The following is a 57,671-nucleotide window of genomic DNA, read 5'->3' on the forward strand; positions in this document are numbered from 1 at the left end:
ATTTCTAATGCAGCTTTTTCAAGATTAAAAACTTTAAGCACATTAAGATTTAATTATTACCCAAATCAAACGAAACCAGTAGAAATATCAAAACAAGATGGAGAAGCGCTTGGATGTGAAACTCATGTTGATAGTGGAATATTTACAGTTCTCTATCAAGATAAAAAAGGTGGATTACAAGTACAAAATAGAAAAAACAAAAAATGGTATGATGTACCATTTAATAAAAAGGCTTTAGTAGTAAACACGGGAAGAGCTTTAGAATATTTAAGTAAAGGTAAATTTAAAGCAACTAATCATAGGGTTTTGTGGAATAAAAGTAAGAGGCTATCTGTTCCTTTTTTCTTTGAACCTTCCTATGATTTCAAAATGAACCAATCATTTTTAAATGAAAGTAAATCTAAAAATAATGGTGAAATTTATGAGAAATTTCTCAACAAATCTTTAAAGAAATTTATTGAATATCATCGTTAGTAATTATAAAGTTTAGATATAAAGCGATACATAACTCGTCGTTAAAATCAAAGATTTACGAAAGTGGGATCGGTCGTCTTTAAATTAACTTTTAAAGGAGGCTTTATGAAATTTGGTTATTTTTGTAATACCACAAACTGGACACACAAACCTTATCATCAATTGCTAGATGAGACTAAAGAAATTACAGAATACTGTGATCAAAACAAATGGAATTCAATTTGGTTTACAGAACATCACTTTAATCATGAGGGAATGGAATCTTGTACCAATCCATTAATGATGGGTGCAGATGCAGCTGCAAGAACAAAAAATATAAGAATAGGCCAAGCTGCAAACGTTATTACTTTTCATAATCCAATAAGATTAGCAGAAGATATTGCAACATTAGATCAACTTTCAAAAGGGAGAGTTGAAGTAGGTGTAGCAAGAGGAATTTATGGTAGAGAAGCAATAAATTTAAACAAAGAGGCTGATTTAAAAGATCAGGCTAAAAATTTCAGATTATTTGCTGAGACTTTAGAAGTATTAAAGAAAGCATGGAGTGAAAAATTTTTCAGTCACCAAGGAGAATTTTATACTTATCCATCACCAAATTATGTTTGGCAGCATGATATGAGTCCTCCAAGTGAAGAATTTATGAATATGGAAGACAGTACTATGAAAAAAATTAGTGTTGTTCCACAGCCATATCAACAGCCACATCCTCCAATTCATCAAGTTGTTGATGGAATTAGATCAATTGAGTGGGCTGCTGAAAATAATATTAATGTTATTATGTGGATTCCAACTGTAAAAGCTTTGAAACCAAAATTTGAAGCTTATAAAAATAAAAGATCAGAGGTAACAAAGAAAAATATACCTCTTGGCGAAGGGGTGTCTCTTGTAAGAGATATGTTTGTTGCAGATACGATGGAAGAAGCAAAAGAAAAAGCTGGGGAACATATGGTAAATTATATGAGATGGGTTTGTCATTGGAGAGGTTTGGGAAATCATATGGATCCTGGTGAAGAGCTACCTGAAACAAAAGGTAAATTAGATTTATTAAATTATGAATTTTTACATAAAAGAAACATGTTATTTGGAACACCAGAATATGTGATTGATAAAATTCATGAATTAAAATCTGAACTCAATTTACAAAATTTGCAAGTTTGGTCTAATTTTCCAGGTGTGAAGCATAAAGATTGTATGAAAAGTATAAAACTTTTCACAGAAAAAGTTATGCCTCACTTCCAAGATGATTTTGATACTGAAGTAAAAAAAGTTTCGTGAATAAAAGACGAAAAAGAATTAGCGGCGGACAAGCTGCTGTTCAATCATTAAAAAAAGAAAGAGTAAAACATGTTTTTGGACTTATTGGTTCAGCAACAATGGAAATGTTTGATGCTCTTTATCATGAGAAAAGTATAAAATTTATTGGTGTCAGAGATGAAAGAACTGGCACACATATGGCTGATGGTTATGCAAGAGCCTCAAATAAACCTGGGGTAATTATTGCAGGCCAAAACGGACCTGGTGCTACTAATTTAGTTACAGGGGTTGCTCAAGCAAAAGCAGCCTTTTCTCCAGTTGTTGCAATTGCGGGTTCTTATTCAACTAAAGATAAAATGGAAGATGCATTTCAGGGTTTAGATCAACAGTCTTTGTTTACACCTATTACAAAAAAAACCTGGACTATAAAAAATTCAAAAATAATTCCAAAAATTATGAGTGATGCTTTTAGTTTGGCAATGAAACCTAGAAAAGGACCTGTTTGTGTAAATTTACCAAGAAATATATTAGCAGCTTCAAACAATTATAATATCAATACTAAAAAACCATCGTTCACAAATTTAAGCAAACAAAAAGGAAATAAGGAAAATATCAAAAAAGCTGCAAAATTAATCGGATCTTCAAAATGTTCGGTAATTATTGTTGGAGCAGGAATTAAGTATAATTCTAAATACAAAGAGGTAATTAAGTTAGCTGAACTATGCAACCTACCTATTGTTACAGCAGCGGGTCATGGAGATGCAATTCCTTTTGGTCATAAATTAAATGCGGGACAAATGGGTCCTAGAGGAAATCCTGTAGCATCAAGATTAGTTAAAAATGCAGATGTTATTTTAGCAATTGGAACACGTTTAGGATTTAATTCAACTTTTTACTCCTATGAAAATATAAATAAAAAAGCAAAGATAATTCAAATTGAACTAGAAAAAACAATGCTTGGAAAATATTTTCCTGTAAAAGTAAAGATACATGCGGATGCTGCGACTGCAACTAAACAACTTTACGAAGAGGTTAAAAAAGAGAAAATTAAATTAAATGTTAAAGATTGGACTAACTCTTATTTACAAGAGAGAAAAGAATATTTGATAAATAGAAATAAAGAAAATTTGGGTCCAAATTTTCCTATACAACCAAAAGGACTATTTAAACAATTAAGAAAAGTGCTACCAAGAAACTCAGCAATTACTCTAGATGCTGGAACGTTATGTTTGCAGGCTACAGATGCTTTAGAATATTATGATCCTCCTTCATTATTTACTCCATTGGATTTTGGTTTAGTTGGTTTTTCATTTGCATGTGGTCTTGGAGTCAAGGTTGCAAAACCTAAAAAAACAGTCGTTAGTCTTATGGGTGATGGGGGTTTTGGCATGACAATATCTGAATTGAGCACTGCTGTTGAATATGGAATTAATACTACAACTATTGTGATGAACAATAAAAGTTGGGGTGCTGAAAAAGCTTATCAAAAAGATTTTTTTGGAAAAAGATATTTAGGTGCGGATATTACCAGTCCATCCTTTGATAAAGTTGCGGAACTTTATGGTGCAAAAGGTTTTAAAGTTAAAAAAATTTCTGAGATTTGTGAAGCTGTAAGAGCAGCAATTAAATCAAATAAGCCATCTGTGATTGATGTTGATGTAGATCCAAAAGCATTATACAGTTTTAGAAGAGATAGTTTCAAACATAGAGTAAAAAAATGAAATTAGAATTAAGAAAATTTACAAAATTTGTAGACAAAACTTTTATTGAAGGTGGTAAAGAAGCGAAAGAACCAGTTTTAATGGTATCAGTAGCAGCAGTTTTTAAAAATCCATGGCATGGTCAGGGTTTTGTTGAAGATCTCAGACCAACTATTTTAGATCTTGCACCAAAGCTAGGTGATTTACTTGTTCCAGAATTGATAAAAGAAATAGGATCACCTGAAAAAATATTAGCATATGGTAAGGCAGGTGTAGTTGGACTGAACGGTGAAATAGAACATGCTTCAGCTTTTATTCATACTTTAAGGTTTGGAAATAAATTTAGAGATGCGGTGGGTGGAACTTCATATTTAAGTTTTACAAACACAAGAGGACCAGCTGGATCAAAGATTGCAATTCCTATGATGCATAAAACAGACTCTGGATTGAGACCATATTACCTAACTCATGAATTTACTATTCATGATGCACCCTTCAATGACGAGGTGGTTATTGCAATTGGTGGGGCATCAAGTGGTAGAGCACATGCAAGAACTGGTGACAGATATCAAGATATGAAAGAAATGGGCATTGAGCCAAAATAATTCTTGATGATTAAAGGAACTACTGCCTCAGGAACCTATTACTTATTCAATAAAAAAGATCAAGAAGTCCCAATAGTGTTTGTGCATGGTGTTGGTCTAACTCATGAAATTTGGCAACCTCAGCTTGAATTTTTTAATTATCATTCAAATATTGCTTACGACATTTTAGGTCATGGAAGATCACCATTAGAAGAAGGTGAAATAAGTTTTGATGATTTTTCTAAACAACTTATCGAGCTTTTAGATCATCTTAAAATAAAAAAAATACATCTTGTAGGTTTCTCTATAGGGTCTTTAATTGCACGAAATTTTGCAATTAAACATAATGAACGTTTACAGACATTAACTCTTTTGTGTTCTATTTATAAAAGAACCGAAGAACAACAAAAAATTGTTAATCAAAGGTTTGAACAGGCAAAACAAGATTTAAAACTTTCAAAGCAAGCTTTAAAGAGGTGGTTTACTGATAAATATTTAGAAAATAATCCAGAAATATATGAAAAAATAACTTCAATTTTATCTGCAAATAACATGAATAATTTTCTAAAGGTTTACGAGCTATTCGTTAATCATAAAAATGATGAAGATTTTAATAAAATTAAAGCTAATACGCTAGTTGTGACAGGTGAATACGATATTGGCTCAACTGTAAAAATGTCTCAAGAATTGAATGCTTTAATCTCTAAAAGTCAATTAAAGATCATTAAAGATGGAAAACATCTTTGTGGTATTGAGTGTGCTGATGATGTAAATTTAACTATCAAAAATTTTATTGGATCAGATGAGTAAACTTAAACAATATAAAATGTTTATTAATGGAGAGTGGGTTGACTCTGAAAGTAAAAGAACATTTGAAACTCTAAATCCAGAACATAATGAGCCATGGGCAGTTGTTCCAGAAGCAAGTGCTAAAGATGTTGATAATGCAGTCAAAGCTGCTCAAAAAGCATTCGAAGGTGAATGGCCAAAACTACTTCCCAGAGAAAGAGCTAAATATTTAAGAGCTATTGGAAATCAATTGAGAGAGAATGCAGAAATGCTAGGAGAAATAGAAACAATTGATACTGGAAAACTTTACAGAGAAACAAAAAAACAAGCAGTTTATATAGCAGAATACTACGACTATTATGCTGGCTTGGCAGATAAAGTTGAAGGTACGGTTTTGCCAATCGATAAGCCAAATGTTCAAGCAATAACAACAAGAATACCTATAGGAGTTATAGCTGCAATCATTCCATGGAATTCACAAATGTTTTTAACCGCAACTAAAATAGCACCAGCACTTGCAATGGGTAATACAGTGGTAATTAAATCTTCAGAACTTGCACCTGCTGTTTTGTTTGAATTTGCAAAATTAGTTGAAAAAACTGGTATCCCTAAAGGTGTGGTGAATGTAATTACAGGATTTGGAGATCCTTGTGGTAAAAGTTTAACTACTCATAACTTGGTTGAAAAAGTTGCTTTTACTGGTGGTCCTGAAACAGCAAGACATATAATTAAAAACTCAGCAGAAAATTTATCAGAAGTAAGCTTAGAATTAGGTGGAAAAAGTCCAGTTGCAGTCTTTGATGATGCAGAACAAGAAAATGCAATAAATGGGATTACAGCTGGAATATTTGGTGCAAGTGGACAAAGTTGTATAGCAGGATCAAGACTTTATTTGCAAAAAGGAATTTACGATGAATTTTTAGATGAACTTTCAAAACGTGCATCAAAGATAAAAATTGGAGCTCCAATGGATCCAGAAACAGAGATGGGGCCTTTAAGTAATTTTAAGCAATTAGAGGTAATAGAAAAAAATATTAAAGAGACAATTGATCAAGGTGGAAAAATTAAGTGTGGAGGTGAAAGACATTCCTTTTCAAATAAAGGATACTACTTTCCCCCAACAATTATTGAATGCGACAATCATAATCTGCCTGTAGCAGAAAACGAATTATTTGGACCTGTATTATCGGTTATGAAATTTGATACGGAAGAAGAAGTAATTTCTAAAATGAATGATAATCAATATGGATTATCCTCTGGGGTTTATACAAGCAATTTATCTAGAGGCATGAGAGTTTCTAAAGCAATTAGGGCAGGAATAACATTTGTTAACACTTATCGATTAATTTCACCATCTGCACCATTTGGAGGCATTAAAGATAGTGGATATGGAAAAGAAGCAGGAATTGACTCGATTAAAGACTATACAAGAGTAAAAACAACTTGGTTCTATACATCTGATGAACCTTCTTTAGACCCCTTCTCAATCAGGTAATTTTCAGCGTCAATTAACTGTCTAAAATAGGATAATTTTGTCATTGAATATTAATAATATTCATACTTAAATTGGTCTTTTATAAATTGTTAACAATATAGAGGAAGATAATGAGAAAACTATTTATCGCTGTATTTATGTTTGTATCAAGTTTTGGTTCAAATGTAATGGCAGACGGACATTCGATTAAAATGGGGATAATCTTAGGATTCACTGGTCCTATTGAATCTCTAACTCCAGCTATGGCTGCATCTGCAGAGCTTGCTTTTAAAGAAGCATCTGATTCAGGTTCATTATTAGGTGGAAAAAAAATTGAGCCAGTAAGAGCAGACTCAACTTGTGTTGACTCAGCAGCGGCAACAGCTGCAGCTGAAGGTTTAATTTCAGGTGGTGTAGCTGCAATTATGGGAGCAGACTGTTCAGGTGTAACTGGTGCTATTGCAACTAACGTTGCTGTACCAAATGGTGTAGTAATGATTTCACCTTCAGCTACTTCTCCAGGATTAACAACTCTAGATGACAAAGGGTATTTCTTTAGAACTGCTCCATCAGATGCTAGAGGTGGTCAAATTTTAGCTGATATAACTAAAGACAGAAAAGTAAAAAGTGTTGCAATCACTTATACTAACAATGACTATGGTAAAGGTTTAGCTGATGTTTACAAAGCTGCAGTTGAAGCTCATGGTATTAAAGTTACAACTGTAACTGCTCACGAAGATGGAAAAGCAGATTACTCATCTGAAGTAGCAACTCTTGCTTCTGCAGGTGGTGATGCTGTAGCAGTTATTGGTTATCTTGACCAAGGAGGAAAAGGAATTATTCAAGCTTCTTTAGACTCTGGTGCGTTTGATAGATTTATTTTATCAGATGGTATGATTGGTCAATCTTTAGTTGATGCATTCGGAAAAGATCTAAGCAAATCATTTGGATCATTACCAGGTTCTACTGGTAAAGGTGCAGGTATATTTGCTGAAGTTGCAAAAGCTGGAGGTGTAGAAGCTTCTGGTCCTTACACAGGTGAATCTTACGATGCAGCTGCTTTAATCGTTCTTGCAATGCAAGCAGGTAACTCTGCTGACAGAGCATCAATTGCAAAAAATGTAATGGATGTTGCTAATGCTCCTGGAACTAAAATTTATCCAGGTGAACTTAAGAAAGGTTTAGACTTACTAGCAAAAGGTAAAAAGATTAATTACGAAGGTGCTACTGGAGTAACTTTTACTAGTGTTGGTGAAGCTGAAGGTTCTTTCTTAGAACAAGAAATTAAAGGTGGAAAATTCAAAACTAAAAAACAAAGATAATTTTTTATCTTAATTCAAAAAACCCCAGTAATTTAATTACTGGGGTTTTTTTTTAAGTCTGCTCTTATGGTAGATAGAGCTATGATAATTAGAAAAATCAAACAAATTAAATTCATAGTTTTCCAGCTAGTTAAGCTTAGAAACACCCCAGCAGACAAACTCGCTGCTGCTTGTATAGAATAAACAATTAAATCATTATATCCTTGAGCTCTAAATTTCTCCTCTTCTCTATAACACAAAACAAGTAAACTTGTTCCTGATATAAATAAAAAATTCCATCCTAGCCCTAGAAAAATAAGAGCAATCATATAATTAATAAAATTTTGTTCAAACAAACTAGTAATTATTGTGATTAAAAATAATAAAACCCCCATATGCATAATTTTACTATGACCAAACCTTTTAATTAAATTTCCAGTAATTAATGAAGGTAAAAACATGGCTGCTATATGAAGCTGAATAACAAATCCAGTCTTGGATAAACTTATTTTCTCCATTAAATGCATACTTATGGGAGTTGCTGTCATTAAAAAAGTCATTACTGCATACGCAAAAGCTGAAGCTATCAGTGCCTGTAGAAATCTAGGTTGTGAGATAAGCTCAAAAAAACTTCTTCCTGTTTTATATTGATTACTAGATATCGTTTTTGGTTCCTGATAAAAAATTAAAAATATTGTTGATGAGATAGATAAAATGGCAAGTGCAAGATAAGAACCTGCATACATATGATCTGAAATTAATTCTTTCGAAATGTTTGCAATGTTTGGACCAATAAATGCCGAACCTATTCCTGCTAACAAAATGATAGAAATTGCTTTTGGTGCATAATCCTTATCCACAACCTCGACTGCTGCAAAACGATATTGATGGCTAAAAGCTATTCCTCCACCAATTAAAAAGCATCCTAAATTATATAAGACAAAACTTTCTATAATTATAGAGTATGCAGTTAAAAGAGATGCAAAACATGTACCTACTGATGCGTAAATGAATCCCAATTTCCGTCCAATTATACTCATTAACTTTGCAGCAAAAAAAGCAAATAACGCAATTCCGACTACCGACAAAGCCATTGGAAGAGTTGCTAAAGTATTTATTGGACTAAATTTTGAACCAATTATACCACTTAAAAAAACGGTGACTGGGGCAGCTGTAAAAGCAAAAATCTGGCTTAATATAAGTAACGAAAGATTTTTATTCATTAAAAGAATAAATACTTATCAGCCATATACAAAGCCCAAGCAGCAGCAGCACCTAATATAATATATTTCATTACGTTTACTTTATTTCTATTTTTTCAGGAAGTATACCTTTAGGTCTATACCTCATTATAAACAACAATCCTAATCCCATTAGTAAAAATCTGAAATAAGGAACGCTTTCAATTAAATGAGCTTTAAGTGCATTTGTTTCAGGAATTCCCGCAGTGAAAAAGTTTATTAAGAATAATGATATTGGTGCAGCCTCTATCCATAAAAACCAAACAACAAATCCTCCTAAAATTGCTCCAAAATTATTTCCACTTCCTCCAACAATTACCATCACCCAAATCAAAAACGTATATCTCATAGGTCTATAACTTCCCGGTGTAAATAAACCATCTTGTGTAACAAGCATTGCACCCGCAATTCCAACAATTGCTGAGCCTAAAATAAAAATTAGCAAATGTTGTTTAACAACATTTTTACCCATTGCATTTGCAGCTTCCTCATTGTCTCTAATTGCCCTCATCATTCTTCCCCATGGAGAATAAAGAGCCTTTTGAGTTAAAATTAAAAGAATGATTACTACTATTAAAAATAATCCTGAATAACACAGTTTTACAAATACTGAAGAGCCTTCAATAACAAGTTGATTTAAAGCAGCTTGTCTATCAGCTAAATTCTCAATTACACTTAATTTTCCTGAATTAAACTTTTCAACTAATTTAATAAACCAATCAGTTGTTTGAAGATCTACTTCATAAGGTGCAGGTCTTTTTAAGCCAATAACATTTTTGACTCCTCTTGTGAGCCAGTCTTCATGTTTAATAATTGCAATAACAATTTCAGAAATAAGAAGTGTTGCGATAGCTAAATAATCTGCTCTAAGACCAAGCGCAACTTTTCCAACTATAAAAGCTAAACCACCAGCAAAAAGTGCTCCTACTATCCATGAAAATATAATTGGTAATCCAAATCCTCCTAAGAAACCAGTTTTAGCTGGATCTACTGCTTCAATTGCTTCTATGCCTGGCTCTGCAGAAAATCTGATAAGTAAAATACTTGAAATTATTATTGCAGCTATGCTGTACGTTCTTATTTTTGATTTTTCAAATCTTTTTAAAACAAAGCGTATCACTAATATCATTACTACTACCAGCCACAACGACATTAGAATGTCGAAACCTCCAGCCCTCCAAGCTTCTTGAACAGGATCTACAGATATTAATACCGCAGCTAAACCACCTAAAGCTGTATAACCCATAATTCCAAAATTAATTAAACCAGCATATCCCCATTGAATATTTGCACCCATTGTCATAACTGCAGAAATTAAACAAAGATTAAATATTGATAACGCTATGTTCCAAGACTGAAATATACCAACCATCAGAATGAGTACCATCATGATACTGTATGCTGCAATTACATTTAGGTTTTTTCTCACAATACTTTCCCCTTAAATATTCCCGAAGGTCGATAAATTAAAACAATTACAAGAATAGAAAACGAGACTGCAAACTTATAATCTGTGGATAATAACTGAACCAAACTACTTGGCTCCATACTTTCTGGTAAAATATACATAAAGAATTTTTTATATGCGTAAGTGAGCAATATTTCAGAAAAAGCAATTACATATCCACCTAAAAAAGCTCCAAATGGGTTTCCAATTCCTCCAACAATTGCAGCAGCAAAAATAGGAAGCATATTATTAAAATAAGTAAATGGTTTAAAACTTTTATCCAAACCATACAAAGCACCACCTATTGTAGCTAAAATTCCAGCAATAACCCAAGTAACTAAAACTATTTTTTTTGGATCAATACCTGACAACAAAGCAAGATCTTCATTATCAGAATAAGCTTTCATACTTTTTCCAGTTTTTGTTCTATTTAAAAACCAAAACAATAAAGAGACTAAAACTATTGTTACAAAAATGGTTATCACTTGAGTTGATTTCAATGCAAGACCTTCATTTAAACCTGTCATCTCCTTAAATTCACGAGCTTTAATAATAAATTTTTCACCATCAAAAAATCTTCTATCACCAGGTCCAATAATAATTCTTACCACTGCTTGTGTTACAAACATTACTCCAATACTCACCATTGCAAATTGAACTGGGGGGCTTTTTTGATTTCTATAATACTTAAAGACAAACTTATCTATTAAAAGCATGTAAAAAATCATGAAAATTATTCCAAATGGAATAGCCAATAAAGCAGTAGGTAAAACACCTAAAGAAACACCTAAAGATTGAAAATACCATGTAAACAATATTGTCATCATGGTTCCAAAAGACATCATGTCACCAGTCGCAAAGTTTGCAAATCTTAAAATTCCATAGATTAATGTTACAAATATTGCACCTAATGCTAACTGAGAACCATAAGTTAATGCAGGAATAAATATATAATTTAATAAAAGAATTATTGCATTTACAAAATCCATATTACCCTCCCAAAAAAGAGCTTCTTACTCTTGGATCGTCTAATAATTCTTTTCCAGTTCCTGAATAACGATTTTCTCCAGTAACTAGCACGTAGCCTCTATCTGAAATGCTTAAGGCTTGTTTTGCATTTTGTTCTACCATTAAGATAGCAACGTTTGTTCTTTTTACTTTTACAATATGATCAAATAATTCGTCCATCACAATTGGCGATACACCGGCAGTTGGCTCATCTAACATTAAAACAGTGGGTTTAATCATTAAAGCTCGACCTAGAGCTACTTGTTGTCTTTGACCTCCAGAAAGTTCACCAACCAACTGATTTCTTTTCTCTCTTAAAATTGGAAATAATTCATAAATTTCCTCAATTATATTTTTGATTTCATCCTCAACAAGAAATGCACCCATTTCTAAATTTTCTTCAACAGTCATCCCTGCAAAAACATTTTTAGTCTGTGGCACAAAAGAAATACCTTGCTTAACTCGATCTTGAGGAGATAATTTTGAAATATCTTTACCATCAATCTTTACTGATCCAGACTTTAAATTCAACAAGCCCAACATTGCTTTCATGGCAGTTGATTTACCAGCTCCATTAGGACCTAAAATAGAAACTATTTCACCTTTATTAACATTTACTGAACACGAACTAATAATGTCAGGACCATTACCATAACCACCTGTCATTTCTATTCCTTCAAAATATGCCATTAATTTGTATCCTTTATTTTTGATCCTCTTCCAAGATAGCTTTCAATAACTTTCTCATCTTTTTTTGCCTCTTCAACACTTCCTTCAAATAATACTGACCCCTCAGCCATTACAATCACTGGATCACACAATCTTCCAATAAAATCCATATCATGTTCAATCATACAAAAGGTATAACCTTTTTCTTTATTTAACTTTTCTATTGCAGTTCCAAGATCTTTTAACAGGGTCCTGTTAACTCCAGCCCCCACTTCATCTAATAAAACTAATTTTGCATCTACCATCATGGTTCTTCCAAGTTCTAATAATTTCTTTTGTCCACCTGAAAGATTTCCAGCGAGCTCATTTGATAAATGTCCTAAATTTAAAAATTCAACAACTTCTTTCGCTTTCTCTTTAACCACAGCCTCTTCTTGTGCAACTAAACCTGGTTTAAATAATGCTGTCATTATTTTTTCTCCAGATTGATTTCCTGGGACCATCATTAAATTTTCTAAAACAGATAAATTTGAAAACTCATGTGCAATTTGAAACGTTCTTAACAACCCTTTAGAAAATAATTCATAAGATGGAACATCAGTAATATTCTCATCATCAAAAACAACATTTCCACCAGAAGATTTTAAGTTTCCAGCAATTAAATTAAATAAAGTTGTCTTACCAGATCCATTTGGCCCAATGATACCAGTAATAGTTCCTCTTTTAACTTTTATTGAACAATCTGAAACTGCAGCTAATCCACCAAAATATTTACTCAAATTATTAATCTCTAAAATATTTTCAGACATTTAATTTATTTGTTAAGTCTTCTGTGAATACTATTTAATGCTCTTTCTAGAGATCTATAAAATCCAGCTTTGGTTAATTCTTTCACACCTTGTTCATTTAAACCTTTTGGCGTTTGAGACTCTTTTACTAAGTTCTTTAAATTTTCTTTTGAATTTACTACAGCATCTTCAGATAAAGCTAAAAATAAAGAAGTAATATATTTTTGAGCATTATTTCTTTTTACCCCTCTTTTTACCAACCAATCAGTCATTACTCTCAACATCTCATAAAAAGGCGCCATCATGCCAGAGGTTGACCAAAAATTTATAGACAATTTTTCATTCTTAATTTCTACAGTTGTGCCCAAGTTATTGAAAAACGCTTTAACTTTTGAATTAGGGGGACAAATAGGTACAGGACCTTTCTTTAATGAAATTGGAGGTAGAGGTATTGCTCTTACAATTTTTGCTTTTACTTTAATTGCTCTCTTTAATTGAGATAAAGTAATTGTTGAAATAAAACTAACAACTGTTTGGGTCGATTTAAATTTTAAATCTTTAATAATTTTTTCACCAACAGTAGGTGTAACAGATAAAAATACCCAATTAGATTGATCTATAATTTGTTGATTATCCTTGGCAATAATTATTTTTTTAAACTTTCTTTTTAACCCAAGAGCTATTTTTTTATTTCTTGGAGAAATAATAATTTTCTTATAGGAAATTTTTGATTTACATATCCCAGTAATCACTGAAGCTGCAATTTTTCCGGTACCAATAAAACCTAAATTCATAATTTTGGATACTTTATATTGATTATATTGAATTAATTAACAAAAAAAGAACCTCTAATTCTTAGTAATTCTCTGCTTAATTCCTTGTTTTCTTTGAAAGGTTTTCTTCCATGAAGCCAGAAATAATTATTTGCAATCACAGAGAATCCAACAGGTAATTTCGTAATTATTTTATTTTTACTTTCCTCTAATCCATCAGATAATCTTTGTAAAAAATTTCCTTGATCCATATTTTGAGGTTCTGGAAATTGATCAATATAAGATATCGTTGGTCTTCCCTCTTTATCAGTTGAGAAGACTGGGTGCTCTACCTTGTAATCAATATTTTTACTTTTTGGTGACCCCCAAACAAAATTTTGTCTCCCAACTGGATCATTGTATAAATCATCACAATGCTCCCAGTCATCAAGGTGTAACATAGCTGTCTCACCACCTTCAACATTTTGCTCATCAATTTTTGTCATAATTAACCAATCGGTTACATCTTTCACATACGTCCCATCTGTGTGAAGATCCATGTTCCTATAAGCCTTTCTTAGGTAAGAGTCGCTACTATCTTCGTGTTTAACATGAAAACGAGCATAATATTTTCCTGCCATGGCATCATGATTAGGTACACCAATTAGATGAGCTATTGCAGTTGATAATTTAACTAAAAATGTATCATTAATTTTTGCAGTTATATTTTTTGGTCCAATAATAAAGCAACCTGTAGATCTATCTCTAATAATTGAGTTCATTAATTTGCTTAATTTATTATTTGTTAAATCATCTAAACTTTTGGCTAAAGTAAATCTTGTAAATGGTTTTAGCTCTAATGCTGTTAAATCAAATTTATTAAAGGGGAAAATTAATTTATCTATTATGTCATTTTCTAAACTAATTTTTATAATCCTATTTGATTTATCGTGTTTTTGAATGTCTATGCCTGTAATTTTTTGCATTCTAAATTTTATTTTACCTTATTTTATAAATCAATTTAATCAGATATAATTGTTAATTATTGCCATACAAATAGCTGAGAAAATTGTTGGATAAACAAAGTTTTTCTTAGAAATAAAAAAAACAAATAAGGATAAAAACACAACAATTGATCTACTGTAATAACTAGCATCTGCCAAAACACCAGCTGGAAAAATTATAGTTCTAGCTATTAGTGCTGCCAAAGTTGCATAGGCTAAACAATTAAACCACTTAAAAACCTTGGAAGTTTCTTTAATACCCTCAGATGTTAGAGCGCCCAAAAATCTAGACAAAAAAGTTGCTAAAGACGTAACAATGATTGCGTAAACAATATTAGCTGACACTGTGCTCTCCTACTAGATAAGCTAAGGTTCCACCAATTATACCTGCTATCAAAATTGACCACTCTGGTGAGAGTAAATAAATAATTGGTCCTAATATAGTTCCAAATAAAACTGATAGAGTCACTGGTATGGTTTTAGATGCACCAATCATCATACATAGAAAATAAACTGGATTAAGAATTGCTAAACCCAACATCATATCTTTATTCAAATGTTCTGAAAAAGAGAAACCTAAAAATGTTCCAATTACTGATACACTTACTGTTGCACTTCCAATACCAATCCAATAATCAATTCTATGTTTTTTTGGAATGTTTTTATAATTGCTTTTCATGATTAGCCATGCGGAAATAGCAATGAAATGACATGAAAAATAATACTTCCACTTAGGTTGACTTTTATGCATCATTAACGGAAATAAAGATACAGCCATAGGGTAAAGTCTCGCATTCACAATCCATACAGCCAAAAAAATATTTAACAAAGATGCTCCAATTAACATGGACTCAGCCATTACTAGTGAGCCTGGTAAAGCATAAGTTAAAACAGTTGAAAAAATACTTTCCTGAATATTAAAACCTAAATTTTTAAATAGAGCTCCGATTGCTATAAAACAACAAGTAAGAGCTATAGCTGGACTATCATGAGTAAATATAGATCTATATCCTTTAAAGAAAAAATTTTTTTTAATCATTATCCACCTAGGAACAGTCTACCAACATCAGGATTTTGAAGTAAATCATCTCCTTTACCTGCAATTGCAGTTTGCCCGGATACCAAAACGTATCCAATATCTGCAAACTCTAATCCTTTTTTGGCATTTTGCTCAACTAGAATAATTGTTTTTTTTTCATTTTGCTGAAGATCTCTTAATATTTCAAAAACCATTTCAATATATCTAGGTTCAAGTCCAATAGATGGTTCATCTACTAAAAGTACTGATGGTTTCATAACTAAAGCTCTTGATATTTCCAGTAATCTTCTCTCACCTCCAGATAAAACTTTTGCAGGTTGGTTTCTTCTATTTCTTAGCCTTTCATACTTTTCAAAAATTCTTTCAGCCTCTTCAAATGATTCATCTGTTTTTTCTTTTATGTATCCTCCCATTAATAAATTTTCTTCTACTGTCATATCTGGAAATACAGAGTTGTCTTGTAAAATATAAGCTATACCAACTGACTTTAACTTTTCTGCTGGGGTAAGATTTGTAATTTCTTTTCCTTCAAGTTCAATTTGACCAGAAAAAATATTTGTAAAACCATAAATTGAATGAAGAATTGTAGATTTGCCTGCACCATTAGGACCAATTAAACATAAAGACTGAGCTTTATTTACGAATAAATCAAAGTTATGTAAAATTTCCATTTTTCCATAACCTGCGTTTAAGTTTTTAATAGTTAAATGAACTTCGTTTGGAGATAATTTTTTTAAATCATCTGGTGTTGGAGCTTTTCCTAATACTTCATATTGATTAGCCATTATTGTGCTCCTAAATATGCATCTATGACACGTTTATCATTTTTAATTTCATCTGGTGATCCATTAGCCAACATTTTACCATGAGCTAAACAAAAAATATTTTCAGCTAATTGCATAATTACTCTCATGTTGTGCTCAATCACTAAAAGTGTTATTCCAAAATCTTGGTTTACTTTAATTAATCTATCAATAATACCATTTATTAGAGTTGGATTAATTCCAGCTGTAGGCTCATCTAGCAGTAACATCTCTGGTTCATTCATTAATGCCATTGCCAATTCTAATAATTTTTGCTGACCAAAAGATAGATCTCCTGCCCTTAGCTTTCTTTTTTGATATAATCCTACAAAATTTAATAGATTTTCTGCTTTTTCAGTCAATTCTTTTGGAATTTTAGAAAATATTTTCATTAAATTTGCATCACTACCTTTGTGACTAATTAGCATATTTTCTATGCAATTAAGTTTTCCATAAATTCTAGTTTGTTGAAACGTTCTTAGAAGTCCTAACTTAGCAATAACTGGAACTGGCAACTCAGAAACTTCTTTACCATTAAATTTAATTGATCCATTATCTATAGGGTAAGTCCCTACAATTGAATTAAATAATGTAGTTTTGCCTGAACCATTTGGCCCAATTAATCCAACTATTTTACCTTTTTCAACATTCATTGAGATGTCAACATTAGCTTTAACACCACCAAATGATTTACTTACATTGCTTACTTCTAAAATACTCATTTAAGTTCTACCTGTGCTTTACGATCTTTTTCATCAACTACTTCACCGAAACGTTCTGGATATTTTTCTCTTAACCATCCCATAATTCCTTCTGGGAAATAAATTACAATTACTACAATCAAAACTCCAAGAGCAACATACTGCCAACCTAAAAAGAATGTCCAAAAACCTTCTTTAAATATATGGAATATAGTTGCACCAATAATCGGACCCCAAAGTGTTCCCTTTCCTCCAAGTATTGCCATCAATACCATGAATACACCCATCTCTCTTCCATCAAAAGCAACGTCTGTAGAGTCTATGTAGCCAACTAATCCACCCATTATTCCACCGGCTAATCCACAAAAGAAAGCTGAGATCATCCAGCCAATAATTTTATATTTCATTGTTTCAATACCCATTGCTTCAGCTTTATCCTCATTGTCTCTGATAGCATTAAGTATTAATTTAAATCTCGTAGAATAAATTGAACGCACTGCAATAAATGTCAGAATTAAAGTAAAGAAACTCAAGAAATAAAAAAACTCTCCTCTTGCCTCTAAACTCCCAACGTCTGGAAATGGAGGTGTTGTAAATCCTTGACCTGCACCAATAATTTCTATACCTCCAGAAATTTCACCTGCTGCAACTCCTAAACCCAATGTGCAGATTGCGAAGTAATGTCCTCTCAGACCTAAAATTGAGTATCCAATTAAACCAGCAATAATTGTTGGAACTATAGCTGCAACAATTAACCCAACAGCCATTCCTTGAAAAAATTGAGCAGGAGTATGAACAAATGTTTTTTCACCACCACTCTCCGTCCATTCCGCTAATGGAAAGAACATCCCAACTTGAACCGATGCACAAAGATACATCCCAAGACCATAGAACAAAATATTTCCAAACGAATTATAACCCATCTCACCACCTTGAATATTCCAAGTAGTCGCCAGAACTATCAACACGCATAGTATTGATAACTGAACTTTAAAAGCAGGAAAAAGGAATGGTGCTGCTAAACCAAAAATCAAAATACCAGAGTATAAAATTAAATTATTCCTGTTCATATAAGCTGTTTATTTTATCTCTAAATTTTTGATCAACTGTAAAGTAATGTCCATTTTCTTCATGTACGCTTGATCCATTTAAATGATACTCATCTAAATGTTTTTTGAATTTTTTGATATCAACTTTAATGATATTTCCAGTATCATCTGTAATTTCAACTTTTTTCATTTTAAGTACTCTCTTTTTCTTGAAAGTTTAAATCTTCTGTAAACTAAAATTAATACCAATAGTAAAAACACAGAACCAATTCTAAATTCTGTTCCTAAAATATAGTCTGCAAATTCTTCAAACACACCAAGGCCCATACCAGACATTGCAACTCCTGGTAAATTTCCTAAGCCAGCAACAATAACGATCATAAATGATCGAATTGTATATGGTAATCCCATGTAAGGGTGAATTGTGAAAGTTATAGAAATTAATGCTCCAGCAACACCACAAAGAGCAGCATTAATTCCAAATGTTGCGGCATAAACTTTTTCTGTGTCAACGCCTAAAATCTTAGCGGCTCTTGCATTTTGTGCGGTAGCTCTAATTGCACGTCCAAGCTTAGATTTTTTCATATAAATTACTAAACATATTGCGAATAAAATACTTATAAAAGCTGAAAACAGTTTTGAGTTTGGCAATACAACATTATTGTTAAACAACATTGTTGTTCCATAATCTGAGTTTGCAAGAACAACGTCTGCTCCAAATGCAAAGTTCATTAATTGCATGAACAGAATGCTTATTCCAAAAGTTGCTAATATGGAGATAAACAAGTCTCTATCTACTACTTTATTAATAACTAATTTGTAAATTAAAACTCCAAGGAAATACATTATTACTGGTGCAACAATCACACCCCATGCTGGATGAATTCCATAAAGATACATAAAATAAGCAATATATCCTCCCAGAATAACAAGATCTCCTTGTGCAATGTTAATGATATTCATTACTCCCCATTGAAGAGCCATCCCATACGCGATCAATGCAAATAAAATTCCAAGAAGAATTCCATCCAAGCAAGCTTGGACTGTTATCATCGGATATTGGAAAACCATGAAATCCATAAAAAGTATTTGGGTTATATAAAAAAAAGCCCCCTGATACTAGGGGGCTTTAATATTTTTTATTTTATCTTTCTGACCACTTAGGAACAGGATGTATTAACTTAGCTGATGCCCATTTAGTTGGCGCAACAACTTTGTTCTCACATTTTCCTGAGTCATCACACATTACTTGGAAAAGTACCATTGGTTTGTCAACATTTTGACCACCAGGTGCAAATTTAATATTTCCATAGAATGTTTGCATGTTAGTAGCTGCAAGAGCGTCTCTTACTTTCTTCTGATCAAACGAATTTGCTCTCTCAAAAGCATCTTTAAATACTAACAACGCAGCAGAAGACTCTGCAGATTGATAAGGTGGATCATATCCAAACTCTTTCTCAAAGTCAGCCGCATAAGTCATTCCATCTTTAAAGAAATTATCTTTATATGTTAATGTTTTGTGCCATTGAGAAGCGCATAATGCGTATTGTGAGTTTTTGCCATGCTGTTTTGATAGCTTAGCAGCATCACAGTGAGTCATAGCTAACATTGGAACATCTACCTTCATTTCAGCAATTTGTCTAATTGCAGTAAGTGCACCTTTTGTATGACCTGATACAACAAGAACATCTGGCTTCATTTGTTTAACTTTAACTAATGTTGCAGCCATATCATTTAACTCTTTTGGTAATTTATCATCAATTACTTTTTTTGAGCCAGTTCTTTTAATTGCATCTAAAACTCCCAATCTAACATCTTGAGAAAACGCATCTTGCTCAAATGCCATTGCTACTGTCACTGGTTTTCCATTATTCTTTTCAACTGCTAAATCGATAGCAACATCAAGATACAGATTAGCTGGAGCTAATACAGCAAATAGATATTTGTAACCTTTTGTAAACAAAGATCTAGATGCACCATTTGCTTCAACCATTGGAACACCATATTTTTCAGTTACTGGTGCAATCGCTTTAGTTAAACCAGAACTGTAAGGGCCAAGCATAAACTCAACACCATCTTGTGATATTAATCTTTCTGCAAGCTGTGCAGCTCTCTTAGGATTTGATTCATCATCGTAATAAATAATGTCAAACTTATAAGTCTTTCCACCAACTTTAACACCACCCATGCTGTTAATTCTATCAACGGCCATGTTATAACCATTTTGAGTATGAACACCATTAGATGAGTATTTACCAGTTAAGGAAATCGCAGCACCTAAAATAATTTTGTCTCCAACTACTTTTGCAAAAGATGCAACAGAAGTTGAAAATAAAATTACTAATGCAGAAACAAAACTTAAAATTATTTTATTTAATTTCATTTTATTTCCTCTTTAATTAATTAATTATATAATGATTAAATAAAGAAATTTTATTTTATGCAAGTGGCAATAAAGGCCAAATCTAATTAATATTGTTGAGTTACAACAATTATTACGGCAATAATTACTAAAACACTCGCAGAAATTGTATTAATCGTTTTTGGATTAGCAGTTATCCACTTTATTAATTTTTGCGCGAGCATTGCATAGCCAATCAAAGATAAAAAATCTAAAACGATGTAAGTTGTAATTAAAATTACAAATTGAGCCAATAAATTAGAATTAAAGTCAATAAATTGAGGAAAAATAAAAGGAAAAAACATCCAAGCCTTAGGGCTTGTACCAGCAACTAAAAAACCATCTCTAAAAAAAGATAAGTTACTTTTTTTTATTTCTCCTTGATTTGAAATACTTTTTGGTCGAGATTTATAAATATCATAAGCTAAATATAATAAATAAACTATTCCGATCCATTTAAACGCATTAAGTGCTATTGAGTTCTCTGAAAAAAAAGATCCAATTACAAAAATAACTAAAGTTGCCTGAATCAAATTTGCAGTTACGTCTCCTAATGCAGACCAAATACATTTTCCGACTCCATAATTCATTGAATAAGAGATAATTACAATCCTGGGAGTTCCTGGTGTAATAAATAAAAAAATAATTATCTGTAAATAAAGTATAAAATCTAGGGGGAGCATAAAAAAAGATAGTCCTTAAAAACCGGGAGCTAAAGATGGCTAAGAAGGACTATCTAAAAGATAATATCAGAGGCTAAAAAAAATGCATTAAATATTTTTTTCAAATATAAAGGATTTATGAAAAAAAAAGGTCACAGGCCAATTACTAAAGTCAAAAATCCAGAACCCAAAATGGACGATCCTGATTGGATCATTTGGGCAGCCTGGGCAGATAGGATAACTTTTGAGGAAATTGAAAAAAAAACTGGGAAGAAAGAATCTGATGTAATTAAAATTATGAGAAGGTCTCTAAAACCATCATCTTTCAGATTATGGAGAAAAAGAGTAAATCAAAAAAGTATAAAACACCGCAAAAAGTTTGAATACTCTAGAAAAGAAATTACTAGTAAAATTAAAAAAGGTGATTATTTATAATTCATGAAAAAAATTACAATGTATACAGGTCCCTTTTGCAATTATTGTGAAGCTGCTAAAAGATTATTGGCAAGAAATAATGCAACATATAATGAAATTGATATTTCAAAAGTTGATGGAGCAATGGATGAAATGATTAAAAAAGCAAATGGTAAAAGAACAATTCCCCAGATCTTTTTTGATGAAGAGCATATCGGTGGTTATGATGAAGTTAGAGCATTAGAAAAAGAAAATAAACTACAAGATCGTCTAAAAAATTAATTCCAATCTTCTAAAGCTAATTGTTTCTTAGCTAATAAACTTAAATCTCCTATTTTAATTCTACCTTTGTAATTGATCTCATAATCTTCAGGAGCAAAGTCAGGTGGGCTCTTGCCTTCTAAAAATTTTTTCGATTGTTTTATAGTATAATCTAGGTTTTTTTTACAGTAAGGTGTTGCACCAACATAAACTACATTAGAATAATTTTTACCTGAATGTTTATCTTCAACAGCATGCACAACATCAGGATGCCACCAAACTGTATCTCCTGGTTTCATCTTTGGAATTGAAACTAATCCCTTTAAAAGTAAAGAATGATATTCATTGTTTACAGATAAAGCTCTACCTAATTTTGATCCACATAGTTCATTTTTTGGAACATCATCTTGTAAAGCTCGTGTTAAAACATATGCAATACCTTTTGAGATAGGTATTAATTGTAAAGTTCCATCACTTGGTCCTTGCTCAGTTAATGCTGTCCATCCTTGAAATGTTCTAAAAACATGAGCAACCGCTGGAGACTCAAATTCTTTTGTTTTGTCTCTATATTTTGCATCGAATGGATCAAATTTTTCAAAACTATCAGCAAATATTTTTTTGTAAATTTTTTGATAAAAACTATCAGTCCACCTCTCAATGGATCCAGCATCACAATGAGGAGATAAACCTAAGGTATTGTCTCCTGGCTCTCTTCTCCTTACTCTATCTGCATAAGATAGTTCTTTATTTGGATTAAAGACTTCATATTCATCATTTTTATAAAGCCAAAGATTATTTAACCATTTCTTAACTTTAGCCATTTTCTCCGAATGTCTAATTTCGATTTGAGCTTTTGACCAATAAAGACCATAAATTTGAGGTTTTGCAGATTTCAGATCACTAAAATATTTGTCTAAATCAGACTTTTCCTGTTGATCTTCATAGTAGTTATTTTCATCAATATATTTTTCTAATTGAGTATTTAGTTCAAAGATCGCTTTATCCTCAAATACATTCCTTATTATAAGACATCCTCTTTTTTTTACATTTTCTATAAAATCAATATTTGGTTGATCTAACTCACTGAAATCAATTTCTGGAATTACAGCTTTTTGAGAATTTTTTAATTGTTGTATTTTATCTACTTCAGATTTAATAAAATTTTCAATTTTAAGGAAATTTTGCTCATAGTTTTTTGAGAGACTTTTTAAGTAATTTTTTACATTGTTTATATCAATATCTTCTAACATTAAATTTAACTCTTTGGTTTGAACACTAAACAAACTCCGTTGTTACAAAATCGCTTACCAGTTGGTTCAGGTCCATCATCGAATATGTGACCGTGATGGCCTCCACATTTTTTACAATGATATTCAGTTCTTGCGTATCCTATGTGGTGATCTGTTTTAGTTTCAAATACATCAGGCAAAGATTTGTAAAAAGAAGGCCAACCCGATCCACTTTCATATTTAGTATTTGAGTCAAATAATTTTTCATCACAGTTTGCACAATGAAAACTTCCCTCCCTTTTTTCGTTATTAAGTTCACTTGATCCAGCACGTTCAGTGCCTTCCTCGAATAAAATTAATTTTTGCTCAGCGGTTAAATTTGGATTTATTTTTTTTGTCATGATCCTATATATTTAGCACAAGATTGATGTAACATTGAGTGTAATTCAACAAGTTTATTAAAATCTTTATTATAACCACCACCCAAAACTCCACAAAATGGTATTCGTCTAGAAAAAAAGTTTTCTACTACTAGCTCATCTCTTAATTTAATACCCTCATCAGAAATTTTTAATTTACCTAATCTATCATTAAAATGAATATCAACACCCGCTATATAAAAAACAAAATCAAAATTTTCTTGATTAAGCTCATTTAAATAATGTTTAAGTGTTTTTATATAAGCACCATCCTCCAAATTGTCTTCTAGCTCTACATCTAAATCACTGTTTGATTTTTTTGCTGGATAGTTAGTTTTAGAATGCATACTAAAAGTAAAAACACTTCTATTATCTTTAAAGATTTCTGAATTTCCATTTCCTTGGTGAACGTCTAAATCAACAATCAAAATTTTATTTGCTAAACCTCTATTGAGTAAATAATGCGCAGCAACTGCTACATCGTTAAATACACAATAACCTGCTCCACCATTATAACTTGCATGATGGCTACCTCCTGCAGTGTTACATGAGATACCATAATTGATTGCAAGTTTAGATGCTAAAACAGTACCGCCTGTAGCAACTAACGACCTTTGAACAACACTATCTACAAGTGGAAATCCAATTTTTTTAACTCCTTCTTTGCTTAAAGTTTTATTTTTAATATCTAAAATATAATTTTTTGAATGTGCGTAGCTTAATGTTTCAAATGAACAGGCTGAAGGTTTATGAAATTTATTTACTATTTTTTTTTGAGTTAAGTAGTTTGCTAGCTCTCCAAATTTATTAATTGGAAATTTATGATCATCACCAATTTTAGCAAAATAATCCTCGTGATTAACAACAGGTAGCTCCATTTTTACTCTAGCACTCTAATAGGCTTTCCATTCACACAAGCCTCTAGTCCTTCAATCATTTGGTTGTAAAAAATGCTATAGTTTTCAGCTGTTACATAACCTATGTGAGGAGTAAGAAGCGCATTAGGTAAAAATCTAAGTTTGTTATTCTCTGGTAGAGGTTCTTTATCATAAACATCTATACCTGCACCAGCAATTACATTTGTTGATAAAGCAATAATTAAATCATCTTCATTTACAATAGGTCCTCTTGAAGTATTTATTAAAAAAGCTGTTTTTTTCATTTTATCCAATTCTTTTAAAGTAATGCAATCTTTGTATCTTGCTCCTCCTTGAACATGAATTGAAAGTACATCAGAATTTGTAATTAAATCTTCTTTGCTGCAAGGTAATACGTCTAATTCTTTACATTTATCTAAGCTCAAGTTTTCACTCCAAGCCATTACTTGCATTCCAAATGCTTTTCCAATTTTTGCAACTTCTGTACCTACTCTGCCTAGACCAATTAAGCCTAGGATTTTTCCTTTTAATTCTACTCCGATTGTAGTTTGCCAATAACCTTGATACATATTGTCAAACTCCTCTTTAAAATTTCTAGCTAAACCAAGAATTAGCCCCCAAGTTAATTCAGGTGTTGGGTTTAAATTTATATCTGTACCACAAACTGTAATTTTTCTTTTCTTTGCAGCTTCTAAATCAACAGATCTATTACGTAATCCACTTGTGATTACAAATTTTAAATCATTTAAATTATCAATTAAATTTTTTGTGATTGGAGTTCTTTCTCTCATTATTAATAAAGCTTCAAAATCAGCTAGCTGATCAATTGCATCAGCCTCGTCTAAAAAAGGTTCACTAAAAATTTTAAACTCGTATTTCCCAGATAATTTTTCTAAATCTACGAACTGTTGAGCAACATTTTGGTAATCATCTAATATAGCAACTTTAAGCATTTTTAACTTTCTTATTTGATAACAATATTCCTGTAATAATAAAACAAGCGCCTAAAATATGATAAAACATAAATTTTTCACTAAAAAAAATCATTGCCATTATTGCGCTTAATATTGGCATTAAGTGTAAAAAAACACCAGAGCGATTAGCACCAATCATGGATATTCCTTTTATCCATAAAAGAAAAGATGCCAAACCTGGAAACAAAACTACATAGGATAAAATTAAAATAAAAGGTAGTTCTAAATTAATTCTAAACCCAATTTGATATTCAATAAAATAAACTGGTATTAGAAATACTAAACCAAAAGTAATTACTACTTGAAGTAATGATATTTGAGATAACTCATATTGTTTTCCCTTTAATAAAGTTGAATATAATGCCCATGAAAACATTGCTATAACCATGGTTATGTCCCCTTTATTAAAATCTAAATTTTTCAATATCTCAATATTTGCTTTTGTTATAATCATAATTACACCTCCAAAAGAAAATACTACCCCTATAATTTGAAAAATATTTGTCTTTTCAATTTTTAAAATTGAAGAAAACAACATGATCATCACAGGTATAGTTGAAATCATTAAAACTCCACTAATCACCTGAGTAAAATTTAATGAATAATAAACAATTGAATTAAATACCGTTATACTAGTAACTCCCAAAACAATAAAAAGTTTATAGTTTTTAATTATATAGTTTCTCTTCTCTAATATTTCAGGAATTGTAAAAGGTGCTAAAATTAACCAAGCAAAAAACCATCGATAAAAATTTAATGAAAAAGGTGGAACTTCATAAAAACTTGCAAGTTTACCTACTACAAAATTTCCTGCCCAGAAAGTTACTGTTAAAAATAGATATAAATAAGCTAAAAAATTATTATCTTTAGTCACTTAACTAAATCTAAGCGAACTATAAGGTTTTAAATCTAAATTTGTATTTTCGTTCGCTATCATCCCTGAAACAATCTTTCCAGAAATTGGACCTAAAGTCCATCCTAAATGATGATGCCCAAAACAATAATAAATATTTTTGTAATTTTTTGATGGCCCCATAACAGGTAAAAAATCTGGTAAAGTTGGTCTAAAACCTAGCCATTCGTCCTCATGCTCTGGTAAATCACCAAGCATGTATTTTGCATTATTTATCAAATTTTTAACTCTTGATTTAGATAATGGATTATCTAATCCACCAAATTCTACAGTTCCAACAACTCTTAAACCTTGTTCCATCGGTGTAATTCCAAATCCACGATTGGAAAATATTACGGGTCTACTTAATAAATGATCACAATTTTTGAAATGAACATGGTATCCACGCTCTGTATCTAAGGGTATTTTTTCACCAAGATTATCTGTTAATTTTTTTGAAAAAGCCCCACAAGCTATTACTGCTTTATCAAAAACATAACTTTGAGTTTCAGTTTTAAAAACTGGTTTTTCTTCATCAAAAATAATATCTTTAATATTTACTTTGTTAAATTTTCCACCTTTTTGCAAAAATAAATCAAACAATTTTAAAAGAATTTTTTTTGGATTTCTTGCATGTCTTGCATAAGGATAATATACACCAGCATGGTAAAATGGTTTAATATGTGGTTCAAGATCGTGTATTTCGGCTTTAGTGACTAATTGTTGTTCAACTCCTAATTCATCTCTAACTTTAATTTCTAATTCTCTACTTTTTAGATCTTTATCGTTCCATATATATAGAATTCCTTTGTTTTCAACCAAACCTTCTAGGTTTATCTCTTCAAATAATTCATCATATGCGGGTAAAGCTAGATCTAAAATTTGGTGCATATTTTTAGCAGTATGCATCATCTTAGTTTTAGTAGTATTCATTATAAATTTTATAAACCATGGAATCATTTTAGGAACATAATTCCATTTTAAAGCAAGTGGACCTGAAGAACTAAGCAACATTGCAGGCACATCTGCTAGAACATCAGTTCTGTTTAAAGAAAGAGATGCATATGGTGAAAAGTGACCTGCATTACCATAAGAGGCGGCTTGGCTACCTGGGTTATCCCTATCAAAGATAGTTACATCGAAACCTTTTTTTTGAAGAAACAAAGCATTAGACACACCTTGAATCCCTGCTCCAACTATTCCTACGTTAGTATTTTTATTCATAGGTTTGTTATACAATTAAAAATTAAATTAAGAGAGTGACAAATTATGCAATCATTTGTTTATGATTAATTTTTGCACTCAATACTATACCAAATCCAATCATAGTGGCTAACATTGAAGAACCACCATATGACATTATTGGTAATGGAGAACCAACTATAGGTAGCAGACCCAAAACCATAGATAAATTTACTACAATATAAATAAAAATTGCAAAAGCATATCCAAAACAAAAAAGTCTTGCAAAATTACTTCTTGAGATGGACCCTATTCTTATAATTCTAAAAATTATAATTGAGTATAATATTAGAAGTCCAACTGAACCAACAAACCCAAACTCTTCTGAGAATAAGGTGAATATAAAATCCGTATGTTTTTCAGGTAAAAAATCTAAATAACTCTGTGTCCCTTTTAAAAAACCTTTTCCATCAAGACCACCTGAGCCAATTGCTATTTTTGATTGTATAATTTGGTATCCTGCACCCAATGGATCTCTATCTGGGTCTAAAAAAGTAAGTATTCTTAGTTTTTGATAGGGTTTTAAGAAAGAAATTATAAACGGCAATGAAATTAAGAAAGTAATAAATGAATATATAAAATATTTAATTTTTACCCCACCTAGCCATAATATAATTAATCCACTCAATGCAATAAGTATTGAAGTGCCAAGATCAGGCTGAGAAACTACAAAAATAGTAGGAATTATTATAACTGACAAAACAATTGTAATACTGGTGAATGAATTTACATTCTCAATTTTCAATCTGTGATAATATTTAGCAAGACACATTATAATTGCTATTTTCATTAATTCAGAGGGCTGAAGTACGAAAAAATATACATCCATCCATCTTTGTGAACCTGAGGCCTTAATCCCAAAAAATGAGACGTAAATTAATAAAAGCATTACTATGAAATAGATAATATAAGAAAAATTGTGCCAAAATTTTATGTTAAAAAAAGCAACAAAAATCATTAATGGAAAAAAAACTGCAAGTTTTAAAAAATGATTTTTGGTATGAAATAGTATTTCGCCCCCATCAGTAGAATACATAACCAAAACACTTATTACAGAAAGTAGGGTAACAGAGATTAACAATGTATAGTCTAAGTTTTTTATTTTTTGAAGTAATGTAATCTCACTATTCAATCTATCATGCTGAAACATTTAAATTGTAATCCTCTCAAAATTTGATTGTTTGTTTCTTAATTCATGTCTATCAATAATTAATTTAAATAATTTTTTTGCTATAGGTGCTGCTGCCTTACTTCCTGAGCCACCGTGCTCTATAATTATACTTAAAGCATATCTTGGATTTATATAAGGTCCATAAGCAACATATAACGCATGGTCTCTATCTTTGTAAGGTATTTGCTCTAATTCTAAATCTAATTCTCTTTCTCTTTTACTTATTTTCTTAACCTGTGCTGTTCCAGTTTTTCCTGCAAATTGATACTTGGGATCATCAATTCTTGATTTATAAGATGTTCCAAATCTTTCATTTGTTGAAGCAAACATAGCTTCTTGAACAATTTTAATATTTTTTTTGTTTTTAAATAGCTTTTTGTCTAATAGAGAATCAGAATTTGAATCAAATAATAACCCACTTTCCATTGATTGTTTTGCATCCTCATAAGAAATTGGATTACTATCGACAATTATCTTAGGTTTGATTGCATATCCACCATTTGCGATTTGTGCTGTCATCATGCAAAGTTGTAAAGGCGTTGATTGTATGTAGCCTTGGCCAATACCTGTTATTAGAGTTTCACCTAATACCCAACCTCTTCCAAGATTATTTTTTTTCCATTTTGTATTAGGGAATAGCCCTTTTTTTTCATTATCAAAATATTCACCAAGTACTTTTTTACCTAAACCAAACTTTTCAGCTGTAATATTTAATCGATCAACACCTAACAATCTTGAAACTTCATAAAAATAAGTATCACAAGATTGTTTCATTGCATTTTTCAAACTAACCCAACCGTGTCCCTTTTCTTTCCAACAATGAAATGTTTGTCCATATAACTCCATCTTTCCTGTACATTTAACTTTAAACTTTGTATCAATAACATTGTTTTCCAATGCTGATAGAGCAACTATTGGTTTTATAGTTGAACCTGGAGAGTATAGGCCTGAAAGAGTTTTATTAATTAACGGTTTTAAAGGATTGTTTCTAATTAATTGCCATTCATCTTGACTTATACCGAATAAAAATAAATTTGGATCATAAGACGGAGATGAATACATTGCAATAATGTCACCTGTATAGATATCCATTACACTTATTGATCCTGCTTTTTCATTTAACAATTCTCTGCAAGCTTTTTGTATTTCTGTGTCTACAGTTAAACGTATTTTTGATCCTTGGTTTCCTTTTTGATGCTCAAGTTGATTAATTCTTTTGCCGTAAGCATTAACTTCATATCGTTGAATTGCATTTGTTCCAATTAAATGATTTTCAAGTCTCTTCTCTAAGCCTAATTTTCCAATTTTCATCCCAGGTACAAATCTTTCTTGGATGATTGGATTGTTTAAAATTTCTTTTTCATTTGGTTGACTCACATATCCAAGAACGTGAGTGTATACATCATTGAATGGATAGTTTCTAGAGATTGTCATAACAGGTTTAACACCTACAAGATCGTATAAATAATTATTTATTTTTACAAATTGACTCCAGCTTAAATTTTCAGATACAATAATACTATCCCACGGTTTTAACTCTGCTTTTAATTTATTTATTCTTGCAATTTTTTTATCGCTTAGATTTAAAAGATTTTTCAATCTAACTAATAAATAATTGAAATTCTCAACTTGCTCTGGAATTATATGTAATTGGTAAACTTTCAAATTACCTGCAATAACATTTCCAAAATAATCAACTATATTTCCCCTTGTAGGAGGGAGTTTCCATTCTCTAATTCTATTCTTGTCTGAGAGTGTGAGATATTTTTTATTTTCATTTATTTGAAGAGAAAATAAGCGGGCAACGATACCAGCAAATACTACTATTTTTGCTGCTCCGATTATGAACATCCGCCTATTAATCACATCTGTTTTTCTTATTCCTGAATTAGATTTGATCATTTGTTTGAAATGAAATTCTTTCGTTTAAAAAATTAAAAAATACAAAAAATATAGGATAAAATAAAAAGGAAAATCCAGAATTAATTAAATAATTAGTGTAATCAACTTCAATTAAAAAAACTAAATCCAAAATAATTATTTGAATTGAGTTTATTAATAAAATTGTAAATAATAATGATATCCAGTCTTTCATAAAGTTTGGAGTTAAAGTAATATTTCTTATATAAGCTGTTACTGAACAAAGAATAAGGTAACAGAAACTACTTATTCCTATTGGTATTCCAATTACAACATCATTAATTATACCAGCAAAGAAGATTGCAAGATAACCAAGTTGATCTGGATTTCTTAATGTCCAAAAAAAAATTAAAAGATGAACAAAATTAAAGGCAAAATAATCAAGTTTTAAGTAATTAAAATCAAATTCATTAAATACAGAGAAAAATAACATTATTAAAGGAAGATAAGATAAAACAATTCTAAAAAAAGGACTTTTATTTAGTGATGACATTATTCTTCTCCGCCAGATTTATAAGAGACTATTTTTACATAACTCAACTGAGTGAAGTCAGAAAAGAAATTGACAATTCCATTTGAGCTAATATTCATTTTTCCAATTGGAATTCCAGGTTTAAATAAACCTCCAAGACCAGAGGTATAAACTACTCTTTCTTTTTCATTTATCTCTTTTTTAGAAACATACTGAGTATGTTCAATTATTCCAAAATTTTTTCCAGTTCCAGAAACGACAGTTTGTACATCATTAGGGGCTAATACAGAAGGTATTTTGCTATTAAGATCAGATAATAACAATGCTCTAGAGTTAGTATAATTTACCTCAATTATTTGTCCAACGAGATAAGCGCCATCAACAACAGCCATTCCAATTTTTACTTTATCTTTTGTGCCTTTATTTAATACTACCGATTTTAAATATGGACTGTCTTTATCAATTAAAACCCTGGCAAATATTTCTTGTGAATTTATACTTTCATCAAGTAACTCTCTAAGCCTTTTATTTTCTGAAACTAAAAACTCATTTTGTAATTTAAGTTGCTCAGAATCATCTTCTTTAATTAATTCTTTCTGATGATTTTCATATAAATTTATATGTAATTTAAGTTTGGAAGTTATTTCTTCTAATTTATTTTCTGGAATAGATACAATATAAGAAGTTCTATAAATTACTTCATTAATTCCTAATTTAACAAATTGTATTGCTTTAAAATTAAGATTACTTAAGACAATAACAAAAATTGATATAAAAATTAGAGTGAGTAATGAAAATTTTTGTTTGTCTTTTTTTTTTAAAAAAGCTGACCTGATGGCAATTACAAAATCATCTCTGCCAGTAGCCATTTTTCCTAATATTCAGATAACATAGTAGAAAAAGTTTCTTCTTGATCCAAAGCTTTACCCGTGCCAACAGCAACACAAGATAATGGATCATCTGCTATATGAACTGGTAAGCCTGTTTCTTTAGAAAACCTTTTATCAATATTTTTTAACAAAGCACCACCTCCTGTTAAAGTTAAACCCATATCAACTAAATCAGCTGACAACTCAGGTGGTGTGTTTTCTAATGCATCTTTAATTGCACCAACCATTTGTTTCATTATATCATTTAGTGCTTCTGCAGTATCTTCCTCTGTAATATTAACTTCCTTAGGTGTACCTGATCTTAAATCTCTTCCTTTAACTGGATAAGTATTTGTTCCAGTTGGAACAGCTGTTCCCATTTCCTTCTTTATTTTTTCAGCAGTAGTATCACCAATTAACAAATTATATTCTCTTCTCATATAATCCACTATTGCGGTATCCATTGAGTCGCCTGCAACTCTTAAAGATTTTGAATAAACTAATCCACCTAAAGACATGACTGCAATCTCACTTGTGCCCCCTCCGATATCTACAATCATTGAGCCAGTTGCTTCAGAAATTGGAAGATTTGCTCCAATAGCTGCTGCGATTGGTTCTTCAATTAATTGAACCCTTCTTGCACCCGCTGCTAAAGCACTATCTTGAATAGCTTTTCTTTCAACAGGAGTTGAGCCAGTTGGTACGCAAATTAAAATCCTGGGATTAGCAAATGTACTGCCTTTATGAACTTTTTTAATAAAATGTTTAATCATTTCTTCGGTAACTATAAAATCTGCAATGACACCATCTCTTAAAGGTCTAATTGCACTAATATTACCAGGAGTTCTTCCAAGCATTGTTTTCGCTTCATCTCCTACTGCTAATACATTTTTTTTACCACCTTGATCTACTATTGCAACAACTGAAGGTTCATTAAGAACTACACCTTGACCCTTTAAAACTACAAGTGTATTTGCTGTTCCAAGATCAATTGCCATATCTTGGCTCCATATTTTTTTAACACTGCTAAATAATCCCATTATATCCCTCTTACTTTCTGACTTTCTTGCTCCATTGGAGCTGTTTTATCTCGCTTAATTATCATTTTGTTTAATGCATTTATGTAGGCGTTTGCTGATGCTACTAAAGTATCTGTATCAGCTGCTTGACCTACGGTTGTTTTGCCTTTTTCCTCAATTTTCACACTCACAGTTGCTTGTGCATCTGTTCCCTCTGTAACTGCATGAACTTGATAAAGTTGCAAGTTAACATCATGAGGATAAAGAGTCTTTATACATTTGAATATTGCATCCACTGGACCATCTCCAGTTTCTGTTGCATTTTTGACATCTCCATGAACATCCAAAGTCATTTCCGCTTTCTGTGGTTCTCCTGTTCCAGCAAAAACTTTTAATGATTTAAGAGTAATTGCATTTACTTTGTTATCTACGATTAAACTATCATCTACTAATGCAATAATATCTTCATCATAAACATGTTTTTTCTTATCTGCTAGGACCTTGAATTTTGCAAACGCATTTCCAACCACATCATCTGTTAAATCTGGATAACCTAAGCTGTTTAATTTATCTTTAAACGCATGTCTTCCAGAATGTTTTCCCATAACCAATGATGTTTGTTTGACACCCACACTTTCAGGCGTCATTATTTCGTAGGTTTGTCTATTTTTTAACATTCCATCCTGGTGAATTCCTGCTTCATGTGCAAAAGCATTTTTTCCAACAATAGCTTTGTTATATTGAACAGGAAATCCTGTTGCGTTTGAAACAATTTTAGAGGCTTTACTTAAAAGTGTCGTATTAATTCCAGTATCATAAGGCATTAAATCAGGTCTTGTTTTAATTGCCATCACAACTTCTTCAAGTGCAGCATTTCCTGCTCTTTCACCTAAACCATTTATTGTACACTCAATTTGCCTTGCCCCAGCTTGAACGCCAGCTAATGAGTTAGCGACTGCTAAACCTAAATCATTATGACAATGAGTTGATAAAATTGCTTTATCAATGTTTGGAACTTTATTTAATAAAGTTTCTATAATTGTAGTAAATTCAGATGGTATTGTGTAACCAACTGTATCAGGAATATTAATTGTTGTAGCTCCATTTTTAATTGCAAGCTCTACAGTTTTACACATGTAATCCATATCAGTTCTTGTTCCATCTTCACAAGACCACTCAACGTCATCAGTAAATTTTCTTGCATAAGCAACATGTTTTCCAATTGATTCATAAACATCCTCTGGAGACATATTTAATTTATGCCTCATGTGTAATGGACTTGTAGAAATAAATGTATGTATTCTAAATCTTGGCGCATGTTTTAGAGCTTCATAAGCTCTATCAATATCTTTTACTGAATGTCTTGAAAGTCCTGCAGGAATAGAATTTTTTAAAATTTTACTTACTTCTGAAACAGCTTCAAAATCTCCTGGTGAAGCTATAGGAAAACCTGCTTCAATTATATCGATACCTAATTCATCAAACACTCTAGCAATTTGAATTTTTTCCTCTAAACTCATAGACGCACCTGGCGATTGCTCACCATCACGCATAGTAGTATCAAATATAAACACTCTATCTTTATTGCTCATAACTAAAATTTTAGAAAAACTATAATACAATCTATGAGAGAGATTGCAAAATAATTTGTAAAATAATTATTTTTAATAGACCATTTTAGGCTTACAAAAAATTAATTATAAATTGACTCAATTTTAGGCATTAACCTTAAAAGTTCTCTTGTGTATTCATGACTGGGTTTTAAAAATAAATCCTCAGTATTTGAAACCTCACACAATTTTCCATCTTTTAATACTCCAATTCTATCACACATTTGTCTAACAACCGGTAAGTCATGACTAATGAATAAAATTGTTAAATTTAATTGTTCTTGAAGATCTTTAAGTAAATTTAATATTTGGGCTTGTATACTTACGTCCAAAGCAGAGGTAGGTTCGTCACAAACTAAAAGTCTTGGTTGTGTGGCAAGTGCTCTTGCAATTGATATTCTTTGTCTCTGTCCTCCTGAAAATTCATGTGGATATCGATCCGCAGATTTTTGAGTTAATTCTACAGACTCAAGTAAATCATAAATATAATTATTTAAATCTATATTTGATATTGATGGATTATGAAGTGTAATCGGTTCTGCAATTATATCTTTTACTTTTAATCTTCCATTTAGCGAAGAATAAGGATCTTGAAATATCATTTGAATTTGTTTTCTAAATTTCATTAATTCGGATCTTTGTTTTATTTTTGTAATACAAACGTTGTCAAAGAAGATATCTCCAGAAGAAGGTTTAAATAAATTTACAATCATTTTTGCAATTGTAGATTTTCCACTTCCGCTTTCTCCTACTAAGCCAAAAGACTCACCTTCTTTAATATCAAAAGAAACACCATCAACAGCCATTACAGAATTCTTAGAACTTTCTGTAAAAAAATTATCGTCAAAATTTTTACTAAGCCTTTTTATCTGTACTAAACTTTGATCTATTATTTCTTTTTTTGTCCATCTATTTAATATTTTGATATTATTTTCTTTTTTGTCACTGTTTTCTTTCTCAACTATTACAAATCTTGAAATTTTTTTGTTAGTTGGTGGAACTGAACTTACTAAGCTTTTAGTATAATTTTCTTGTGGTTTAGTTAATATTTTTTTTGTTTCACCAATTTCAACTAAATTGCCACTTTTCATAACTGCAACTCGGTCTGCAGTCTCAGCTATAACCCCCATGTCATGAGTAATTAAGATAACTGCAAGATTTCTTTCTTTTGTTAATTTTTTAATTAGCTCTAAAATCTGAGATTGAATTGATACATCTAATGCTGTTGTTGGTTCATCTGCGATTAATAATTCTGGCTCACAACATAGAGCTAAAGAAATTACTACTCGCTGTCTCATTCCTCCTGAGAATTGATGGGGATAATTATCAAATCTTATTTCTGCATCTTTTATGCCAACCTCTTTCAATAGATTTATAGATTTATTTTTTGCTTGCTCTTTACTCAATTTAAGATGAGTTTGAATTGTTTCAATTAACTGTTCACCTACAGTTAGAATTGGGTTAAGTGAAGTTTGAGGATCTTGAAATATCAGTCCAATTTTATTTCCTCTATATTTAACAATACTTTCAGAGTTTTCATGAATGTTAAGATCACCTAAAATAACTGAGCCACTAGAAACCTTACCTGGTTCATCTATTAAATTAATGATAGCGTTTCCTACTGTACTTTTTCCTGAACCAGACTCTCCAACTAATCCTAAAATTTCTCCTTTGTTGACCTCAATGTTTACATTCTTAGCAGCGTTAACTGTTTCTTTTCTCATTTGGTAATCAACACTAAGATTATTAATTTTTAAAAATGTCATTTTTTTAATTTTGGATTTAAAGTATCTCTCATCCAATCCCCTAATAAATTTATTGAAAATGCTAAAATAACTAAGAAAATTGCTGGAAAAAAAGTAATCCACCATTCTCCAGAAAATAAAAAGTCATTACCAAGTCGTATCAATGTCCCTAAAGAAGGTGTTGTCGGGGGTACGCCAACTCCTAAAAAACTTAAAGTAGACTCGGCTAAAATAGCCAGTGCTAGACCAATAGTTCCTATTACCAAAACTGGTCTTAAAATATTTGGTAAAATATGTTTAAACATTATAATTATATTCGAAACTCCAATTATTGTTGATGCTGAAACATAATCTTTATTTTTTTCAACTAAAGTTGCGGCTCTAGAAACTCTTGCAAATTGTGGCCACTCAGAAATTCCAATAGCAAATATTAAAACATAAATTGCCATTTCGTCATGCATTTCTCTTGAGATTAATCCTCTTGCTATTCCGTCAACCAACAATGCCATCAAAATACTTGGTACTGTTAACTGAACATCTGTTAATCTCATTACTATCATTTCGTATTTTCCACCAAAAAATCCAGCCGTTAATCCCAACCCAACTCCAAGAATTAAACTAAAGATTATTGCAGAAAAACCTACAATTAGAGAAATTCTACATCCGTATAAAATTGTAGATAACATATCTCTTCCTTGTCCATCGGTGCCTAAAATAAATCTAGCCAGACCATCCTCTGTCCATGATGGTGGTGTGAATGCATCCATCAGTGATAGAGACGAAGGGTCAAAAGGATTATAAGGTGTTATGAGTTCAACAAAAAAAGAACAGAAAAAAATTATAAACAAAATAGTAGATGATACAATCGCAGTAGGAGAATTAATAAAGCTATGATAAATATCACTATCTTTAATTCTTTCCCAAGTACTTAATGATTTGTTATCCACTCGCAACATCTCCCTTAACTCTTATTCTTGGATCAATTAAATAATAAAGAATATCGACTATAAAATTTATCATCACGAAAACAAAAGCTATAAAAACTAAATATGCTGACATGATTGGTATATCGACGAATTGTACTGCTTGAATAAATAAGAAACCCATACCAGGCCACTGAAAAACAGTCTCAGTAATAATTGAAAAAGCAATTAGAGTTCCAATATTTATTCCTGCTATAGTTATTACTGGTATCAATCCATTTTTTAATGCATGTTTATATTTTATACTATTTTCACCAATGCCTCGAGCACGTGCAAATTTAATATAATCTGTTTGTAATATTTCCATCATCTCTGCTCGCACAAGTCTGATGATATAAGTCATTTGGAAAAGGCTTAATGTTACTGAAGGAAGTATAATTGCTTTCAGTCCTGAAACTGTTAAGAAACCTGTTGTCCAAAAACCTAAATCAACAACTTCTCCTCTTCCAAAAGAAGGTAGTATTCCTAAGATTACTGCAAACAAATATATAAATAATATTCCAATAACAAATGTTGGGAGTGAAACTCCCAATAAGGAGATGGCTAAGACAAAATCACTTAAAAAGCCTTTCCGATTTATACCTGTATAAACTCCTAATAATGTACCAGTTACAAGTGCAATTAATGCTGAAATAACTACTAGTTCAATAGTAGCTGGTAATCTTTCAACAATTAATTCTGAAACAGGTCTTCTTAATTGATATGAAATTCCAAACTCGCCCTTAGAAGCATTAACTATAAATCTTGAAAACTGTATATGAATTGGATCCATCAAACCTAATGTTTTTCTTAATTCTGCTCTTTCCTCATCAGAAGTCTCTTCTCCAACCATGTTATTAATTGGATCTCCAACAAAATTAAATAAAGAGAACGACACAAAGGCGACAACCAACATCACCAAAGCAGATTGAAACAGCCTTTTAAAAAAATATTTTATCAATTTGTGAAGGTTTAAATTTACAAGCCCTTTAAAAATTTAAAGGGCTTGTAATAATTTTTAATTAGTTAAAACTAGCAGTTCTGAATAACGGTTCGTTATTCGGTCTGATAGGAACATTAACATTGCTTTTAGATGCCCAAGAAATTACTTGGTGATGTAAAGGAAGATAAGAAATATCATCTTTTACAATTTTCCAAGCTTTTGCAATTGCAGCATTTCTTTTATCTAAATCAACTTCACCTTCCATAACTCTAATTGCAGCATCAACATCAGCGTTACTAAAGTTAACTTTGTTCCAGCTAGCACCAGTTTCATATAGATAATGGAAAACATAGTGACTATCTAAAGTTGGAACACCCCATCCTAGCATATAGAAATCACCTTGATCATCTTTAAGTTCTTTGAAGTGTTTACTTTTAGTTTGAGCAAATAAGTTGACATTAACTCCAATTTTACCCAACATTCCAACAACAGCAGTACATATTGCCTCATCATTTACATATCTGTCATTAGGACATCTAAGTTCAACATCAAAACCATTAGGATAACCCGCATCAGCTAAAAGTTTTTTTGCAGCATTAACATCGTAAGGTAATCTTTTATCAAGATCAGCTGTATATCCATTTACACCTGGGAAAGTTATAATTCCTGCTGGTTCACTTAAACCTCTCATAACTTTTTTCTTGATAGCTTCAATATCAATTGCTTGATAAAGAGCTTGTCTTACTTCTTTTTTCTTAAATGGATTATCACCTGTATTACCAGTTCTTAATTTGTCAGCTTCTTGATCCATACCTAAGAAAATTGTTCTCATTTGAGCTGTGCTTTCAACTTTGTGACCTGAAGAAGATCCAATTCTTTTTAAGTCTTGAACAGGAGCATCAGTAACTATATCAATTTCACCAGATAATAAAGCTGCTACTCTTGTAGCTGCATTTTTAATAGGCATTAATTCTATTTGAGTTACTTTTTTGTCCTTCATTTCACCCCACCAATGTTTATTTCTTTTAAACACTGTCTTGGTATTAGGCTCTCTTAAAGTTATTTTAAAAGGACCAGTTCCCATAGCATTAGTAGCAGAGAAAGTTTCTTGTCCTGCATCCCAATTTTGTGGAGACATTGCAAAGTTTTTCTCTGACCAAGCTTTAGACATTATAAAAATGTTAGATAATTGATTCAAAAGAATTGGGTTAGGTTTACTTGTAGTTATTTTTACTGAGTAATCTCCAACCGCTTCAACATTTGAAATTGTGCTGATGTATTCTTTAAAATCAGATGTTCTTTGCTTGGCTCTTAGTATGCTAAAAACAACATCTGCAGATGTCATTCCAGAGCCATCTGAAAACTTAGCATCTTCTCTTAAAGTAAAAATCCAAGTATTTGGATCAGTAGCTTTCCATTTTGTAGCTAACGCAGGTCCTATTTTCATGTCCAATCCTCTTTGAACTAGAGCTTCATAAACTTGTCTAGACACTTGTGTAGTTGGACCTTCGTTTTGTGCATGTGGATCTAGTGTTAAACTGTCTCCTTGCATAGACCATTTAATAGTTTTCGCCCATGCTGAAGAAAATCCGAATACTAGAACTAATGACAATAGTATTCTTACTATATTTTTAGTCTTCATTATTCCCCTCATTTTTAAAATTTATTTAAAAAAGTATAAGTGAAATAATTGAATTATAGTAGTAATAATTTTCTAATAAAATTTAACTTTTATCACTATCAACTAATTTTTTCTTAGCAATCCAAGGCATCATAGCTCTAAGTTCAGCACCAACTTTTTCGACTGGATGCTCAGCTAATTTAGCCCTTGTAGCTAGAAAGTTTTTCTGACCATTTTTACATTCATCCATCCACTCCTTAGTGAATTTTCCAGATTGAATTTCAGCCAAAACTTCTTTCATTCTTTTTTTAGTTTCTTCTTTGTTAACTACTCTTGGCCCTGATTGATATTCACCGTATTCAGCAGTATTTGAAATTGAATAATTCATATTTGCAATTCCTCCCTCATAAATTAAATCGACAATTAATTTAACTTCATGGACAGTCTCAAAATATGCCATTTCAGGTTCATATCCTGCCTCAACTAAAGTCTCATAACCATTTTTGATTAGTTCAACTAAACCTCCACACAATACAGTTTGTTCACCAAATAAATCTGTTTCAACTTCGTCTTTAAATGTAGTTTCAATAATTCCTGATCTTCCTCCTCCAACTGCTGAAGCATAAGATAATGCTAGGTCTCTAGCTTTTCCTGAACCATTTTGATGTACTGCGAATAAACAAGGTACTCCACCTCCTTTTTCATATTCGCTTCTTACCAAATGACCTGGACCTTTTGGAGCAACCATAAAAACATCTAGATCTTTTCTAGCTTTAATTAAATCGTAATGAACATTTAAACCATGAGCAAATGCAATACTTGTTCCTTCTCGTACTCTTTGTTCAATGTGATTCTTGTAAATTTCTGCTTGTAGCTCATCTGGAGTTAAAATCATTACTACATCTGCCCATTCAGCAGCATCAGATAAATTCATTACTTTCAGTCCTTTTGATTCTGCTTTAGCTGCACTAGATGAACCTTCTCTTAATGCTACAACAATATCTTTTACTCCACTATCTTTTAAATTTAATGCATGGGCATGACCTTGACTACCATATCCAAAAATAGCAACCTTTTTACTTTTTATTAAATTCACATCTGCATCTTTTTCATAAAACATTTTCATATTCTCTCCTATTAATTTAATTAAATATTTTAGCACCTCTTGTCATAGCCACCGCCCCAGTTCTCGAAGTGCTAATAAGTCCTAAGGGCTTTAATTTTTTATTCATTTTGTCAATTTCTCTTCTGAGTGCAGTTATTTGAATTACCGCTGAAGTTTTAGTTTCATCTAATATTATGGGATTAAATCTTTTACAAGCATTTAAACATTTTTCTATTTTGTTTCTTTTGCCAACAACTTTAAATAAAGCCATTTCTTTAAAAATTACATTTTTATCTTCCCTTTTAAATTCAGCTACTTTGTGAACAGGAACTAATTTTGTCAATTGAAGCTTTATTTGATCTATTACCTGAGGTGTTCCTGTAGTAACGATTGTTATTCTTGAAATATTTTTAATTGCATCAACTTCAGCAACAGCTAACGACTCTATATTGTAACCTCTTCCTGAAAAAAGACCAACAACTCTTGCAAGCACACCAGCTTCATTATCAACCCAAACAACAAAAATATATGTCTCTGGTTTTTCTATCTTTGTAGGTACACTGTAAGCTGATTTTGATTTTGGCATTTTTATTATACTAAAGCTTTGCCTTTTCCCTTAATTTTATTATCCTCTTGATCATTTGGGCCCAAGATCATTTGATTGTGTGGTTTTCCAGACGGGATCATTGGAAAGCAATTTTCATTAGGATCTACATGACAATCAAAAATAACAGGTCCATTGTAATCGATCATTTCTTGAATTTTATAATCAAGATCAGATGGGTTATCTGCTTTAATACCTTTGCAACCGTAAGCTTCTGCCATTTTCATAAAATCTGGTAATGCCTCTGAATAACTTTCAGAATAATTTTTTTCATGCAGTAATTCCTGCCACTGTCTTACCATGCCCATATATTGATTGTTTAATATGAATATTTTTATAGGAAGATTGTATTGAACTGCTGTAGACATCTCTTGCATTGTCATTAAAACAGAGGCCTCTCCTGCAATATCAATTACTAATTTTTCAGGATGAGCAATTTGTACACCAACAGCTGCTGGTAAACCATATCCCATAGTACCCAAGCCACCAGATGTCATCCATCTGTTTGGTTTGTTAAATTTATAATGCTGAGCAGCCCACATTTGATGTTGTCCAACCTCAGTAGTAACATAAGCATCTTTATCTTTAGTTAATTCATAAAGTCTTTGAACAGCATGTTGTGGTTTTATAGTTTTATCGCTATTAACAAAATTAAGAGAGTTTTTTTCTCTCCATTTTTCAATTTGTTCCCACCACTTAGCAATGTTTGGTTTATTTGATTTACTATGGCCATTTTTCCTTTTAGCGATTGTCTTATTAATTTTGCTTATTACACTTGTGACATCACCAACTATTGCAAGATCAACTTTGATAATTTTATTGATTGATGATGGGTCAATATCAATATGTACTTTCTTCGAATGTGGTGAAAACTCATCTATTTTTCCAGTAATTCGATCATCAAATCTTGCGCCAATATTAATTAATAGATCACAATCATGCATAGCATTGTTTGCTTCGTATGTACCATGCATACCAAGCATTCCTAAAAATTGATTATCATCTCCCGGGTATGCACCCAAACCCTGAAGAGTAGAAGTAATTGGAAAACCGGTTAAATCCACAAATTCTCTTAAAGCCTGGCTTCCTTTTGGTCCTGAGTTAATCACTCCTCCACCACTGTAAATGACTGGTTTTTTTGCTTTGCTTAATAATTTTATTAATTCATCAATTTGATCTTGAGAAAATTTATTATGTGATTTTCCATTTAATTTTTTTTCTATAATTGGTTTTTTATATTTTGTTTTTGCAAACTGAACATCTTTTGGAATATCAATTAAAACCGGTCCAGGTCTTCCAGTTGTTGCCACTCTAAATGCTTCATGCATAACTTTTGAAAGATCATTAATATCTTTAACTAACCAATTGTGTTTCGTGCAAGGCCTTGTAATTCCTGTAGTATCACATTCTTGAAAAGCATCAGTTCCAATCAAATGTGTTGGGACCTGACCAGAAATACAAACCAATGGAACTGAATCCATATAAGCATCAGTTAAAGCAGTTACAACATTTGTAGCTCCAGGACCTGATGTAACTAAAACTACTCCTGGTTTTCCAGATGATCTTGCATAACCTTCAGCTGCGTGGCCAGCACCTTGTTCGTGTCTAACTAAAATATGTTTTATAGATGGATGATTTTTTAATTCATCATAAATCGGTAACACTGCTCCACCTGGATAACCAAAGATATGCTCTACCTTTTGGTCTTTAAGACATTTAAATACGATTTCTGCTCCAGTAAATAATTTTGGCATTATGCAATCTAGCTGAAGTTGTACTCATTGGTCAAGTTTAAGAATGAAAATTTTAAATTTTTTTTAAAAATTTATTTATGTCTTTTGGCTTTAATTTTATCCAACTCATCATGTTCCCTTTGGCCCAAGTGCTTTGTCTTTTAGCGTATTGTCTAGTTTTTATGGCTATTTTTTCTTTTATTTGCTCCAAATCTTTTTCTTTATTAAGAAAATCTTTAATCTCCATAATTCCTATGGCCTTATTTGCACTATTATCTTTTCTAACCTTAAGTTTTATAAAATTTTTGACTTCTTTTATTGCACCATTTTCTATCATCTCATTTGTTCTGAGATAAATACGCCCTATTAATTCTTGTCGAGGATAGTCAATATAAATTTTTAAGAAATCGGCTTCTAAGAAGTTTGATTTGGTGTTTTTAAACCATTCATAAAGTGATTTTTTTGTAAATTTTTTTACTTCATAAGCTCTTATAGATCTTTGAGTGTCAGTAGGATTTATTTTTCCTTTTAAAGGTGGGTCTAGTTTTAACAGTTTTTCATAAAATTTTTTTTGTCCAAGTTTTATTTGCATATTTCTAATCTGGTTTCTTAATTTTAATGAAATCTTTGGAATTTTTGCAAGCCCATCGGTCAATGCCTTAAAATATAAACCTGTACCTCCAACAAGAATAGGAATTCTTTTTCTTTTTTGTACATTTTTTATTTTTTTGTTTACAAGTTTTAACCAATCACCTGTGGAAAAGTTTTTCCTTACATCGTGAAAACCATATAAGTGATGTCTGATTTTCTGGTATTGTTTTGTATCTGGTCTAGCTGATAAAATTTTAAGCTGTTTGTAGACTTGCATACTGTCTGCATTGATTATCTCTCCATTAATTTTCTTTGCAATTTTAATTGCTAATTTTGACTTTCCTGATGCTGTAGGTCCTGATAAAAGTATAATCTTGGATCTTAAATCCATTCTCAATCTAGTTTAATACCAATGTATCTTCGTTGATTTTGATTATTATAAATTGCAAGTAAAACAGTTTTTTGATTTGAATTTAAAACTTCTTTAGTAATGTTTCTTAAGTCATCCACTGATCTGATTTTTTTCTTCTGAGCCTCAACAATAATACTATTTAGCTCTATCGAATTTGCTACAGGACTGTTGTTTGCAATTTTTGTTATAACAAGTCCTGTTGTCTGATTTGGTAATTTTCTATTTTTTATATCTTCTTTAGTCAAAGGCCTCACTGCAATTCTTAAACTTTCAATTATTTCTTCATTATCTTGTTTTTGTGTTTCTTGATTTTTACTTATTTTGAAGTCCTCTGAAGTTTCTAATCTTCCTAAAATAACATTTTTAATTATTTCTTTTTTTTCTCTCCAAATTTTTACTTCAACTTTTTTTCCAACTTCTGTTCTTGCCACAATAGCTGGAAGTTCTTTCATTTGGTTTATTTTTTCTCCATTAAATTCTAAAATTATATCACCAGCTTGTATTCCTGCTTTTTCTGATGGACTATTTTCTGCAACACTAGCAACTAATGCTCCTCGTGCTTTGTCTAATTTTTCAACTTCAGCAATTTCTTTTGTTACATCTTGAATTCTAACACCCAGCCAACCTCTTTTTGTTTCTCCAAATTCGATTAGTTGTTTAATTACAATTTTAGCGCTGTTTGCTGGTATGGAAAATCCAATACCAATAGAACCGTTACGTCCAAGGATCGCTGTATTAATTCCGATTACATTTCCTTCCATATCAAACAAAGGTCCTCCTGAATTACCAGAGTTTATAGAAGCATCAGTTTGAATAAAATCTTCATATCTTGATAATCCGATTGATCTATTTCTTGCTGAAATAATTCCAGCAGTAACAGTTCCACCTAAACCAAATGGATTTCCAATTGCCAAAACCCAATCCCCAATTCTTGCTTTATCAGAATCTCCAAATGCCACTGGTACAAATTTTTCATCTGTTTCTAATTGTAAAACTGCAATATCCATAAGTGGATCAGCACCAAGAACCTTTGCTTTAAATTCCTGATCTCCATTAACTCTGACAATAATATCGTCAGCGTCTTGGATAACGTGATTATTTGTAACAACAATTCCTTTTTCATCAATTATAAATCCAGAGCCTAACGCAGCTGATTGTCTTTGTTGAGGTGTCCCAAATTCTTTAAACATATCCTCAAAAGGAGATCCTGGAGGAAATTCAAACGGAAAAGGATTAGAATTTGTTGTGATGGTAGTTGTTGTAGAAATGTTTACAACAGATGGCATTAGTTTTTCTGCAAGGTCTGCAAATGAAGAAGGAACTGGTTTTGAGTTTACACTTAAGGAAAAAGTAAGTGATAGAACTATTGTTAAAAATATAATTTTAATTTTTCTCATATTAACTCTTAATGTAATAAATAATTATAAATCCTATTACTGCAAAAATAAGTCCACCTGATCTTAGTTGGCTATTTTTAACGAGTTCTAATTTTTTTAACATACTTTTCATTTTTGCTGGAAATAAGGCGTACAAAATTCCCTCAATAAAAAAGAAAAGACCCAAAGCTATGACTAGCTCACGCATTTAAAATTTACTGTTGGATTTCAGGCTTTATATTTCCAAAAAATTTAAAGAATTCACTATCAGGAGACAAGATTAAAGAGGTTTCACCACCAATTAGAGCTTTTTCATATGCTTGCATAGCTCTATAGAAAGCAAAAAATTCTGGATCTTGACCGAAAGCATCAGCAAAAATTTTGTTTCTTAAGCCATCGCCTTCACCTTTCATAATCTCTGATTGCTTCTGAGCATCTGCTAAAATAACAGTGACTTCTTTGTCTGCAGTTGATGTAATTGTAACTGCCATCTCTGCTCCTTTTGCTCTAAATTCTTTCGCTTCTCTTTCTCTTTCAGTTTGCATTCTTCTGTAAATTGCATCACTGTTTGCTTGTGGAAGGTCTGCTCTTTTAATTCTTACATCTACAATATTAATTCCAAAATTTTGTGCTTCATTGTTTACACCTTCCTTAATTAAAGCCATTTGCTTAGATCTATCCTTTGATAATAATGTTTGTAACTCCTCTTGACCTAAAACATTTCTAATTCTTGAGTTTATAATTGTAGACAACCTTGACCTTGCAACTCTTTCATTACCAACTGAAATATAAAATTTCAGTGGATCTATAATTTGAAATCTTGCAAAAGCATCAACAATTAAACGTTTTTGATCTGATGCAATAACTTCTTCGGGTGGAGCATCTAAGTTTAAAATTCTTTTATCTAGATAAACAACGTTTTGAATAAAAGGAATTTTAAAGTTTAAACCTGGTTTCATTATAATTCTTTTTGGATCTCCAAATTGAAGTATTATTGCTTGATTAACCTCTTTAACAATTATTACTGATAAAAAGGCTATTACACCAATTGCAACTAATACTCCTGCTAATATTTTTCCAGCCTTCATTTTAATTTGTCACTTTCTTTTTTAATTCAGGTAAAGGTAAGTATGGAACTACTCCTGAACCTGCATTTTTTTCTATAATTACTTTATCTATATCAGCTAAAACTTTCTCCATAGTTTCTAAATACATTCTTTCTTGAGTAACTGCTTTTGCATTTTTATATTCACTGTATATTGCTATAAATCTGCTTGCCTCACCCTCTGCTTTTGCAACAACTTCTTTTTTATATGCTTCTGCTGCTTGTAAAATTTTTTGTGCTTCTCCTCGTGCTCTTGGTATTACATCGTTCGCATAAGCTTCAGCTTCGTTTTTTGATCTTTCCATATCAGCTCTTGCAGCCTGGACATCCCTAAATGCATCGATTACTTGATCAGGTGGGTCAGCTTTTTGAGTTTGCACTTGAGTAATTTGAATTCCACTTTCATAATCATCTAAAATAGTCTGAATAATTTCTTGAGTTTCAAGCTCAATTTTTGATCTTCCCTCTGTTAAAATTGGTTGAATATCGCTTTTTGCAATTACTTCTCTCATAGCAGTTTCGGCAGCTGCTTTAACAGTTCCTTCTGGATCTTGAATTTTAAATAAAAAATTACCAGCGTCTTTAATTACCCAAAATACTGAAAAGTCTATGTTAACAATATTTTCATCTCCAGTTAACATCAAGCTTTCTTGTGGTACATCAGCAACCCCTCCGCCCGTGGAGAAACCACTGTCTCTCTCAGACCTAAAACCAATATCCATCCGATTAACCTTAGTGACCTTTGGAGTTTGCACGGTTTCAACAGGAAAGGGTATATGATAATTTAAACCAGGTTGTGTAGTTTTTACAAATTTACCAAATCTTAATACAACTCCTTGTTCATCTGGTAGTACTCTATATAGACCGCTAGCTAACCACACAAAAACTAAAACTAATAAAATTAGACTAATTGATTTTCCTCCTGAAGTTTTTCCACCAGGTAAAAATCTTTTTATTTTATCTTGAAGATCTTTTATCAATTCGTCAACATTGGGTGGTGTCGGGCCTCTACCTGAACCATTACCACCACCTCCACCAGGAGGTGCTCCCCAAGGACTTTGACCTTTAAAATCATCAGACATATGGCAAAGTATATAGTGTCTTTATTGCAAAAAACAAGTAATGATACTTTTATGACTGACAAAAAGCCTGAACTTAGTGCCGCAATGAAAAGTAAGCTAGAACCTAAAAAATTCAATAAAAATCCTATTCTTGGAACTAAGTTTACAATTGCAATCTCTAGTGCAAAAGGTGGAGTTGGAAAATCTACATTTGCGACGAATCTTGCTTTGGCTTTGAAAAAAGTTGGATGCAAAGTGGGTCTTTTAGATGCAGATATTTATGGTCCATCAATTCCTAAAATGTTCGATATTAATGAAAAACCCAAAAGTGATGGTCAAAAATTAGATCCAATTACAAAATATGAAATTCAATGTATGTCTATCGGTTTTTTAGCAGACCAGCAAACTCCAATGATATGGCGTGGTCCTATGGTAACAAGCGCAATTAAAACTTTTACTCAGAAAGTAAATTGGAAAGAATTGGATTTTATTATCGTTGATATGCCTCCAGGAACTGGTGACACTCAACTTACATTTTCACAAGAAATAAAGATGGATGGTGCAATAATTATTAGTACACCTCAAGAAGTAGCTCTTTTAGATGTTAAAAGAGGAATAAAAATGTTTGATAAACTTGGAGTTAAAATCTTAGGTTTAGTTGATAACATGAGTTATTTCATAGGTGACGATGGAAAAAAATATAAAATTTTTGGAGAAGGTGGGGTTAAGAAAACTGCAGAGGAATTTCAAAAAGAATTTTTGGGTGAAATTCCAATTTATCCTGAATTAGGTAAGACTGGTGATGAAGGAAAACCAATTGTAGAGGCTAGCCCCGAGCATGAAATTTCTAAAATATATTTAAATTTTGCTGAAAGAATTAAATCAACTTATCTTTAATATCAAAAGCAGTCATTAATTCATTCCACTCTCTTTTGGAAAGGCCAGAACTTTCAACATCTACATTCTCACCTTTAATAAGTTTTTGAATAATTAACTTTCCTTTTGCGGAAACCTCAGTACCACCAACTCTATAATCCATAAAAGCATCATAAGTTGTAGGAACCCACTTTTTTACGGTATCCAGCATTATGTCAGCATAAACTCTAATTTCGTATTGAGCATGACTATCAGCTCGTAATCTTAAAAAATTCATTAAATTTAATAAATCAGTTTTCCAGTACCATTGAGTATAGGTATTTAGTGTTAAATTCATTCTTGCGAGCTCTCTCGCTAAACCTTTTTTTTTTTCATCTATAGTTGATCCATCAAATCTTTCATTAAGCATAGTCTCATAATTATTATAAGTTCTCTCTGCATCAGTTTTTAAAAGTTCTAAAACTTCCTCTGCCTGTTTTCCTTTTAAGACATCTCCTCTACCCTGTCGATTACTAGTAGATTGAGCAGCTAAATTTTCTTGTGATGGCAAATAAAATTCTTTATCTAAAATTGAATATCTAGCGGAATATTCATTAACATTTGCAGTTCTATGTCTAATCCATTGTCTTGCAATAAATATTGGAAGCTTAACATGATATTTAATTTCACACATTTCAAATGGAGTGCTGTGCCAATGCCTCATCAAATATTTAATTAAACCTTTGTCAGTTGAAACTTGTTTGGTTCCTTTTCCGTACGATACTCTGGCTGATTGAACTATCGATGTGTCATCACCCATATAATCAACAACTCTTACAAAACCATGATCAAGCGCTGGAATTGCTTCATATAATATTTTTTCAAGCTCAGGAGCAGTAACTCTTTTTGTTTGATTACTTTGAGATTGTTGATTTTTTATTTCCTCTTGTTGTTCTTTAGTTAATTTCATGATTGTTATTGAATCTGTTGAAATTACTTTTATATTAATAATGTTGGTTTTCCAACTACGACGATAAACGAATTTCGTAATAACCATTGCGGACGTGGGGGCAGTACCCACCACCTCCACCATTACAACTTATGGGGGTGAACTAGATTCGACGGGTGACTAAAGGCTATTCTTTCGTTCGGGATTGTTCCACCGTAACGGGCTAATTTATAATTGCTAACGAAAGTTACGCACTTGCTGCCTAATTAACTTGGTTAATTAAGCAAACGGGGTTTGGGGCACCTGGCAACAGAACGCCCCTTAAGAAAATGGAAATCTAAATTATTGTCTTAATTTTATCAGTTCTAATTCATCAAGGTTACAAAGGATTTGGAGCTTTACAAATTGTTGCAAGAGGTTTTTGGTTATTTATTTTACTTTGGATAATTTCTTACTTGGCGCCATAGTGGTGTTTTTTTGATAATGAAATTTTAAATTTAGTATGTTTGCTATGTTTTTTTCCTTTGTGAAACATGGATTTTTATTGTTTTGATTTAAATCTAACTCTTTATGTAGAAATATTATTCTGTTTTCAAAAATTATTTAATTTCAAATTTTGTATTCTTTTATAAAATTCTACTTCAATTTCATTATTTTTATAAAATAATTCTTTCAATTCATTTAGAAAATTTTCATCAATTTTAACATCTGACTTTCTTACATAATCTAAATTAGTTGTTTTCAATTCTAATTTTTTAACTAGTAAATCAAAATGTTCATTTAAATTAGATTGATTTAATAAAAAATCTAATCTTTTAATATTTTCTAAAGCTTCAAAAATATTTAGATTTTTAGAAAATGTATGAATTTGATTAAAAAATAAAAACTTATTTTCTTTTATTCTTTCGATAAACTTTTTTGGGTTATTATATATTTCAATATCATCAAATTTTTTGTAAAAATCACCATAAACATAAAGTTCATTATTAAAATGGTTTTTATAGAGATTTTTAAATAAAGACATAAATCTGCTTCCAGGTTCTCTTATTACCGAAAAACAAAAATATTTTTTATTTTTTAAATAAGTTAGACTTAGATTGTGTTGATGGATATAGCTAAATAAATTAAGTTTTCGAAGAATTTTACTTTTAGCTATTATATAATTATTTCCACTTACATTGCCTCCGTGCCGATTAGATATCATATATATTTTGTTACCTGCAGATGATTTTTTAAAGTTCTCTTGTTGATAATCTTTAATTTTTGGAAATTTTATTTCAATATTATCAAAGTCTTTATTATTTAATAAACTATAAAAATATTGATTTATAGACGTGCCTCCAGTTTTCATTATGTGATAATGTACAACTCTCTTATTGTTAAATTTTTTTGGGAACAAAAATCTAAACAAATTATTTGGATATAATTTCATTTTTTTTAATTTCAGCTTGAGCGGCAGCTAGCCTTGCAACAGGAACTCTATAAGGTGAACAAGAAACATAATTCAATCCTGCATTAGAACAAAAAGAAATACTATGTGGATCTCCTCCATGCTCTCCACAGATACCTAGCTTTAGGTTTTTGTTTTGTTCTCGTCCTTTTTTGACAGCTATTTCAACTAAATCTGAAACTCCTTCATCTATTGAAACAAAAGGATCAACAGAAAATATTTTGTTTTCTAAATAATCATTTAAAAATTTACCACTATCATCTCTACTGATCCCAAAAGTAGTCTGAGTTAGATCATTTGTTCCAAAACTAAAGAATTCTGCGTGCTTAGCGATCTCCTTTGCTTTTATTGCTGCTCTGGGTAATTCAATCATCGTTCCTATTAAAAACTCTATTTTCAATTTATTTTCTTGTTGGACTTGACTCGCAGTTCTAACTACTAATTCTTTCATTATTTTTATTTCAGCTTCTGTAGAAACTAAAGGTATCATTATTTCAGGAAACGCAGATTTAATTTTATTCTTTTTAAGGTAAACCAAAGCTTCAAATATTGCTTTGCATTGCATTTTATAAATTTCAGGAAAAGATATTCCCAGACGACATCCTCTATGACCTAACATAGGATTTTGCTCATGGAGTTCTTCAATTCTTGACTCAACCTCTTTAATTGGGAGATTAACTATGCTAGCAACCTCATTAATTTCCTTTTCTGTACTTGGTAAAAATTCATGTAATGGTGGGTCCAACAATCTAACTGTGACTGGTAATCCGCTCATGATTTTAAAAATATCTATAAAATCTTTTCTTTGATGCGGTAACAGTTTTTGTAATGCTATTGCTCTGTCTTCTTTTGTTTTTGATAATATCATTTCTCTTACAGATAAAATCCGTTCTTCATCAAAAAACATATGTTCAGTTCTGCATAATCCAATGCCCTCTGCACCAAAATCTTTTGCTGTTTTGGTATCTTTTGGCGTTTCAGAATTTGTTCTTACTTTTAATTTTCTAAAGCTATCTGCCCAAGACATTAACTTAGAAAAATCACCAGATATCTCAGGCTTCACAGTTAAAACACTTCCAACAATAATTCTTCCTGTTGAACCATCAATGGTGATTACTTCTCCCTCTTTAATCTCCATTGAAGAAGTTTTAAAAGATTTATTTTCATAGTTTATATCAATTTCACTTGATCCTGATACACATGGTCTACCCATACCTCTTGCAACAACTGCCGCATGACTTGTCATGCCTCCTCTAGCAGTCAAAATTCCTTTTGCAGCATGCATTCCTTGTATATCCTCTGGAGAGGTCTCTACTCTGACCAAAATTGTATCTTGCATCATTGCGTTTAATCTTTCAGCCTCCTCAGATGAAAATACAACTTTACCACTAGCTGCACCTGGTGATGCTGGCAATCCATTTGCTATTACTTTAATTGAAGTTTTTTCATCCAAAGTAGGGTGTAAAAGTGTATCTAAAGTGTTTGGGTCAATTCTTAATACGGCTTCTTTTTTAGAAATTAATTTTTCTTTAACCATATCAACTGCAATCTTGACTGCTGATTTTGCTGTTCTTTTTCCTGATCTTGTTTGAAGCATCCATAGTTTACTATTTTCAACTGTAAACTCTACATCTTGCATATCTTTGTAATGCATCTCTAATTTTTTCAAAATTTTTTGAAGTTCTTTAAAGACTTTAGGCATAGATTCTTCCATTGATAATTCTTTTAATTTTGCATCTCTCCTAGCTTTTTTTGTTATGTATTGAGGAGTTCTTGTACCCGCTACAACATCTTCGCCTTGCGCATTAATTAAATACTCACCATATATTTCATTTGATCCGTCTGATGGATTTCTTGTAAACACAACTCCTGTTGCACAATCATCACCCATATTTCCAAAAACCATTGATTGAACATTTACTGCAGTTCCCCACTCGGCTGGGATTTGATGTAGTTTTCTGTAAACTTTTGCTCTATTACTTTCCCACGATAAAAATACTGCGCTTATTGCACCCAGCAATTGTTCATAAACATCTTGGGGAAAATCTTTTTTTGCCTTTTCTCTTACTGTTCTTTTAAAATCTTCAATTAATCCATCCCAATCACTTTCATCTAAATCTGTATCTAACAAAACACCTTTCGTAAGTTTATAATTTTCAATTAATTCCTCAAAATGATAACCTTCTACACCCATTACAACATTACCATACATTTGAATGAATCTTCTATAACTGTCTTTGGCAAATCTTCCATTTGAAGTTTTAATTGCTAAAGCTTTGACTGTTTTATCGTTCAGACCTAGATTTAGAATAGTATCCATCATGCCTGGCATTGAAACTCTTGCACCAGACCGCACAGACAACAAAAGTGGATTTTTTAAGTCTCCAAATTTCTTAGAAACATCTTTTTCAATTAATTTTAATTCTTTTTTAATTTGAGAAATTAAATTTTTATTTAATTTTTTTTTATCCTTATAAAAAATTTCACAAACTTTTGTGGATATTGTAAAACCAGAAGGCACTGGAAGACCCATTCTTCCCATTTCAGAGAGATTAGCACCTTTTCCTCCTAAAAAATTTTTAGGATTTTTAATTTTTCTACTATCCTTAGAATTAAAGTTTAATATAAGTTTTTTCATTAATGGGAGTCGATTAGAGAAAAATTAACATAATTGTTGAACGTTTTACACATCATTTGGATTAGTTCCAGCCTATTCTTTTTTACTATTGGATCATCCTCGTTCACAATTACATTATCAAAAAAGTCAAAAACCTCTCTTTTAACACTAGCTAAATTGTCCAATGTTTGAACATAATTTTCATCTTTATTAATGCCTGAAAAATATTTCCTTAATTCACTAATTTTTTCAAAGAGGTTTTTTTCTAACTCAGTTTTAAAAATACTAGGGTCAGTTGTATTTGATAATTCTATTTTATTATTTTTTAATTCACCGTCTAAAATGTTTGAGGCTCTTTTATAGCTTGCAATAATATCTAAACCACCTGGTTCGTTAATAATTTTATTTAAATGTTTAGCTTTATTAAAAATAACAAAAGATTGATCTAAGTTAAAGGAACTGGTTGATGCATTAACTATATCATTTCTAATATTTTCTTCCTTCATGTGATATTTTAATCTATCCATTAAAAAATCTGATAAATCATTTTGTAAAGATTTATTATCAATTTCAAAACCTTGATCTAAATACAGGCTTAAAGAATAATTAATTAAATCTTTTATTTTAAAATCTTTTTTATTTTCAACTATTATTCTTATTACTCCTAATGCTAATCTTCTGAGAGCATATGGATCTTTAGAACTTGTTGGCTTTTGATTTAAACCAAAAAAACCAACTAAAGTGTCTATCTTATCAGCTAAAGAAAGGGCTATGCTAAATGGTTTTTTTGGGACTCTTGATCCTGACCCTAAGGGTAAATATTGCTCACTTATGGCCAAAGCCAAATCTTTATCAAAACCTTGTGCAATCGCAAAATAACCTCCCATCACACCTTGTAGTTCTGGGAATTCACCCACTACCTCTGATAATAAATCAACTTTACAAATTGATGCTGATAATTCAACTTTTTCTTTACTGATTAAAAGTTCATCGGATATCATTCCACCCAATTTTCTCATTCTTTGAGCTTTATCAAAATAACTTCCTAGGCCTCTAAAGTAATTCATTGATTTTAATTCAGTAACTTTTTTGACCATATTTTGAGATTTATCTTTTTTCCAAAAAAATTCTGCATCGCTTAATCTTGCTTCGACCACTCTTTCATTTCCTAATTTAATTAATCCCTTTTTATCTTTTTTATTTGCAACAACTAAAAACTCATTAGTAATATTTTCTTTATTATCAAATATAGGGAAATATTTTTGATGGTACTGCATGGTAATAATTAATATTTCTTTTGGAATATTCAAAAATTTCTTATCAAATTCACAAAGAAGGATATTTGGTTGATCTGTTAAATCTACAACCTCATTAAGCAATCTAGGATTATGTTGAATCTTAACATTTTTATTTTTTAATATATTGTTGAATTTTTTTTCTATTATCTTTTTTCTTTCATTGTGATCAACGATAATGTCAATTTTTTTAAAAAAATTTTTATAATTTTTAAATTCTAAGAATGACTTTTTATTTTCCTCAAATTCTTTATCAATAAAAGTTGAGTTAGAAGATGTTAGGTGATGAAAATTAAAATTTAATTTTTTTTTATCAAATACAGCTAGAATTGATTTTAACGGTCTCCCCCAATTTAGGTCAAAAGTTCCCCAATACATTGATTTTTTCCATTGAATTTTACTTAACAATATTGGTATAAATTCTTCTAGCAATTCATGTGTGTGCAATTTTTTTGATTTTGTATTGAAAAAATAAAATTCTCCTTTATCAGTTTTCTTTTGGTAGAGCTCCTTTTTTAATATTTTATTTGACCTAACAAACCCGTCTAATGCAACCTCTGGTGACTTGATATTCGGACCTTTAATCTCCTCAGATTTTTGCACAACATTTTTTTGAACACCTTCAAACAATACCACTAGTCTGTTTGGTGTTGAGTATGAAGAGCTTTTTTTAAATAAAATTGATTTTTCTAAAAAAAAATCATTAAATTTTTTAAGTAAGTCTTCCCTTAAATTTTGTTGAAGGTTTGAGGGTATTTCCTCACTATATAATTCTAAAAAAAACTCTGACATTATTTTTGACTATCTAACCAAACGCCTGCTGCAGATTTTGTAATCTCTCTTATTCTAGCAATATAACCTGCTCTTTGTGCGACACTGATTGCACCTCTTGCATCTAAAATATTAAATACATGACTAGCTTTTAAACATTGATCATATGCTGGTAAAGAAATTTTTTTTTCTACCAAATCTTTTGCCTCGGTCTCATGCATTTCAAACATTTTCAAAAGTGTTTCTACATTTGCGTGTTCAAAATTGTATGCTGAAAATTCTTTTTCAGCTTGATGAAATACTTCATGATATTTTACACCTTCATCATTCCATAATAAATCATAAACGTTTTTTTCTTTTTGAGTGAACATACAAATTCTTTCTAAACCATAAGTAATTTCAACTGATACAGGTTTACAATCAAATCCAGCCATTTGTTGAAAATAGGTGAATTGAGTAATTTCCATTCCATCACACCATACTTCCCATCCCAGTCCTGCAGCACCTAAAGTTGGGCTTTCCCAATCATCTTCAACAAACCTTATATCATGATCATTATGATCTATTCCTATAGTAGATAAACTATTTAAATAAAGTTTTTTTATATTTTCTGGTGAAGGTTTAATTAAAACTTGAAATTGATAATAGTGTTGCAACCTGTTTGGATTATCTCCATATCTGCCATCTGTAGGTCTTCTTGATGGTTGTACATAAGCTGCTTTCCATGGTTTATATCCAAGTGATCTTAGGGTAGTAGCTGGATGAAAAGTTCCTGCACCAACCTCCATATCATAAGGCTGAAGAATAATGCATCCTTTTTTACTCCAAAATTTCTGAAGATTTAAAATTGTATCTTGGAATGTTTGAATTTTTTTTTTTTCTTTTTTTGCTTTAGAAACCATATCTTTGCCAAATTGATCTTTCATCTAAAATACTTGCTATTTGATCTACTTGATTACTGGATGAAGAAAGTTTTTGACTTAACCATCCTTTTGATTTTTCAAATTTTTTAATAATTACATCTTCACCAAATTTATTTTTTAATATTTCATGTGCATTACCTATTCCATCAATCAAACCTAAATTTTTTGCTTTACCACCTGACCAAAACTCACCTGAAAAAAGTTCTACATCAGATTTGTTTAATTTTGATCCTCTGCTTTTTTCAACAACATCTATAAAGTCTTTATGAAGATCCAATTGAATATTTTTTAATCTTTCTATATCCTCGTTTTTTTCTTCTAAAAATGGATCAAGTGTGCTTTTGTTTTTACCAGCAGTATGAACTCTTCTTTCAACCCCAATTTTTTTTATCAACTCAGTAAATCCAAAAGAGGAATATATCACTCCTATAGATCCGATTATTGAACTTGAATTTGCATAAATTTCGTCTCCAGCACAAGAAATCAAATAACCTCCAGAAGCAGCTACATCTTCAGCGAATACAATAACTTTTTTTTTGTGTTTTTTTGCTTGTTGTCTAATAAAACTGTAGATTAAATGAGATTGAACTGGTGATCCTCCTGGAGAATTGATTGATATAGCAACACATGCCGCTTTTTTCAAAGAAAAAGCCTTTTTAATTAGTTCTTCTTGACCTGCAAAATCAATACCTTGTTTAAATCTTCCTGCATTACCAATAACCCCACTTAATTTTAAGTGAGCAACAATTTTTTGCTTTTTAAAAAAAGAGAACATAGGTAAGTCTTATAGAATTATTTATTGAATATAAAGACTACTTATAATTGAAGAAACCGGTGCGTCAATTGATAAGTAATATATATAAACAAATTATACTAATTTAAAATGTTATGGGAACAGTTGTACAGCTCAAAAATCAGATAAATGATTCATATTTTCAGCTTAAAGACTCGGTTGAAGAAAAACTGGTTTTAACTGAAGAAAAAATAAAATCAAAATTATCTAGCGACGTAGAGCTGGTTCAAAAAATGACAGATTATCATAT

57 protein-coding genes and 1 other RNA gene (2 of these 58 running past the window's edge) are annotated in these 57,671 nt (G+C 31.2%); 12 read left to right on the forward strand and 46 right to left on the reverse strand.

The window, feature by feature from the left end; genetic code table 11:
* The 7 genes from ACTT9X_RS05195 to ACTT9X_RS05225 form a co-directional block, all read left to right on the forward strand.
* On the forward strand, positions 1-474 hold the end of the coding sequence (locus ACTT9X_RS05195; protein ID WP_440934587.1) for a 2OG-Fe(II) oxygenase family protein. 495 nt of this gene lie to the left of the window's left edge; 474 of the gene's 969 nt are visible here — the last part of the coding sequence; its start codon lies beyond the left edge, outside the window; its stop codon occupies positions 472-474.
* A gap of 105 nt (positions 475-579) precedes the next feature.
* Positions 580-1,749, forward strand: a complete 1,170-nt coding sequence (locus ACTT9X_RS05200) for an LLM class flavin-dependent oxidoreductase (protein WP_440934588.1) — start codon at positions 580-582, stop codon at positions 1,747-1,749.
* Positions 1,746-3,449: a thiamine pyrophosphate-binding protein gene (locus tag ACTT9X_RS05205; protein ID WP_440934589.1), complete on the forward strand. Its 1,704-nt coding sequence runs from the start codon at positions 1,746-1,748 to the stop codon at positions 3,447-3,449. Before ACTT9X_RS05200 ends, ACTT9X_RS05205 begins: the two co-directional genes overlap by 4 nt.
* Positions 3,446-4,033, forward strand: coding sequence for an amino acid synthesis family protein (locus ACTT9X_RS05210; protein WP_440934590.1), 588 nt, complete (start codon positions 3,446-3,448; stop codon positions 4,031-4,033). Before ACTT9X_RS05205 ends, ACTT9X_RS05210 begins: the two co-directional genes overlap by 4 nt.
* Before the next feature lie 6 nt (positions 4,034-4,039).
* Entirely contained in the window at positions 4,040-4,822 is a 783-nt protein-coding gene (locus tag ACTT9X_RS05215; RefSeq protein ID WP_440934591.1) for an alpha/beta fold hydrolase, read from the forward strand.
* Positions 4,815-6,296, forward strand: a complete 1,482-nt coding sequence (locus tag ACTT9X_RS05220) for an aldehyde dehydrogenase (protein ID WP_440934592.1) — start codon at positions 4,815-4,817, stop codon at positions 6,294-6,296. The genes ACTT9X_RS05215 and ACTT9X_RS05220 overlap by 8 nt, the downstream gene beginning before the upstream one ends.
* A gap of 110 nt (positions 6,297-6,406) precedes the next feature.
* Positions 6,407-7,597, forward strand: a complete 1,191-nt coding sequence (locus tag ACTT9X_RS05225; RefSeq protein ID WP_440928048.1) for an ABC transporter substrate-binding protein — start codon at positions 6,407-6,409, stop codon at positions 7,595-7,597.
* A 32-nt stretch (positions 7,598-7,629) separates the two neighbouring features.
* Here the strand turns inward: ACTT9X_RS05225 and ACTT9X_RS05230 are convergent, their stop codons facing one another.
* The 16 genes from ACTT9X_RS05230 to ACTT9X_RS05305 form a co-directional block, all read right to left on the reverse strand.
* Positions 7,630-8,799 carry an MFS transporter gene (locus ACTT9X_RS05230; protein ID WP_440934593.1) on the reverse strand — a complete coding sequence of 390 codons (1,170 nt, stop codon included), beginning with the start codon at positions 8,797-8,799 and terminating at the stop codon, positions 7,630-7,632.
* 76 nt (positions 8,800-8,875) lie between these two features.
* The gene (locus ACTT9X_RS05235; protein WP_440934647.1) at positions 8,876-10,207 is read right to left on the reverse strand and encodes a branched-chain amino acid ABC transporter permease; all 1,332 of its coding nucleotides are present in this window, start codon (positions 10,205-10,207) and stop codon (positions 8,876-8,878) included.
* 35 nt (positions 10,208-10,242) lie between these two features.
* Complete coding sequence (locus ACTT9X_RS05240) at positions 10,243-11,253, reverse strand: branched-chain amino acid ABC transporter permease (RefSeq protein ID WP_440924962.1); 1,011 nt, start codon at positions 11,251-11,253, stop codon at positions 10,243-10,245.
* Position 11,254: 1 nt separating this feature from the next.
* Positions 11,255-11,962, reverse strand: coding sequence for an ABC transporter ATP-binding protein (locus tag ACTT9X_RS05245; protein WP_440924961.1), 708 nt, complete (start codon positions 11,960-11,962; stop codon positions 11,255-11,257).
* Positions 11,962-12,750 carry an ABC transporter ATP-binding protein gene (locus tag ACTT9X_RS05250; protein ID WP_440934594.1) on the reverse strand — a complete coding sequence of 263 codons (789 nt, stop codon included), beginning with the start codon at positions 12,748-12,750 and terminating at the stop codon, positions 11,962-11,964. Before ACTT9X_RS05250 ends, ACTT9X_RS05245 begins: the two co-directional genes overlap by 1 nt.
* Positions 12,751-12,755: 5 nt before the next feature.
* Positions 12,756-13,523 carry a pyrroline-5-carboxylate reductase gene (locus ACTT9X_RS05255; protein WP_440924959.1) on the reverse strand — a complete coding sequence of 256 codons (768 nt, stop codon included), beginning with the start codon at positions 13,521-13,523 and terminating at the stop codon, positions 12,756-12,758.
* 32 nt (positions 13,524-13,555) lie between these two features.
* Positions 13,556-14,467: a glutarate dioxygenase GlaH gene (gene glaH, locus ACTT9X_RS05260; RefSeq protein WP_440934595.1), complete on the reverse strand. Its 912-nt coding sequence runs from the start codon at positions 14,465-14,467 to the stop codon at positions 13,556-13,558.
* A gap of 39 nt (positions 14,468-14,506) precedes the next feature.
* A complete protein-coding gene (locus ACTT9X_RS05265) occupies positions 14,507-14,830 on the reverse strand; it encodes an AzlD domain-containing protein (protein WP_440934596.1) in 324 nt (107 codons plus the stop codon).
* Complete coding sequence (locus ACTT9X_RS05270; protein WP_440928055.1) at positions 14,820-15,524, reverse strand: AzlC family ABC transporter permease; 705 nt, start codon at positions 15,522-15,524, stop codon at positions 14,820-14,822. The genes ACTT9X_RS05265 and ACTT9X_RS05270 overlap by 11 nt, the downstream gene beginning before the upstream one ends.
* Complete coding sequence (locus ACTT9X_RS05275; protein WP_440924955.1) at positions 15,524-16,309, reverse strand: ABC transporter ATP-binding protein; 786 nt, start codon at positions 16,307-16,309, stop codon at positions 15,524-15,526. The genes ACTT9X_RS05270 and ACTT9X_RS05275 overlap by 1 nt, the downstream gene beginning before the upstream one ends.
* Entirely contained in the window at positions 16,309-17,049 is a 741-nt protein-coding gene (locus ACTT9X_RS05280; protein ID WP_440924954.1) for an ABC transporter ATP-binding protein, read from the reverse strand. Before ACTT9X_RS05280 ends, ACTT9X_RS05275 begins: the two co-directional genes overlap by 1 nt.
* A complete protein-coding gene (locus tag ACTT9X_RS05285; protein ID WP_440934597.1) occupies positions 17,046-18,098 on the reverse strand; it encodes a branched-chain amino acid ABC transporter permease in 1,053 nt (350 codons plus the stop codon). The genes ACTT9X_RS05280 and ACTT9X_RS05285 overlap by 4 nt, the downstream gene beginning before the upstream one ends.
* A complete protein-coding gene (locus ACTT9X_RS05290) occupies positions 18,085-18,267 on the reverse strand; it encodes a hypothetical protein (RefSeq protein WP_440934598.1) in 183 nt (60 codons plus the stop codon). Before ACTT9X_RS05290 ends, ACTT9X_RS05285 begins: the two co-directional genes overlap by 14 nt.
* Positions 18,264-19,157, reverse strand: coding sequence for a branched-chain amino acid ABC transporter permease (locus tag ACTT9X_RS05295; protein ID WP_440907561.1), 894 nt, complete (start codon positions 19,155-19,157; stop codon positions 18,264-18,266). Before ACTT9X_RS05295 ends, ACTT9X_RS05290 begins: the two co-directional genes overlap by 4 nt.
* A 64-nt stretch (positions 19,158-19,221) precedes the next feature.
* Positions 19,222-20,460 carry an amino acid ABC transporter substrate-binding protein gene (locus ACTT9X_RS05300; protein WP_440907560.1) on the reverse strand — a complete coding sequence of 413 codons (1,239 nt, stop codon included), beginning with the start codon at positions 20,458-20,460 and terminating at the stop codon, positions 19,222-19,224.
* An 86-nt stretch (positions 20,461-20,546) separates the two neighbouring features.
* Positions 20,547-21,161 (reverse strand): LysE family translocator, encoded by a 615-nt coding sequence (locus tag ACTT9X_RS05305; RefSeq protein WP_440934599.1) that lies wholly within the window; start codon positions 21,159-21,161, stop codon positions 20,547-20,549.
* Positions 21,162-21,278: 117 nt separating this feature from the next.
* Here ACTT9X_RS05305 and ACTT9X_RS05310 point away from each other — a divergent pair, with 117 nt between their 5' ends.
* Positions 21,279-21,575, forward strand: coding sequence for a TIGR03643 family protein (locus ACTT9X_RS05310; RefSeq protein WP_440907558.1), 297 nt, complete (start codon positions 21,279-21,281; stop codon positions 21,573-21,575).
* Positions 21,576-21,578: 3 nt separating this feature from the next.
* Positions 21,579-21,836, forward strand: coding sequence for a glutaredoxin 3 (gene grxC / locus ACTT9X_RS05315; RefSeq protein WP_440907557.1), 258 nt, complete (start codon positions 21,579-21,581; stop codon positions 21,834-21,836).
* On the opposite strand, the gene ACTT9X_RS05320 is transcribed toward grxC, so the two are convergent.
* The 24 genes from ACTT9X_RS05320 to hflK all read right to left on the reverse strand — a co-directional run bounded on the left by ACTT9X_RS05320 (position 21,833) and on the right by hflK (position 47,789).
* The gene (locus tag ACTT9X_RS05320; RefSeq protein WP_440934600.1) at positions 21,833-23,065 is read right to left on the reverse strand and encodes a YbiU family protein; all 1,233 of its coding nucleotides are present in this window, start codon (positions 23,063-23,065) and stop codon (positions 21,833-21,835) included. The genes grxC and ACTT9X_RS05320 overlap by 4 nt on opposite strands.
* 5 nt (positions 23,066-23,070) lie before the next feature.
* Positions 23,071-23,445 (reverse strand): peptide-methionine (R)-S-oxide reductase MsrB, encoded by a 375-nt coding sequence (gene msrB / locus ACTT9X_RS05325; RefSeq protein WP_440934601.1) that lies wholly within the window; start codon positions 23,443-23,445, stop codon positions 23,071-23,073.
* Positions 23,442-24,341, reverse strand: coding sequence for a histone deacetylase family protein (locus tag ACTT9X_RS05330; RefSeq protein WP_440934602.1), 900 nt, complete (start codon positions 24,339-24,341; stop codon positions 23,442-23,444). The genes msrB and ACTT9X_RS05330 overlap by 4 nt, the downstream gene beginning before the upstream one ends.
* 2 nt (positions 24,342-24,343) lie before the next feature.
* Complete coding sequence (locus ACTT9X_RS05335; RefSeq protein ID WP_440907553.1) at positions 24,344-25,294, reverse strand: D-2-hydroxyacid dehydrogenase family protein; 951 nt, start codon at positions 25,292-25,294, stop codon at positions 24,344-24,346.
* On the reverse strand, positions 25,287-26,189 hold the full coding sequence (locus ACTT9X_RS05340; protein WP_440934603.1) for a DMT family transporter: 903 nt from the start codon (positions 26,187-26,189) through the stop codon (positions 25,287-25,289). The genes ACTT9X_RS05335 and ACTT9X_RS05340 overlap by 8 nt, the downstream gene beginning before the upstream one ends.
* A complete protein-coding gene (locus tag ACTT9X_RS05345; RefSeq protein WP_440934604.1) occupies positions 26,190-27,431 on the reverse strand; it encodes an NAD(P)/FAD-dependent oxidoreductase in 1,242 nt (413 codons plus the stop codon).
* 43 nt (positions 27,432-27,474) lie between these two features.
* Positions 27,475-28,599, reverse strand: a complete 1,125-nt coding sequence (gene rodA, locus ACTT9X_RS05350; RefSeq protein WP_440934605.1) for a rod shape-determining protein RodA — start codon at positions 28,597-28,599, stop codon at positions 27,475-27,477.
* Positions 28,600-30,522: a penicillin-binding protein 2 gene (gene mrdA, locus ACTT9X_RS05355; protein ID WP_440934606.1), complete on the reverse strand. Its 1,923-nt coding sequence runs from the start codon at positions 30,520-30,522 to the stop codon at positions 28,600-28,602. It lies immediately after the preceding gene.
* The gene (gene mreD / locus ACTT9X_RS05360) at positions 30,509-31,033 is read right to left on the reverse strand and encodes a rod shape-determining protein MreD (RefSeq protein ID WP_440934607.1); all 525 of its coding nucleotides are present in this window, start codon (positions 31,031-31,033) and stop codon (positions 30,509-30,511) included. Before mreD ends, mrdA begins: the two co-directional genes overlap by 14 nt.
* Positions 31,033-31,881, reverse strand: coding sequence for a rod shape-determining protein MreC (gene mreC / locus ACTT9X_RS05365; RefSeq protein WP_440934608.1), 849 nt, complete (start codon positions 31,879-31,881; stop codon positions 31,033-31,035). Before mreC ends, mreD begins: the two co-directional genes overlap by 1 nt.
* Before the next feature lie 5 nt (positions 31,882-31,886).
* Positions 31,887-32,921 (reverse strand): rod shape-determining protein, encoded by a 1,035-nt coding sequence (locus ACTT9X_RS05370; protein ID WP_440934609.1) that lies wholly within the window; start codon positions 32,919-32,921, stop codon positions 31,887-31,889.
* Positions 32,921-34,492: a 2-isopropylmalate synthase gene (locus ACTT9X_RS05375; RefSeq protein WP_440934610.1), complete on the reverse strand. Its 1,572-nt coding sequence runs from the start codon at positions 34,490-34,492 to the stop codon at positions 32,921-32,923. Before ACTT9X_RS05375 ends, ACTT9X_RS05370 begins: the two co-directional genes overlap by 1 nt.
* 101 nt (positions 34,493-34,593) lie before the next feature.
* On the reverse strand, positions 34,594-36,276 hold the full coding sequence (locus ACTT9X_RS05380; protein ID WP_440934611.1) for a dipeptide ABC transporter ATP-binding protein: 1,683 nt from the start codon (positions 36,274-36,276) through the stop codon (positions 34,594-34,596).
* Positions 36,273-37,211, reverse strand: coding sequence for an ABC transporter permease (locus ACTT9X_RS05385; protein ID WP_440934612.1), 939 nt, complete (start codon positions 37,209-37,211; stop codon positions 36,273-36,275). The genes ACTT9X_RS05380 and ACTT9X_RS05385 overlap by 4 nt, the downstream gene beginning before the upstream one ends.
* Entirely contained in the window at positions 37,195-38,178 is a 984-nt protein-coding gene (locus ACTT9X_RS05390; protein ID WP_440934613.1) for an ABC transporter permease, read from the reverse strand. Before ACTT9X_RS05390 ends, ACTT9X_RS05385 begins: the two co-directional genes overlap by 17 nt.
* A gap of 61 nt (positions 38,179-38,239) precedes the next feature.
* Positions 38,240-39,802, reverse strand: coding sequence for an ABC transporter substrate-binding protein (locus ACTT9X_RS05395; protein WP_440934614.1), 1,563 nt, complete (start codon positions 39,800-39,802; stop codon positions 38,240-38,242).
* Positions 39,803-39,884: 82 nt separating this feature from the next.
* On the reverse strand, positions 39,885-40,907 hold the full coding sequence (ilvC, locus tag ACTT9X_RS05400) for a ketol-acid reductoisomerase (RefSeq protein ID WP_440934615.1): 1,023 nt from the start codon (positions 40,905-40,907) through the stop codon (positions 39,885-39,887).
* A gap of 16 nt (positions 40,908-40,923) precedes the next feature.
* Positions 40,924-41,472 carry an acetolactate synthase small subunit gene (gene ilvN, locus ACTT9X_RS05405; protein ID WP_440934616.1) on the reverse strand — a complete coding sequence of 183 codons (549 nt, stop codon included), beginning with the start codon at positions 41,470-41,472 and terminating at the stop codon, positions 40,924-40,926.
* A 5-nt stretch (positions 41,473-41,477) separates the two neighbouring features.
* Complete coding sequence (locus tag ACTT9X_RS05410; protein WP_440934617.1) at positions 41,478-43,244, reverse strand: acetolactate synthase 3 large subunit; 1,767 nt, start codon at positions 43,242-43,244, stop codon at positions 41,478-41,480.
* A 52-nt stretch (positions 43,245-43,296) separates the two neighbouring features.
* Positions 43,297-44,205, reverse strand: a complete 909-nt coding sequence (gene miaA, locus ACTT9X_RS05415; RefSeq protein WP_440934618.1) for a tRNA (adenosine(37)-N6)-dimethylallyltransferase MiaA — start codon at positions 44,203-44,205, stop codon at positions 43,297-43,299.
* 2 nt (positions 44,206-44,207) lie between these two features.
* Positions 44,208-45,623, reverse strand: coding sequence for a Do family serine endopeptidase (locus tag ACTT9X_RS05420; protein ID WP_440934619.1), 1,416 nt, complete (start codon positions 45,621-45,623; stop codon positions 44,208-44,210).
* Position 45,624: 1 nt separating this feature from the next.
* Positions 45,625-45,810, reverse strand: a complete 186-nt coding sequence (locus ACTT9X_RS05425; protein ID WP_440934620.1) for a DUF2065 domain-containing protein — start codon at positions 45,808-45,810, stop codon at positions 45,625-45,627.
* 7 nt (positions 45,811-45,817) lie between these two features.
* Positions 45,818-46,690, reverse strand: coding sequence for a protease modulator HflC (gene hflC, locus ACTT9X_RS05430; protein ID WP_440934621.1), 873 nt, complete (start codon positions 46,688-46,690; stop codon positions 45,818-45,820).
* A 1-nt stretch (position 46,691) separates the two neighbouring features.
* Entirely contained in the window at positions 46,692-47,789 is a 1,098-nt protein-coding gene (gene hflK, locus ACTT9X_RS05435; RefSeq protein ID WP_440934622.1) for an FtsH protease activity modulator HflK, read from the reverse strand.
* Here hflK and ACTT9X_RS05440 point away from each other — a divergent pair, their 5' ends adjacent.
* A complete protein-coding gene (locus ACTT9X_RS05440; RefSeq protein ID WP_440934623.1) occupies positions 47,790-48,665 on the forward strand; it encodes an Mrp/NBP35 family ATP-binding protein in 876 nt (291 codons plus the stop codon).
* Here ACTT9X_RS05440 and thyX read toward each other — a convergent pair.
* Entirely contained in the window at positions 48,646-49,593 is a 948-nt protein-coding gene (gene thyX / locus ACTT9X_RS05445) for an FAD-dependent thymidylate synthase (RefSeq protein ID WP_440934624.1), read from the reverse strand. The two genes, ACTT9X_RS05440 and thyX, sit on opposite strands and share 20 nt — an antisense overlap.
* Positions 49,594-49,597: 4 nt before the next feature.
* Here thyX and ssrA point away from each other — a divergent pair.
* Positions 49,598-49,896: a transfer-messenger RNA gene (gene ssrA, locus ACTT9X_RS05450) on the forward strand.
* 268 nt (positions 49,897-50,164) lie between these two features.
* Here ssrA and ACTT9X_RS05455 read toward each other — a convergent pair.
* Genes ACTT9X_RS05455 through ACTT9X_RS05475 form a run of 5 tightly spaced genes read right to left on the reverse strand, consistent with a single transcriptional unit; the run spans position 50,165 to position 57,403 of the window.
* Complete coding sequence (locus tag ACTT9X_RS05455; RefSeq protein WP_440934625.1) at positions 50,165-51,004, reverse strand: sulfotransferase family 2 domain-containing protein; 840 nt, start codon at positions 51,002-51,004, stop codon at positions 50,165-50,167.
* Complete coding sequence (gene ppdK / locus ACTT9X_RS05460) at positions 50,985-53,660, reverse strand: pyruvate, phosphate dikinase (RefSeq protein ID WP_440934626.1); 2,676 nt, start codon at positions 53,658-53,660, stop codon at positions 50,985-50,987. The genes ACTT9X_RS05455 and ppdK overlap by 20 nt, the downstream gene beginning before the upstream one ends.
* A complete protein-coding gene (glyS, locus tag ACTT9X_RS05465) occupies positions 53,660-55,726 on the reverse strand; it encodes a glycine--tRNA ligase subunit beta (protein WP_440934627.1) in 2,067 nt (688 codons plus the stop codon). The genes ppdK and glyS overlap by 1 nt, the downstream gene beginning before the upstream one ends.
* Complete coding sequence (locus ACTT9X_RS05470) at positions 55,726-56,607, reverse strand: glycine--tRNA ligase subunit alpha (RefSeq protein WP_440934648.1); 882 nt, start codon at positions 56,605-56,607, stop codon at positions 55,726-55,728. Before ACTT9X_RS05470 ends, glyS begins: the two co-directional genes overlap by 1 nt.
* Positions 56,597-57,403: a S49 family peptidase gene (locus ACTT9X_RS05475; protein WP_440934628.1), complete on the reverse strand. Its 807-nt coding sequence runs from the start codon at positions 57,401-57,403 to the stop codon at positions 56,597-56,599. The genes ACTT9X_RS05470 and ACTT9X_RS05475 overlap by 11 nt, the downstream gene beginning before the upstream one ends.
* Before the next feature lie 113 nt (positions 57,404-57,516).
* Here ACTT9X_RS05475 and ACTT9X_RS05480 point away from each other — a divergent pair, with 113 nt between their 5' ends.
* Positions 57,517-57,671 carry the beginning of a polyprenyl synthetase family protein gene (locus ACTT9X_RS05480; protein ID WP_440934629.1) on the forward strand. It continues 859 nt past the right edge of the window, so only the first 155 of its 1,014 coding nucleotides appear in the window; the start codon lies at positions 57,517-57,519; the stop codon falls past the right edge of the window.

This window comes from Candidatus Pelagibacter sp. (genome assembly GCF_052049855.1).
Classification (GTDB): Bacteria; Pseudomonadota; Alphaproteobacteria; order Pelagibacterales; family Pelagibacteraceae; genus Pelagibacter.

What these genes read in the sequence shown, in the direction of transcription:
- ACTT9X_RS05285 (WP_440934597.1), bottom strand. Translation starts at nt 18,098, where the DNA reads ATGAACAGGAATAATTTAATTTTATACTCTGGTATTTTGATTTTTGGT.
- ACTT9X_RS05270 (WP_440928055.1), bottom strand. Translation starts at nt 15,524, where the DNA reads ATGATTAAAAAAAATTTTTTCTTTAAAGGATATAGATCTATATTTACT.
- glaH (WP_440934595.1), bottom strand. Translation starts at nt 14,467, where the DNA reads ATGCAAAAAATTACAGGCATAGACATTCAAAAACACGATAAATCAAAT.
- ACTT9X_RS05290 (WP_440934598.1), bottom strand. Translation starts at nt 18,267, where the DNA reads ATGAAAAAAGTTGAAATTACAGATGATACTGGAAATATCATTAAAGTT.
- ACTT9X_RS05410 (WP_440934617.1), bottom strand. Translation starts at nt 43,244, where the DNA reads ATGCCAAAATTATTTACTGGAGCAGAAATCGTATTTAAATGTCTTAAA.
- ACTT9X_RS05240 (WP_440924962.1), bottom strand. Translation starts at nt 11,253, where the DNA reads ATGGATTTTGTAAATGCAATAATTCTTTTATTAAATTATATATTTATT.
- miaA (WP_440934618.1), bottom strand. Translation starts at nt 44,205, where the DNA reads ATGGATTTAAGATCCAAGATTATACTTTTATCAGGACCTACAGCATCA.
- ACTT9X_RS05255 (WP_440924959.1), bottom strand. Translation starts at nt 13,523, where the DNA reads ATGAATTTAGGTTTTATTGGTACCGGAAAAATTGCAGCTTCAGTGATT.
- ACTT9X_RS05295 (WP_440907561.1), bottom strand. Translation starts at nt 19,157, where the DNA reads ATGGATTTCATGGTTTTCCAATATCCGATGATAACAGTCCAAGCTTGC.
- ACTT9X_RS05280 (WP_440924954.1), bottom strand. Translation starts at nt 17,049, where the DNA reads ATGAGTATTTTAGAAGTAAGCAATGTAAGTAAATCATTTGGTGGTGTT.
- ACTT9X_RS05225 (WP_440928048.1), top strand. Translation starts at nt 6,407, where the DNA reads ATGAGAAAACTATTTATCGCTGTATTTATGTTTGTATCAAGTTTTGGT.
- msrB (WP_440934601.1), bottom strand. Translation starts at nt 23,445, where the DNA reads ATGACAAAAAAAATAAATCCAAATTTAACCGCTGAGCAAAAATTAATT.
- ACTT9X_RS05375 (WP_440934610.1), bottom strand. Translation starts at nt 34,492, where the DNA reads ATGAGCAATAAAGATAGAGTGTTTATATTTGATACTACTATGCGTGAT.
- hflC (WP_440934621.1), bottom strand. Translation starts at nt 46,690, where the DNA reads ATGAAGGCTGGAAAAATATTAGCAGGAGTATTAGTTGCAATTGGTGTA.
- ACTT9X_RS05440 (WP_440934623.1), top strand. Translation starts at nt 47,790, where the DNA reads ATGGCAAAGTATATAGTGTCTTTATTGCAAAAAACAAGTAATGATACT.
- ACTT9X_RS05215 (WP_440934591.1), top strand. Translation starts at nt 4,040, where the DNA reads ATGATTAAAGGAACTACTGCCTCAGGAACCTATTACTTATTCAATAAA.
- ACTT9X_RS05275 (WP_440924955.1), bottom strand. Translation starts at nt 16,309, where the DNA reads ATGGCTAATCAATATGAAGTATTAGGAAAAGCTCCAACACCAGATGAT.
- rodA (WP_440934605.1), bottom strand. Translation starts at nt 28,599, where the DNA reads ATGTTTCAGCATGATAGATTGAATAGTGAGATTACATTACTTCAAAAA.
- ACTT9X_RS05210 (WP_440934590.1), top strand. Translation starts at nt 3,446, where the DNA reads ATGAAATTAGAATTAAGAAAATTTACAAAATTTGTAGACAAAACTTTT.
- ACTT9X_RS05235 (WP_440934647.1), bottom strand. Translation starts at nt 10,207, where the DNA reads ATGATGGTACTCATTCTGATGGTTGGTATATTTCAGTCTTGGAACATA.
- ACTT9X_RS05335 (WP_440907553.1), bottom strand. Translation starts at nt 25,294, where the DNA reads ATGCTTAAAGTTGCTATATTAGATGATTACCAAAATGTTGCTCAACAG.
- ACTT9X_RS05475 (WP_440934628.1), bottom strand. Translation starts at nt 57,403, where the DNA reads ATGTTCTCTTTTTTTAAAAAGCAAAAAATTGTTGCTCACTTAAAATTA.
- ACTT9X_RS05380 (WP_440934611.1), bottom strand. Translation starts at nt 36,276, where the DNA reads ATGACATTTTTAAAAATTAATAATCTTAGTGTTGATTACCAAATGAGA.
- grxC (WP_440907557.1), top strand. Translation starts at nt 21,579, where the DNA reads ATGAAAAAAATTACAATGTATACAGGTCCCTTTTGCAATTATTGTGAA.
- ACTT9X_RS05470 (WP_440934648.1), bottom strand. Translation starts at nt 56,607, where the DNA reads ATGGTTTCTAAAGCAAAAAAAGAAAAAAAAAAAATTCAAACATTCCAA.
- ilvN (WP_440934616.1), bottom strand. Translation starts at nt 41,472, where the DNA reads ATGCCAAAATCAAAATCAGCTTACAGTGTACCTACAAAGATAGAAAAA.
- ACTT9X_RS05250 (WP_440934594.1), bottom strand. Translation starts at nt 12,750, where the DNA reads ATGTCTGAAAATATTTTAGAGATTAATAATTTGAGTAAATATTTTGGT.
- mreC (WP_440934608.1), bottom strand. Translation starts at nt 31,881, where the DNA reads ATGGCTACTGGCAGAGATGATTTTGTAATTGCCATCAGGTCAGCTTTT.
- ACTT9X_RS05305 (WP_440934599.1), bottom strand. Translation starts at nt 21,161, where the DNA reads ATGCTCCCCCTAGATTTTATACTTTATTTACAGATAATTATTTTTTTA.
- ACTT9X_RS05220 (WP_440934592.1), top strand. Translation starts at nt 4,815, where the DNA reads ATGAGTAAACTTAAACAATATAAAATGTTTATTAATGGAGAGTGGGTT.
- ACTT9X_RS05320 (WP_440934600.1), bottom strand. Translation starts at nt 23,065, where the DNA reads ATGTTAGAAGATATTGATATAAACAATGTAAAAAATTACTTAAAAAGT.
- ACTT9X_RS05455 (WP_440934625.1), bottom strand. Translation starts at nt 51,004, where the DNA reads ATGAAATTATATCCAAATAATTTGTTTAGATTTTTGTTCCCAAAAAAA.
- mreD (WP_440934607.1), bottom strand. Translation starts at nt 31,033, where the DNA reads ATGTCATCACTAAATAAAAGTCCTTTTTTTAGAATTGTTTTATCTTAT.
- ACTT9X_RS05420 (WP_440934619.1), bottom strand. Translation starts at nt 45,623, where the DNA reads ATGAGAAAAATTAAAATTATATTTTTAACAATAGTTCTATCACTTACT.
- ACTT9X_RS05370 (WP_440934609.1), bottom strand. Translation starts at nt 32,921, where the DNA reads ATGGGATTATTTAGCAGTGTTAAAAAAATATGGAGCCAAGATATGGCA.
- ACTT9X_RS05310 (WP_440907558.1), top strand. Translation starts at nt 21,279, where the DNA reads ATGAAAAAAAAAGGTCACAGGCCAATTACTAAAGTCAAAAATCCAGAA.
- ACTT9X_RS05385 (WP_440934612.1), bottom strand. Translation starts at nt 37,211, where the DNA reads ATGTTGCGAGTGGATAACAAATCATTAAGTACTTGGGAAAGAATTAAA.
- thyX (WP_440934624.1), bottom strand. Translation starts at nt 49,593, where the DNA reads ATGAAATTAACTAAAGAACAACAAGAGGAAATAAAAAATCAACAATCT.
- ACTT9X_RS05245 (WP_440924961.1), bottom strand. Translation starts at nt 11,962, where the DNA reads ATGGCATATTTTGAAGGAATAGAAATGACAGGTGGTTATGGTAATGGT.
- ppdK (WP_440934626.1), bottom strand. Translation starts at nt 53,660, where the DNA reads ATGAAAAAACTTATATTAAACTTTAATTCTAAGGATAGTAGAAAAATT.
- glyS (WP_440934627.1), bottom strand. Translation starts at nt 55,726, where the DNA reads ATGTCAGAGTTTTTTTTAGAATTATATAGTGAGGAAATACCCTCAAAC.
- mrdA (WP_440934606.1), bottom strand. Translation starts at nt 30,522, where the DNA reads ATGATCAAATCTAATTCAGGAATAAGAAAAACAGATGTGATTAATAGG.
- ACTT9X_RS05345 (WP_440934604.1), bottom strand. Translation starts at nt 27,431, where the DNA reads ATGAATAAAAATACTAACGTAGGAATAGTTGGAGCAGGGATTCAAGGT.
- ACTT9X_RS05395 (WP_440934614.1), bottom strand. Translation starts at nt 39,802, where the DNA reads ATGAAGACTAAAAATATAGTAAGAATACTATTGTCATTAGTTCTAGTA.
- ACTT9X_RS05200 (WP_440934588.1), top strand. Translation starts at nt 580, where the DNA reads ATGAAATTTGGTTATTTTTGTAATACCACAAACTGGACACACAAACCT.
- ACTT9X_RS05425 (WP_440934620.1), bottom strand. Translation starts at nt 45,810, where the DNA reads ATGCGTGAGCTAGTCATAGCTTTGGGTCTTTTCTTTTTTATTGAGGGA.
- hflK (WP_440934622.1), bottom strand. Translation starts at nt 47,789, where the DNA reads ATGTCTGATGATTTTAAAGGTCAAAGTCCTTGGGGAGCACCTCCTGGT.
- ACTT9X_RS05330 (WP_440934602.1), bottom strand. Translation starts at nt 24,341, where the DNA reads ATGGAGCTACCTGTTGTTAATCACGAGGATTATTTTGCTAAAATTGGT.
- ilvC (WP_440934615.1), bottom strand. Translation starts at nt 40,907, where the DNA reads ATGAAAATGTTTTATGAAAAAGATGCAGATGTGAATTTAATAAAAAGT.
- ACTT9X_RS05300 (WP_440907560.1), bottom strand. Translation starts at nt 20,460, where the DNA reads ATGAAATTAAATAAAATAATTTTAAGTTTTGTTTCTGCATTAGTAATT.
- ACTT9X_RS05230 (WP_440934593.1), bottom strand. Translation starts at nt 8,799, where the DNA reads ATGAATAAAAATCTTTCGTTACTTATATTAAGCCAGATTTTTGCTTTT.